The 54,427-nt window shown below is 72.7% G+C and carries 58 protein-coding genes (1 of these 58 cut by a window edge); 24 read left to right on the top strand and 34 right to left on the bottom strand.

All coding sequences use genetic code 11. The features are described 5' to 3' along the window. Positions 1–472: the start of a histidine kinase gene (locus PYR91_RS10920; RefSeq protein ID WP_279779430.1), read on the bottom strand. It extends 671 nt beyond the left edge of the window; only the first 472 of its 1,143 coding nucleotides appear in the window; the start codon lies at positions 470–472; its stop codon lies beyond the left edge, outside the window. A 163-nt stretch (positions 473–635) separates the two neighbouring features. Here PYR91_RS10920 and PYR91_RS10915 point away from each other — a divergent pair, with 163 nt between their 5' ends. From PYR91_RS10915 to PYR91_RS10895, 5 genes are all read left to right on the top strand, one after another. Continuing rightward, a complete protein-coding gene (locus tag PYR91_RS10915) occupies positions 636–1,541 on the top strand; it encodes an ABC transporter ATP-binding protein (RefSeq protein ID WP_279779429.1) in 906 nt (301 codons plus the stop codon). Positions 1,542–1,557: 16 nt separating this feature from the next. Further along, a complete protein-coding gene (locus PYR91_RS10910; RefSeq protein ID WP_279779428.1) occupies positions 1,558–2,277 on the top strand; it encodes an ABC transporter permease in 720 nt (239 codons plus the stop codon). After that, positions 2,274–2,954 carry a type II CAAX endopeptidase family protein gene (locus tag PYR91_RS10905; protein WP_279779427.1) on the top strand — a complete coding sequence of 227 codons (681 nt, stop codon included), beginning with the start codon at positions 2,274–2,276 and terminating at the stop codon, positions 2,952–2,954. The genes PYR91_RS10910 and PYR91_RS10905 overlap by 4 nt, the downstream gene beginning before the upstream one ends. A 142-nt stretch (positions 2,955–3,096) precedes the next feature. Continuing rightward, positions 3,097–3,678 (top strand): helix-turn-helix domain-containing protein, encoded by a 582-nt coding sequence (locus tag PYR91_RS10900; protein ID WP_279779425.1) that lies wholly within the window; start codon positions 3,097–3,099, stop codon positions 3,676–3,678. Then, positions 3,675–4,985, top strand: a complete 1,311-nt coding sequence (locus tag PYR91_RS10895) for an MFS transporter (protein WP_279779423.1) — start codon at positions 3,675–3,677, stop codon at positions 4,983–4,985. Before PYR91_RS10900 ends, PYR91_RS10895 begins: the two co-directional genes overlap by 4 nt. A gap of 46 nt (positions 4,986–5,031) precedes the next feature. On the opposite strand, the gene PYR91_RS10890 is transcribed toward PYR91_RS10895, so the two are convergent. Continuing rightward, positions 5,032–5,640 (bottom strand): TetR/AcrR family transcriptional regulator, encoded by a 609-nt coding sequence (locus PYR91_RS10890; RefSeq protein WP_279779422.1) that lies wholly within the window; start codon positions 5,638–5,640, stop codon positions 5,032–5,034. A gap of 191 nt (positions 5,641–5,831) precedes the next feature. On the opposite strand from PYR91_RS10890, the gene PYR91_RS10885 reads away from it, so the two are divergent. Next, a complete protein-coding gene (locus PYR91_RS10885) occupies positions 5,832–6,527 on the top strand; it encodes an SDR family NAD(P)-dependent oxidoreductase (protein WP_279779421.1) in 696 nt (231 codons plus the stop codon). Between the two features lie 130 nt (positions 6,528–6,657). Here PYR91_RS10885 and PYR91_RS10880 read toward each other — a convergent pair whose 3' ends face one another. Further along, positions 6,658–7,644 carry a radical SAM protein gene (locus PYR91_RS10880; RefSeq protein WP_279779420.1) on the bottom strand — a complete coding sequence of 329 codons (987 nt, stop codon included), beginning with the start codon at positions 7,642–7,644 and terminating at the stop codon, positions 6,658–6,660. Between the two features lie 227 nt (positions 7,645–7,871). Further along, positions 7,872–9,323, bottom strand: coding sequence for a serine hydrolase (locus PYR91_RS10875; RefSeq protein ID WP_279779419.1), 1,452 nt, complete (start codon positions 9,321–9,323; stop codon positions 7,872–7,874). Between the two features lie 87 nt (positions 9,324–9,410). Between PYR91_RS10875 and PYR91_RS10870 the strand changes: the two genes are divergently transcribed. Together PYR91_RS10870 and PYR91_RS10865 are read left to right on the top strand one after the other, a co-directional pair. After that, positions 9,411–10,532: a sensor histidine kinase gene (locus PYR91_RS10870; protein ID WP_279779417.1), complete on the top strand. Its 1,122-nt coding sequence runs from the start codon at positions 9,411–9,413 to the stop codon at positions 10,530–10,532. Further along, positions 10,529–11,224 carry a response regulator transcription factor gene (locus PYR91_RS10865; RefSeq protein WP_279779415.1) on the top strand — a complete coding sequence of 232 codons (696 nt, stop codon included), beginning with the start codon at positions 10,529–10,531 and terminating at the stop codon, positions 11,222–11,224. Before PYR91_RS10870 ends, PYR91_RS10865 begins: the two co-directional genes overlap by 4 nt. Before the next feature lie 7 nt (positions 11,225–11,231). On the opposite strand, the gene PYR91_RS10860 is transcribed toward PYR91_RS10865, so the two are convergent. Both PYR91_RS10860 and PYR91_RS10855 read right to left on the bottom strand, forming a co-directional pair. Then, on the bottom strand, positions 11,232–12,200 hold the full coding sequence (locus PYR91_RS10860) for a helix-turn-helix domain-containing protein (RefSeq protein WP_279779414.1): 969 nt from the start codon (positions 12,198–12,200) through the stop codon (positions 11,232–11,234). 83 nt (positions 12,201–12,283) lie between these two features. Continuing rightward, positions 12,284–12,898, bottom strand: coding sequence for a TetR/AcrR family transcriptional regulator (locus tag PYR91_RS10855; protein WP_279779413.1), 615 nt, complete (start codon positions 12,896–12,898; stop codon positions 12,284–12,286). Between the two features lie 148 nt (positions 12,899–13,046). Between PYR91_RS10855 and PYR91_RS10850 the strand changes: the two genes are divergently transcribed. From PYR91_RS10850 to PYR91_RS10840, 3 genes are all read left to right on the top strand, one after another. Next, on the top strand, positions 13,047–14,057 hold the full coding sequence (locus tag PYR91_RS10850; RefSeq protein WP_279779412.1) for a hypothetical protein: 1,011 nt from the start codon (positions 13,047–13,049) through the stop codon (positions 14,055–14,057). A gap of 120 nt (positions 14,058–14,177) precedes the next feature. Next, on the top strand, positions 14,178–14,897 hold the full coding sequence (locus tag PYR91_RS10845) for a DJ-1/PfpI family protein (protein WP_279779411.1): 720 nt from the start codon (positions 14,178–14,180) through the stop codon (positions 14,895–14,897). A gap of 224 nt (positions 14,898–15,121) precedes the next feature. Further along, positions 15,122–15,445, top strand: coding sequence for a multidrug efflux SMR transporter (locus PYR91_RS10840; protein ID WP_279779410.1), 324 nt, complete (start codon positions 15,122–15,124; stop codon positions 15,443–15,445). A 60-nt stretch (positions 15,446–15,505) separates the two neighbouring features. Here the strand turns inward: PYR91_RS10840 and PYR91_RS10835 are convergent, their stop codons facing one another. The 3 genes from PYR91_RS10835 to PYR91_RS10825 are packed head-to-tail and all read right to left on the bottom strand — an operon-like array spanning position 15,506 to position 18,864. Next, a complete protein-coding gene (locus tag PYR91_RS10835) occupies positions 15,506–16,168 on the bottom strand; it encodes a TetR family transcriptional regulator (RefSeq protein WP_279779409.1) in 663 nt (220 codons plus the stop codon). Between the two features lie 50 nt (positions 16,169–16,218). Beyond that, positions 16,219–17,997, bottom strand: coding sequence for a sugar phosphate isomerase/epimerase and 4-hydroxyphenylpyruvate domain-containing protein (locus tag PYR91_RS10830; protein WP_279779407.1), 1,779 nt, complete (start codon positions 17,995–17,997; stop codon positions 16,219–16,221). Positions 17,998–18,009: 12 nt separating this feature from the next. Next, complete coding sequence (locus PYR91_RS10825) at positions 18,010–18,864, bottom strand: shikimate dehydrogenase (RefSeq protein ID WP_279779406.1); 855 nt, start codon at positions 18,862–18,864, stop codon at positions 18,010–18,012. Positions 18,865–19,145: 281 nt separating this feature from the next. On the opposite strand from PYR91_RS10825, the gene PYR91_RS10820 reads away from it, so the two are divergent. Continuing rightward, positions 19,146–20,501: an MFS transporter gene (locus tag PYR91_RS10820; RefSeq protein ID WP_279779404.1), complete on the top strand. Its 1,356-nt coding sequence runs from the start codon at positions 19,146–19,148 to the stop codon at positions 20,499–20,501. Positions 20,502–20,558: 57 nt separating this feature from the next. Here the strand turns inward: PYR91_RS10820 and thrS are convergent, their stop codons facing one another. Next, positions 20,559–21,875, bottom strand: a complete 1,317-nt coding sequence (gene thrS / locus PYR91_RS10815; RefSeq protein ID WP_279779917.1) for a threonine--tRNA ligase — start codon at positions 21,873–21,875, stop codon at positions 20,559–20,561. Between the two features lie 101 nt (positions 21,876–21,976). After that, entirely contained in the window at positions 21,977–23,002 is a 1,026-nt protein-coding gene (locus PYR91_RS10810; protein WP_279779403.1) for a TerC family protein, read from the bottom strand. A gap of 238 nt (positions 23,003–23,240) precedes the next feature. Here PYR91_RS10810 and PYR91_RS10805 point away from each other — a divergent pair, with 238 nt between their 5' ends. Continuing rightward, positions 23,241–23,561, top strand: a complete 321-nt coding sequence (locus tag PYR91_RS10805; RefSeq protein WP_279779402.1) for a DUF952 domain-containing protein — start codon at positions 23,241–23,243, stop codon at positions 23,559–23,561. 30 nt (positions 23,562–23,591) lie between these two features. On the opposite strand, the gene PYR91_RS10800 is transcribed toward PYR91_RS10805, so the two are convergent. Then, on the bottom strand, positions 23,592–24,206 hold the full coding sequence (locus PYR91_RS10800; protein ID WP_279779401.1) for a helix-turn-helix domain containing protein: 615 nt from the start codon (positions 24,204–24,206) through the stop codon (positions 23,592–23,594). Positions 24,207–24,355: 149 nt separating this feature from the next. On the opposite strand from PYR91_RS10800, the gene PYR91_RS10795 reads away from it, so the two are divergent. Together PYR91_RS10795 and PYR91_RS10790 are read left to right on the top strand one after the other, a co-directional pair. Further along, positions 24,356–25,396, top strand: a complete 1,041-nt coding sequence (locus tag PYR91_RS10795; protein ID WP_279779399.1) for an NAD-dependent epimerase/dehydratase family protein — start codon at positions 24,356–24,358, stop codon at positions 25,394–25,396. 154 nt (positions 25,397–25,550) lie between these two features. After that, positions 25,551–26,006 (top strand): hypothetical protein, encoded by a 456-nt coding sequence (locus tag PYR91_RS10790; protein ID WP_279779397.1) that lies wholly within the window; start codon positions 25,551–25,553, stop codon positions 26,004–26,006. A 48-nt stretch (positions 26,007–26,054) separates the two neighbouring features. Here the strand turns inward: PYR91_RS10790 and PYR91_RS10785 are convergent, their stop codons facing one another. Next, positions 26,055–26,630 (bottom strand): TetR/AcrR family transcriptional regulator, encoded by a 576-nt coding sequence (locus PYR91_RS10785; RefSeq protein ID WP_279779395.1) that lies wholly within the window; start codon positions 26,628–26,630, stop codon positions 26,055–26,057. Positions 26,631–26,693: 63 nt separating this feature from the next. Here PYR91_RS10785 and PYR91_RS10780 point away from each other — a divergent pair, with 63 nt between their 5' ends. Continuing rightward, a complete protein-coding gene (locus PYR91_RS10780; RefSeq protein ID WP_279779394.1) occupies positions 26,694–27,191 on the top strand; it encodes an FBP domain-containing protein in 498 nt (165 codons plus the stop codon). A 41-nt stretch (positions 27,192–27,232) separates the two neighbouring features. Here PYR91_RS10780 and PYR91_RS10775 read toward each other — a convergent pair whose 3' ends face one another. Beyond that, on the bottom strand, positions 27,233–27,469 hold the full coding sequence (locus PYR91_RS10775; protein WP_347943058.1) for a VOC family protein: 237 nt from the start codon (positions 27,467–27,469) through the stop codon (positions 27,233–27,235). Between PYR91_RS10775 and PYR91_RS10770 the strand changes: the two genes are divergently transcribed. Next, positions 27,460–27,933, top strand: coding sequence for a WYL domain-containing protein (locus tag PYR91_RS10770; protein ID WP_279779391.1), 474 nt, complete (start codon positions 27,460–27,462; stop codon positions 27,931–27,933). The two genes, PYR91_RS10775 and PYR91_RS10770, sit on opposite strands and share 10 nt — an antisense overlap. Positions 27,934–27,973: 40 nt before the next feature. Here the strand turns inward: PYR91_RS10770 and PYR91_RS10765 are convergent, their stop codons facing one another. From PYR91_RS10765 to PYR91_RS10720, 10 genes are all read right to left on the bottom strand, one after another. Continuing rightward, complete coding sequence (locus tag PYR91_RS10765) at positions 27,974–29,614, bottom strand: CotH kinase family protein (protein WP_279779390.1); 1,641 nt, start codon at positions 29,612–29,614, stop codon at positions 27,974–27,976. Between the two features lie 9 nt (positions 29,615–29,623). Next, positions 29,624–30,301 carry a DUF4956 domain-containing protein gene (locus tag PYR91_RS10760; RefSeq protein ID WP_279779389.1) on the bottom strand — a complete coding sequence of 226 codons (678 nt, stop codon included), beginning with the start codon at positions 30,299–30,301 and terminating at the stop codon, positions 29,624–29,626. A gap of 6 nt (positions 30,302–30,307) precedes the next feature. Further along, positions 30,308–31,207 (bottom strand): polyphosphate polymerase domain-containing protein, encoded by a 900-nt coding sequence (locus tag PYR91_RS10755; RefSeq protein ID WP_279779388.1) that lies wholly within the window; start codon positions 31,205–31,207, stop codon positions 30,308–30,310. Between the two features lie 93 nt (positions 31,208–31,300). After that, the gene (locus PYR91_RS10750) at positions 31,301–32,758 is read right to left on the bottom strand and encodes a HAMP domain-containing sensor histidine kinase (RefSeq protein ID WP_279779387.1); all 1,458 of its coding nucleotides are present in this window, start codon (positions 32,756–32,758) and stop codon (positions 31,301–31,303) included. After that, positions 32,755–33,456: a response regulator transcription factor gene (locus tag PYR91_RS10745; RefSeq protein WP_279779385.1), complete on the bottom strand. Its 702-nt coding sequence runs from the start codon at positions 33,454–33,456 to the stop codon at positions 32,755–32,757. Before PYR91_RS10745 ends, PYR91_RS10750 begins: the two co-directional genes overlap by 4 nt. Before the next feature lie 114 nt (positions 33,457–33,570). After that, complete coding sequence (locus PYR91_RS10740; RefSeq protein WP_279779383.1) at positions 33,571–34,467, bottom strand: RNA polymerase sigma-70 factor; 897 nt, start codon at positions 34,465–34,467, stop codon at positions 33,571–33,573. Positions 34,468–34,576: 109 nt separating this feature from the next. Further along, positions 34,577–35,770, bottom strand: a complete 1,194-nt coding sequence (locus PYR91_RS10735; RefSeq protein WP_279779382.1) for an FAD-dependent oxidoreductase — start codon at positions 35,768–35,770, stop codon at positions 34,577–34,579. 94 nt (positions 35,771–35,864) lie between these two features. Then, positions 35,865–36,074 (bottom strand): DUF397 domain-containing protein, encoded by a 210-nt coding sequence (locus PYR91_RS10730; protein ID WP_279779381.1) that lies wholly within the window; start codon positions 36,072–36,074, stop codon positions 35,865–35,867. Beyond that, a complete protein-coding gene (locus PYR91_RS10725) occupies positions 36,062–36,883 on the bottom strand; it encodes a helix-turn-helix transcriptional regulator (RefSeq protein WP_279779380.1) in 822 nt (273 codons plus the stop codon). The genes PYR91_RS10730 and PYR91_RS10725 overlap by 13 nt, the downstream gene beginning before the upstream one ends. Positions 36,884–37,162: 279 nt before the next feature. Next, positions 37,163–37,927: a TetR/AcrR family transcriptional regulator gene (locus PYR91_RS10720; RefSeq protein ID WP_279779378.1), complete on the bottom strand. Its 765-nt coding sequence runs from the start codon at positions 37,925–37,927 to the stop codon at positions 37,163–37,165. Between the two features lie 79 nt (positions 37,928–38,006). On the opposite strand from PYR91_RS10720, the gene PYR91_RS10715 reads away from it, so the two are divergent. Continuing rightward, on the top strand, positions 38,007–38,969 hold the full coding sequence (locus tag PYR91_RS10715) for an ATP-binding cassette domain-containing protein (RefSeq protein WP_279779377.1): 963 nt from the start codon (positions 38,007–38,009) through the stop codon (positions 38,967–38,969). A gap of 189 nt (positions 38,970–39,158) precedes the next feature. Continuing rightward, entirely contained in the window at positions 39,159–39,908 is a 750-nt protein-coding gene (locus PYR91_RS10710) for an ABC transporter permease (protein WP_279779376.1), read from the top strand. A 167-nt stretch (positions 39,909–40,075) separates the two neighbouring features. On the opposite strand, the gene PYR91_RS10705 is transcribed toward PYR91_RS10710, so the two are convergent. Next, positions 40,076–40,363, bottom strand: a complete 288-nt coding sequence (locus PYR91_RS10705) for a hypothetical protein (RefSeq protein WP_279779375.1) — start codon at positions 40,361–40,363, stop codon at positions 40,076–40,078. A gap of 73 nt (positions 40,364–40,436) precedes the next feature. Between PYR91_RS10705 and PYR91_RS10700 the strand changes: the two genes are divergently transcribed. After that, a complete protein-coding gene (locus PYR91_RS10700) occupies positions 40,437–42,179 on the top strand; it encodes a pentapeptide repeat-containing protein (protein WP_279779374.1) in 1,743 nt (580 codons plus the stop codon). Between the two features lie 310 nt (positions 42,180–42,489). On the opposite strand, the gene PYR91_RS10695 is transcribed toward PYR91_RS10700, so the two are convergent. Continuing rightward, positions 42,490–42,921, bottom strand: a complete 432-nt coding sequence (locus PYR91_RS10695; RefSeq protein WP_279779373.1) for a nuclear transport factor 2 family protein — start codon at positions 42,919–42,921, stop codon at positions 42,490–42,492. A gap of 129 nt (positions 42,922–43,050) precedes the next feature. On the opposite strand from PYR91_RS10695, the gene PYR91_RS10690 reads away from it, so the two are divergent. Then, on the top strand, positions 43,051–43,524 hold the full coding sequence (locus tag PYR91_RS10690) for a MarR family transcriptional regulator (protein ID WP_279779372.1): 474 nt from the start codon (positions 43,051–43,053) through the stop codon (positions 43,522–43,524). Between the two features lie 84 nt (positions 43,525–43,608). Here the strand turns inward: PYR91_RS10690 and PYR91_RS10685 are convergent, their stop codons facing one another. The 4 genes from PYR91_RS10685 to PYR91_RS10670 all read right to left on the bottom strand — a co-directional run bounded on the left by PYR91_RS10685 (position 43,609) and on the right by PYR91_RS10670 (position 46,634). Beyond that, positions 43,609–44,424 (bottom strand): ABC transporter permease, encoded by an 816-nt coding sequence (locus PYR91_RS10685; protein WP_279779371.1) that lies wholly within the window; start codon positions 44,422–44,424, stop codon positions 43,609–43,611. Positions 44,425–44,427: 3 nt separating this feature from the next. Next, positions 44,428–45,210, bottom strand: a complete 783-nt coding sequence (locus PYR91_RS10680) for an ABC transporter permease (RefSeq protein ID WP_279779370.1) — start codon at positions 45,208–45,210, stop codon at positions 44,428–44,430. Continuing rightward, on the bottom strand, positions 45,210–46,139 hold the full coding sequence (locus PYR91_RS10675) for an ATP-binding cassette domain-containing protein (RefSeq protein ID WP_279779369.1): 930 nt from the start codon (positions 46,137–46,139) through the stop codon (positions 45,210–45,212). The genes PYR91_RS10680 and PYR91_RS10675 overlap by 1 nt, the downstream gene beginning before the upstream one ends. An 81-nt stretch (positions 46,140–46,220) precedes the next feature. Then, positions 46,221–46,634, bottom strand: coding sequence for an organic hydroperoxide resistance protein (locus PYR91_RS10670; protein WP_279779368.1), 414 nt, complete (start codon positions 46,632–46,634; stop codon positions 46,221–46,223). 85 nt (positions 46,635–46,719) lie between these two features. On the opposite strand from PYR91_RS10670, the gene PYR91_RS10665 reads away from it, so the two are divergent. Both PYR91_RS10665 and PYR91_RS10660 read left to right on the top strand, forming a co-directional pair. After that, positions 46,720–47,193 carry a MarR family transcriptional regulator gene (locus tag PYR91_RS10665; protein WP_279779367.1) on the top strand — a complete coding sequence of 158 codons (474 nt, stop codon included), beginning with the start codon at positions 46,720–46,722 and terminating at the stop codon, positions 47,191–47,193. Between the two features lie 56 nt (positions 47,194–47,249). Beyond that, positions 47,250–49,565: a phosphoketolase family protein gene (locus PYR91_RS10660; protein WP_279779366.1), complete on the top strand. Its 2,316-nt coding sequence runs from the start codon at positions 47,250–47,252 to the stop codon at positions 49,563–49,565. Here PYR91_RS10660 and PYR91_RS10655 read toward each other — a convergent pair. The 4 genes from PYR91_RS10655 to PYR91_RS10640 all read right to left on the bottom strand — a co-directional run bounded on the left by PYR91_RS10655 (position 49,562) and on the right by PYR91_RS10640 (position 53,281). Then, positions 49,562–50,740 carry a cation:proton antiporter gene (locus tag PYR91_RS10655; protein ID WP_279779365.1) on the bottom strand — a complete coding sequence of 393 codons (1,179 nt, stop codon included), beginning with the start codon at positions 50,738–50,740 and terminating at the stop codon, positions 49,562–49,564. The genes PYR91_RS10660 and PYR91_RS10655 overlap by 4 nt on opposite strands. Positions 50,741–50,746: 6 nt before the next feature. Continuing rightward, positions 50,747–51,229, bottom strand: a complete 483-nt coding sequence (locus tag PYR91_RS10650) for a cation:proton antiporter regulatory subunit (RefSeq protein WP_279779364.1) — start codon at positions 51,227–51,229, stop codon at positions 50,747–50,749. A 113-nt stretch (positions 51,230–51,342) separates the two neighbouring features. Continuing rightward, complete coding sequence (locus PYR91_RS10645; protein ID WP_279779362.1) at positions 51,343–52,740, bottom strand: gluconate:H+ symporter; 1,398 nt, start codon at positions 52,738–52,740, stop codon at positions 51,343–51,345. Between the two features lies 1 nt (position 52,741). Next, entirely contained in the window at positions 52,742–53,281 is a 540-nt protein-coding gene (locus PYR91_RS10640; RefSeq protein WP_279779916.1) for a gluconokinase, read from the bottom strand. A gap of 217 nt (positions 53,282–53,498) precedes the next feature. On the opposite strand from PYR91_RS10640, the gene PYR91_RS10635 reads away from it, so the two are divergent. After that, positions 53,499–54,224: a FadR/GntR family transcriptional regulator gene (locus PYR91_RS10635; protein ID WP_279779361.1), complete on the top strand. Its 726-nt coding sequence runs from the start codon at positions 53,499–53,501 to the stop codon at positions 54,222–54,224. The last annotated feature ends 203 nt before the right edge of the window (positions 54,225–54,427 follow it).

Below are 54,427 nucleotides of genomic sequence, written 5' to 3'. Positions count from 1 at the left end.
CGCCCGCGGGGATGATGACGTAGGGGATCAGCACGTCGGAGACGGGTTCCCCGGTCACCAGCACTCTCGCCGCGCCCACCGCGGCGACGTAGACGGTCACCGCCACCGCCGCCCAGGCCCGGTGGCGCCGGAGCTGGGGGACGACCAGGGAACCCACGATCAAGATGCCGTAGAACGCCGCGTCACTGCCCATCACCAGCGCTCCGAAGGCCCAGACGGCCGCGGCGACGACCAGGCAGGGGAGCGCGACGCGGGAGAGGTCCCGCGCCGCCCACCGCACGAAGGCCACCAGGGCCGCGACCACGCCCAGAGCCAGGACGGCGGCCTGCCCCCAGGTCTGGGCGTCCCTCGCCACCAGCAGCGTCCCCACGGCGGCGAGCATCGGGAGGAACATGACGAGGTTGAGCCTGCCCAGCCGTCCTCGCGTCGTCTCGGCGTGCTCGGACGGCATGCGCGGGGCGTTGGTGTCCATCGTGGCTCTCCGGGATCGAGCAGAGCAAGGTATGTCCAGTATTAGGGTGATTCCGTGGTGGCGTCAGTGACGCTGCGTCATACGTTCCGCTAAGAAATGCCACAGCGAGGTCGTGACGTGGTCGCACTGCCCGGTGGGCGTGGCGGCTGCTGGGATCGACGGCATGTCATCGCCACCAGTCATCGACGTCCGAAGTCTGAACCTCACCTACGGCGACTTCCATGCCGTAAAAGACCTGTCCTTCCAGGTGGAGGCCGGGGAGCTCTACGCGCTGCTCGGTACGAACGGGGCGGGCAAGACCTCCGCCCTGGAGATCGTCGAAGGCCACCGCGCCCCCACCTCGGGCACCGTGCGGGTCTTCGGGAAGAGCCCGCGCGACCGGCGCGCCGTGCGGCCCCGGATGGGCATCATGCTGCAGGACAGCGGATTCTCCCCGGACCTGACGGTGAGAGAGTCGGTTCGGCTGATCGGAGGACTCACCCAGCGCGCCGACCGGGTCGAACGCGTGCTCGGCATCGTCGACCTCACCCGCAAGGCCGGCACCAAGGTGGCCCAGCTGTCCGGCGGCGAGAAACGGCGCCTGGACTTCGCCACCGCCGTGTACGGAGCGCCTGAACTGATCTTCCTGGACGAGCCCACCACCGGTCTGGACATCCAGTCCCGGGACCATCTGTGGGACGCCGTGGACAGGCTGCGTGAAGACGGTTCCACCGTCGTCCTGACCACGCACTACCTGGAGGAGGCGCAGCAGCGCGCCGACCGCGTCGGCCTCATGCACAAGGGCACCTTCCACCGGGAGGGGACCGTCGCCGAGCTGACGCGGACGCTGCCGGCGGCCATCCAGTTCTCCTTGGCGGCCCCCGCCCCCGCGCCGCCGCTGCCGGCCACGCGCGAGGGGGACGGGAGGTTCCGCGTCGAGACCTTCAGCCTGCAGGAGGACCTGCACACCCTGCTGCGCTGGGCGCAGGACCACGCGGTGGAACTGCGAGGGCTCCAGGCGGGGCCGACCCGGCTCGACGACGTCTTCCGTGCCCTCGGCAGTGACCAGACCGCTCCCGCGACCTCGTAAGGAAAGGACCTTCGCCATGCTTTCGATCGCTCTCAGTGAGCTGGTCCAGATCTTCCGGAACCGGTTGGTCCTGGTCACCAGCCTCATCATGCCCGCGGCGGTCAGCGCGTTCTTCATCTACCAGCACGAAGGCTTCGCGGCCCTGGGCAGCCTCGGATACATCGCGGCGGTGGTCATGTTCACCGTCGGAGCGTTCGGGCTCTACACCGCCGCGGTCACCACCCTGGCCGCACGCAGGCAGAACCTCTTCCTCAAGCGGCTGCGCTCGACCGCGGCGGGCGACACCGGCATCCTGTCCGGGCTGCTCCTCCCGCTCACCGTCATCTCGCTCGTCCAGGTGACCGTGATCCTGACCGCGCTGGCCGTGGTCACCGGCCGACCGGACAACGTCCCCCTTCTGGCGGCGGCCGTCCTCTCGATGGTGATCATGATGCTCGGCCTGGGCCTGGCCACCGCGGGAGTGACGAACTCCCCCGAGCACGCCCAGGTGACCACGCTGCCCGTCAGCCTCGGCGTCATCGCCGTGGCCAGTTGGATAGGGCTCTCGGGCACCGAGGAGCTCACCCTGCTCAAGCGGCTGCTTCCGGGCGGCTCGGTCACCGAGCTGGTCCTCAACGCCTGGAACGGCGGCGTCCCCGTCGCGGACTCCCTGATCCTCCTGGCGCCCACGCTGAGCTGGGTCGTCGTCGCCGTCGCGCTGGCCTCCCGGATCTTCCGCTGGGAGCCGCGCCGATGACGGCTCCGCGCCCGGGCTGGCCCGAGATCGTGGTCGGCCTGCTCTCGATGGCGGCCGCCGCGGCCGTGCTTCCGTTCCTCGGCCCGGCGGGGCTGGAGTTGGACGCGGCCGTGTACGGGCTGGTCCTGGCCGCCTGGTCGGGCGTCGTCGGCCTCGTCGGCTTCGCCGCGGCGGCGCTGATCCGCATCCGCTCCTGGGGCGCCTTCGGCGTGCGCCGCACCACCTGGCGATGGATGGGCATCGGCGCGGCCGCAGGCGTGGCCGCCTTCGCCCTCAAGGGCGTGGTGAACTACGCCGTCATCGCCCTGACCGGGCTCGACGCCAACCCCCAGGGCCCGTACTACGACGCGGCCGGCGGCGGCGTGCTGCCCCTGATCCTGACCTTCGCCTTCCTGACCGTCCTCACCCCCCTTGGCGAGGAGCTCCTCTTCCGCGGTGTCGTCGCCAACGCCCTGCTGCGTTACGGGCCCGTCGTCGGCGTCCTGTCCAGCTCGGCGATCTTCGCCCTCGCCCACGGCGTCAACATCGTCCTGCCCACGGCGTTCGTGGTGGGCGTCATGGCCGCCGAGGTGATGCGCCGCAGCGGATCGATCTGGCCCGCGGTCGCCCTCCACGCCGTCCACAACACGGGCCTGCCGCTGTTCGTGCTGATCACCGGCTTCGCCGGGCCCGGCTAGATCGCCGGAGCCAGGGCCTGTGGTGTTGCGAGCGCGCATCCGCGGTCGCACCGACGATGCCGGCCGAGGTGCCCAGGCGATTGCCAACAGTTCTTCGCGAACAAGTGTTTGCGAATGACTGTTTGCGGTCTAGGCTCCAGGCATGACCGAACCTCGCGAGAGCGTGGTCGTCCTCGACGCCAAAGGCCTGCGGGCGCTGGCTCACCCGGTGCGGGTGCAACTCGTGGACCTGCTGCGCAAACACGGCCCGTCCACCGCCACCCGCCTGGCCGAGCGCCTGGGGGTGAATTCGGGCACGGCCAGCTACCACCTGCGCAGGCTCGGCGCCGCCGGATTCGTGGAGGAGGACACCGAGCGCGGCAACGCCCGCGAGCGCTGGTGGCGCTCGGTCCACCACATCACCCGTCTCAGCGACGCCGAACTCGCGGAGCGGGAGCCGGAGGCGGTGCTGGCCTACATGCAGTCCATCGCCGCCCTGTACAACCTGCGCACCCAGCGGACGCTGAGCGAGCTGCAGACCATGCCGGGACAGTGGCGGCGCGTGTTCGATCTCAGCTCCATCGCGCTGCGCCTCACCCCGCAGGAGGGGCAGCGGCTGCGCGAGGAGCTGGAAGAGGTCGTCTCCCGCTACCGCCGCGACATGCCCGGCGCGGCGGCGCCCGAGGGCGCCGCGCGGGTCTCGCTGATCACGCAGCTCCTGCCCGAGCTGCCGGAGGGCGCGTGAAGGGATCACGCGAGTCCTCACGCCCGATGGCCGGCCTGCTGGCGGCCATGACGGTGTCGCTGACCGCCACGCGGGTGTCGGCCATCGCGCTGCCCTGGTTCGTGCTGACGACGACCGGCAGTGCGGCGCAGACGGGGCTGGTGGCCTTCGCGGAGATGGCCCCGTACGTGCTGGTCAAGGCGCTGACCGGGCCGCTGGTCGATCGGGTGGGGCCGCGCCGGATCTCCTGGGCCGGCGATGTGGGGAGCGCCGCGGCGGCCGGCGCGGTGGTTCTCCTGCACGCGCTGGATCTGCTGCCGCTGGGCGCGTTGATCGCCCTCGTCGCGGTGGTCGGCGCGGCTCGCGGCCCAGGAGACCTGGCCAAGGAGATCATGATCCCCGAGGCGGCCGAGCGCGGGCGGGTGCCGCTGGAGCGGGCCGCCGGGCTGATGGGCGTGACCGAGCGGCTGGCCCAGACGGCCGGGCCCGCGGCGGGGGGCGCGGTGGTGGCGCTCCTTGGGCCGCTGGCCGGCCTGGGCATCAGCGTCATCTGCTTCGCGCTCGGTTCGGTGATCGTGGCGTGGGCGCTACCGCGCGGCATGGGGCACCGCGCGCCGGCGCAGGAGGTGGATGAGGGGTACTGGCGGCGGTTCGGCCAGGGCTTCGCGTTCCTGCGCGGCCAACCGCTGCTGCTCTCCGTGGTGGTCATGGTCGGCGTCACCAATCTGCTCGACGCGGCCTTCAACCAGGTGCTCGTGTTCGTATGGGCCAGGGAGTCCGGCCACGGCGCCGCGGTGGTCGGTTTGAACGGCGGCGTGGCGGGGTTGACGGCCGTCGCCGGCAGCCTGGTCGCGGCCGCCGTGGCGCACCGGATGCGGCGCAGGCCGGTGTTCTTCGTGGCCTTCCTGCTCGCCGGGCCGTCGCGGTTCCTCATCCTGGCGGTGGACGCGCCGGTGTGGGCCATGGTGGCGGTGTTCGCGGTGGGCGGGTTCGCCAGCGGGTTCCTGAACCCCATCCTGGGGGCGATCTCCTACGAGCGGGTGCCGCGGCACCTGCTGGGCCGGGTCAACGCGCTGTCGGACTCCCTCGCCTGGGCGGGGATCCCGCTCGGTGGGCTGGCGGCCGGGATGGCGGTGGCGGCAGCGGGGCTGGCGCCGGTGCTGCTCGCGGGCGGGGCGGCCTACGCGCTCACCACGAGCCTGACGGGCCTGCGGCCCGAGTGGCGGGAGATGGACCGCCTGCGCGGGCAGGGCCCACCCGGGGTACCGGCACCACGGGAAAGCGCTGACGCCGCGAACGTGGGCAACGCCGATCGACGGTCGCCTTGATCAGTCCCGGCGCTCTCGCGCCGTGTGCCCGGTGGCCGCGGTCTTCTCAGGTGAGCGGCCAGTTGCGCAGGGCGGCGTCCGCCATCTCCTGGAGCTCGTCGCGGCCGACACCGCTCGCGGCCTGCACGGCGATGCCGAACGCCAAGGTGGTGACGTAGCGGGCGAGTAGCCCGGGATCGGCCTCCTGAGGCAGGTCGCCGTCGTCGACGGCTCGCCGGAACCGCTCGTGGACGCAGGAGTAGCTGTTGTCGCGCCAGGCGACGAGGAGGTCGCGGACCTCACGCCCGGAATCGCTGGCGACCAGGGCACCTTGGACGCCCATGCACCCGTGAGGATGGGCCGGGCGGGTGGTGCTCCGAACGGTGCCGGTCAGGATCGCGGTGGCGACGGCGAGGGCGGTCGGCTCGCGCAGGGCCTCGGCCAGGTGCGCGCCCGGGCCTTCGGTGTAGCGCTCCAGGGCCTTGCGGAACAGCTGCTCCTTGTTGCCGAAGGCCGCGTACATGCTGGTGGTGGAGATGCCCATCGCGGTCGTCAGGCTGGACAGGCTGGCCCCCTCGTAGCCGTGCTCCCAGAAGACCAGCAGGGCGCGCTCGAGAGCCTCGTCGGCGTCGAATCCCCGCGGCCGGCCGATCGGGCCGCACTGTCTCGTCTCCACCCCCGCAGCCTACCTTTCCGCAGCGATCGATGCGGAAGTGCTACATTCGAGTTCTGGAGCGATCGCTACAGAAGTCCGAGGCGGGCGGAGCGGCTCCCACTCCAGCTTGAAAGGGCTCCCGCCAAGGTTGGGCAGCCGCGCTTGGCGGCGCCGAGTGGCCCACTCGGGCCACATGTCGTGAGAGGAAACGCATGACCATCACACTGATCACCGGGGCCAACAAGGGCATCGGCTTCGAGACGGCCAGGCAGCTTCTGGAGCTGGGCCACGTCGTCTACATCGGTGCGCGTGACGTCGAACGAGGCGAGAAGGCCGCGGCGGCGCTCGGCGCACGATTCGTGCGACTCGACGTGACCGACGACGCGTCGGTGAGCGACGCGCTGGCGGCGATCGACTCGGTCGAGGGGCGGCTCGACGTCCTGGTGCACAACGCGGGCATCCTCGCGAACGGGGTCAGCGACGGCCCCACGGCTCTGCGGGTCTTCGACACCAACGCGGTGGGAATCGTGCGCGTCACGGAGGCGGCGCTTCCCCTGCTGCGAAGGTCCGACAACCCGACCGTGGTCACCGTCTCCAGCAGCGCCGGGTCGTTCTGGGCGGTGACCAACCCCGACCGGCCGGAGTTCCACCTGAGGACGGCGCCGCTGTACGCCGCGTCCAAGTCGGCGGCCACCATGCTCACGCTCCAGTACGCCAAGTCGCAGCCGGGCATCAAGTTCAACGCGCTGGAGCCGGGCTTCACCGCCACCGACATGACCGCCGAGCTGCCCTTCGAAGGCGGGCGATCACCGGAGGAGAGCGCCAGGACCGTCGTGCGCCTGGCGACTCTCGGCCCGGACGGTCCGACGGGGACGTTCCAGGACGAGGCCGGGGAACTGGCCTGGTAGGCGTGGAGCAGCACCGACGCACGCGCTCCACGACCACGACCGGCGTCTCACACACCTCGGCGAAGCGGTGCGGCCGCCCAGAGCGCTCCAGCGCGAGCGCCGGCGGGTGGGGGTTCCCTGGCGGGCCCCGTCAAAGGAGGGCGAGCTGGCGGTCGGCGGTGCGCCGGGGCTGCCAGGGGGCGCGCCGGGTGCCGATGCCGTACAGGCGGGCGAGCTCGGCCACGCGGCCGACGACGCGGGCCCGGTAGTCGGCGGCGGCGTGCGGGCCGTCGCCGTAGAGCTCTTCGTAGCGCGGCAGCAGACGGGGGTGCTCCTCGGACAGCCACCGCAGGTACCACTCGCGCGAGCCGGGCGGGAGCTGCAGCACCAGGGGGGTCAGGCTGACGGCGCCGGCGTCGGCGACGCGGCGCACCGCCGCGCGGAGCTGGTCTTCCGAGTCGGTGAGGCAGGGCAGGATGGGCGCCATCAACACCCCGCACGGCACGCCCTTCTCGCCGAGCGTCGCGCACAGTTCGAGGCGTTTCTGCGCGCTCGGGGCGCCGGGCTCGACGGCGCGGCGCAGGCGGTCGTCGACGAAGCCGACCGACACCCGCGCCTCGACCTCGGCGACCTGCGCCGCCTCGGCCAGCAGCTCGGCGTCGCGAAGGATCAGCGAGCTCTTGGTCATCACCCGGAAGGGGTTGCCGGTGTCGCGCAGCGCGGCGACGATGCCCGGCATGAGCTGGTAGACCTCCTCGGCCTCCTGGTAGCAGTCGCCGTTCAGGCCGATGCCGACCGTCTCGCCGCCCCAGCGGGGCGAGGCGAGCTGGGCGCGCAGCCGCTTGGCGACGTCGGTGCGCACCACGATGGCCGAGCCGAAGTCGCGCTCGCCGTCGAGCCCCAGGTAGCGGTGGCCGCGCCGCCCGGCGCAGTAGAGGCAGGCGTGCGCGCACCCCCGGTACGGGCTGACCGCCCAGGCGATGCCCAGGCCGGTGGCCTCGGGAACGCGGTCGAGAACGGTGCGCGAGGCCACCTCGTAGAACGTGGTGCCGCCGGAGGTGCGGCGAACCGCCCGCCGCTCGATGCGCGGCCGTGAGGCGGGGGTGTCGTCGACGAGGGGAAGGGCGTCGAAACGCATGACCGACAGTGGAACACGTATTCGATACCGCTGGCAAGCGACCGCGCCCCACACGCCCTCGGAGCTTCGCGGGTCGCCGTCCACGCCACGCGCTGGAGGCTGCGCGCGCGAGGTCAGGTGCGTCCGGAACCGGACCTGGACGAAGGCGCCGAGATCGAGGCATTCGTGCGGCCGGCCGCACCCTCCGCCAGGTGTTCGACGTCGTGCTCGGGGTGGGGACGAAGACGCTACCGCCGCCGCGGGGTGCGGATGAGCGGTGTCGTCCGGCTGATGACGACCGCGACGCCCGCGGCCGACGCCACGGCGAGCAACAGCGTCAGCGTGGGATACAGGTAGGCCGTCTGCGGCCAGGAGATGTCACGGCCGCGGTAGAGCAGGCTCACCACACGGTGGAGCCCGATGAGAAGGCCCGACGGCAGCAGGTAGGGCAGGTGACGGGCGGCGATCGCCCAGCCGGGGCGCCGGACGGCCGCCCAGCGGCGGCCCCGGCGGATCCCTCGCGCGCCCAGCAGCGCGACGACCGCCGCGAGAGCCAGCAGGGCGAGGTCGATCCACACCAGGGACGTGTTCGGGCGTGGCGGAGTACGCCCTTCGACGAGGTCGACGAGGCGCGCGCCGATGGTCTGGGCGTCGCGGTGCAGGGTTCCGGTGTTGGCCATGACCGCGATGCCGTACCCGCTGGCGGGCAGGAGGGCCTGGTAGGCGGTGAACGTCATCATGTCACCGTCGTGTTCGACCAGCGGCTTCCCCGATGGGGTGGTGCCGGTGTGCCAGCCGAGGCCGTAGCCTTCGGCCGACGGCCGGTGCATCTCGGCGACGGCGGCGGCGGAGACGACCGGGGCGCCGGCGGGTCCGCGTCCTCGGCCGGTCTGGGCGACGAGCCAGGCGGCCATGTCGCGGGCGGTGCTCAGGACGGCGCCCGATCCGGCGCCGAAGGCGGGGGGCTCGGGCAGCGCGACCGGCCTGCCGGCGACCATCAGATGACCGCGGCTGCTGGGTGGCAGCTCGTCGGAGGTGTCGATGGACCGGCTGTCGGCCATCCCCAGCGGTCCGAACACCCGCTGCCGCAGGTAGGCGTCGAACGGCAGGCCGCTGAGCACCTCGACCAGGCGTGCGGCGACCTGGTAGTTGGGGTTGTGGTACTCGAACCGGGTGCCCGGCTCGGCGGCCAGGCGGGCGGTCCGCATCAAGGCGACCGCTTCCCTCGGGTCGTGCGCCAGGGGGCCGCTGAACGATCTGTACGTCCGGTCCGACAGCCCGGAGGTGTGGTTGAGCAACTGCCGCACGGTGACCCGCGCGACGCGCTCGTCCGCCGGCCTGAACTCCGGCAGGTACGTGCGCACGGGCGTGTCCAGCTCGACGCGGCCGGCGTCGGCCAGTTGCAGAACGGCCAGTGCGGTCATGGACTTGCTGACCGAGGCGACGGCCATGACGGTGCGGTCGGTTACGGCCTCACCCTGTGCGGTGTGCCCGTAGCCCCCGGTGTGTATCACGGTGCGTCCCCGCGTCACGGCGACCGCGACGCCCGGCACGCCGGTCGCCTCAAGGTAGGACCGGACCGCCGCGTCGATCGCGGCCACGGTGACCGTCCCGGCCGGGGCGGGCGGAGACGTCGGTGCGGGGGAGGGGGTGGGGGCGGGGGCGGCGAGGACCAGGGCGGTCAGCATTCGGATCAGCACCGCGCCAGCCTGCGCGGCGACCGGCCCCCGGCGCATCGGACGCCGGTCCGATGCGCCCGCGGGACGGCCCTGGTTACAGTGACGTCCGTGCCGATCTCCCGCCGAGTCCTGCTCACGGCCGACGCGCTGCTCGCGCTCACCGTGGCCGGCGCCGCCGTGCTGCGGACGCCGGCGTCCGGCGTGGCGGTGCTGGCGCTGTCCGGGCTCATCGGCCTGCCGCTCGCGGCGCGCCGCAGGTGGCCGGTGCCGGTCCTCGCGCTCGTGGCGACGGCCGCGGCCGTCGCCGCGCTCGCCGGGGTGGGGGCGGAGGTGACGTTGTGGGCCGTCGCCTTCGCGCTGTACCCGGTGGCGCTCACCTCGCCGCGGGCCGCGGCCCGCGGGCTGTCGGCGGCGCTGGCGGCGATCCTGGTTCCCGGCCTCGCGGCCGCCGCCACCGGCCGCCTCCCGCTCATCCCCGCCACGGCGGGGGAGGAGTCGTTCAGCACCGCGCCGGGGCTGGTGAGCACGGTCAGCGTCCTCGTGCTCGCGGGCTCGTGGTCGCTGGCCTGGGCGGTGCGGACGCGTCGCCGGCACGCCGCCGAACTCGCTCGGCTGCGCACCGCGCGGGCCGTCGCCGAGGAGAGGCTGCGCATCGCCCGGGAAGTCCACGACGTCGTCGGGCACAACCTGAGCCTGATCGCCATGAACGCCGCGGTCGCCCAGCACCTGGGCACGGAGCAGGACGCCGCCCTGCGCACCATCGAGCAGGTCAGCCGCGGCGCGCTGGAGGACATCCGGGCCGTGCTGGGCGGACTGCGCGACGAGCCGTCAGCCGACGCCGGCCAGGACGGCACACCGGCCTTGGCGGGGATCGGCGGGCTGATCGAGGCGACCCGGGCGGCCGGCGTGGACGTCACCGTGGAGGCGCCGCACCTGCCGGCCGTGCCGGCGGCCGTGCAGACCTCCGCCTACCGCATCCTGCAGGAGGCCCTCACCAACGTGCGCCGGCACGCGGACGCCCGCCACTGCCACGTCGCCGTCACGGCGACCCCGGGCGCCCTCACCGTTCGCGTCGTCGACGACGGCGCGGCCACCCTCCGTGACGCCGCGCCCGGGTACGGGCTGGCGGGCATGCGTGAACGCGTCGCCCTGCACGGCGGCACGTTGACGACGGGCCCACAGCCGACCGGCGGATTCGCCGTCCGGGCGACCCTGCCGTTCCCGACATGACCGGCACCGCCGTCCGGGTGCTGCTGGCCGACGACGAACCCCTGTTCCGAGCCACCGTGCGCCGTCTGCTCGATGCCACTCCGGGCTTCACCGTCGTCGCCGAGGCCGGCACCGGGCACGAAGCCGTCGCGCTCGCCGCCCAACATCGTCCCGACGTCGTCCTCATGGACGTCCGCATGCCGGAGCTCGACGGCATCACCGCGACCGCGCGACTCACCGCCGGCCCGCACCCGCCCCGCGTGCTCGTCCTGACCACCTTCGACCTCGACGACCACGTGTACCGGGCGCTGCACGCCGGAGCCAGCGGCTTCCTCCTGAAGGACACCACCCCGCCCCGGCTGCTCGACGCGATCCACACCGTGGCCGCCGGTGAGGCCCTGCTCGCCCCCACCGTCACCCGCCGTCTGATCGCCGCCCTCACCGACCGGCCGGCCGCCACCCGATCGCTCGACGGCGTGACACCCCGCGAACGCGAAATCCTCACGCTCATCACCCGCGGCCTGTCCAACGCCGAGATAGAGGCCGCCCTGCACATCAGCCGCGCCACTCTCAAGACGCACATCGGCCGGCTGCTCACCAAGCTCGAAGCCCGTGACCGAGCCCAGCTCGTCATCGCCGGCTACCAGGCACGTCTGGCCGACGAACCGGCGCACCACGCCTTCTTCGAAGGGCCACGGAGCTCGAAGCCGTAGGAGCGGCCTAGGCGGGTGTTCTCTGGGATGCCGCGCGGTAGCGCGAGGGGGGGAGGCCGTAGATGTCGGCGAACGCCTGGCGCAGCGTCTCGGCCGAGCCGAAGCCGCACCGCCGCGCGATCGCCGCCACCGGCAGCGGGGTGGACGACAGCAGGTGCGCCGCCGCCTCGGCGCGGGCCTTGCGGACGAAGCGGGCCGGGCTCTGGCCGAGGTGCTCCAGGAACAGCCGGTGCAGGTGGCGCTCGCTCACCCCGGCGCTCGCCGCCAGCGCGGCCGAGGTCAGGTCGGAGTCCAGGTGGGCGGCGACGTAGCCGGTCAGGCGGCGCACCAGGGCGTGCTCGGGGGGCGGCCCGGTGACGAACATGCTCATCTGGGCCTGGTTGCCGGGGCGCTGCAGGTAGGTGACCAGGCTGCGCGACACCTGGCGGGCCAGCTCGGCGCCGTGGTCGGCCTCGATCAGGGCCAGGGTGAGGTCGAGGGCGCTGGTCACCCCGGCGCCGGTGTAGACCTCGCCGTCGCGGATGAACAGCGGCCCGGCGTCCACGCTCACCTTGGGGTAGCGCTCGGCGAGGCGGCGGGCGAAGCCCCAGTGGGTGGTGGCCCGCCTGCCGTCCAGCAGGCCCGCGGCCGCCAGCACGGTGGCCCCGGTGCACACCGAGGCCACCCGCCTGCTCACGGCCGCCAGCCGGCGCACGTGGCCGACCAGCGCGGCGTCGCCCGCCGCGTGCTCGTGGCCGAACCCGCCGGAGACCAGCAGCGTGTCCAGCGGGCCCTTGAGCCGTTCGAGGCACTCCTGGGCCTCCAGCCGCAGCCCCGTGCCGCACGAGATGGTGCGCGCGCCGGGGGTGGCCAGGCGGACGAAGTACGGCGGGTCGGCGCCGAGGTGGTTGGCCGCGACCAGGCCGGTGGTCACGCAGGCGATGTCGAGCAGTTCGGCCCCCTCGTACCCGACGACGGCGAAGCGGCGTTCGTCCATGCCGATCACGCTACCCGCGGGCCCCTCGCGGCGGCCCATGACGGGTGGGCCGGGATCGCGCGGGCGCGGCGCGCCCGTGACGGTCAGGGCGGCGAGCGCCGGCGGACCAGCGGCAGGTACACCTCGTCGACGATCTCGACGAGGACGGCGTCGGGCACGGACGGGACGCCGCGGGTGATGAACTCGTTGCGCAGCAGCACGACGGCGACGGTGGCGACCCGCGGGTGCAGGGCCTCGGGCGCGACCTCGCCGCGGGCCACGGCGCGGCCCAGAACCGTCAGCCACATGGCCGCGCCGCCGTCGCTGCTCTGCTCGCGAAGCTGTGCCAGCAGCTCCGGGTCGTCGCCGAGGCCCGACAGCAGGCCGCGCAGGATGTCGCCGGTGGGGGAGGACCAGTGGCGGTTGGCGCCCCGCAGCAGCGCCAGCACGTCGCCGCGCAGCTCGCCGGTGTCGGGCAGGCGCGCGTCGGCCACGGTCATCCGCCGGTAGGCGGCGATGCCGAGCGCGGCCCGGTTGGGCCAGCGGCGGTAGATGGCGTTCTTGTTGGTGCCGGCCCGTCTGGCCACCCGGTCCATGGTGAGGCCGGGATAGCCGTTCTCGGTGAGCTCCTCGACGGCCGCGCGCAGGATCGCCTCTTCCAGCGCGGCCCCGCGCCGCCTCGCCGGGGCGGTGCGGGGCCGCCCGGGTTCGTCGGCCATGTCCCCTCCCACCGTAGGTACCCGTCGTACCCTACCGCGCGCCGCCGTCCTCATGCTACCTTGCCGCCTAAGGTACGATGCGTACCCTAAATACCGTCGACGGCCCCAGACGTGGCGGTACCCGACACAGCATGACGAAAGGCACCCCATGCCCGGCAAAGGCATCACCTACGACACCGGTTTCCTGCACCTGGAGGGGAACACCCGGGAGAACTTCGACCCGGACGTGGTCCGGCGCGAGATGCGCGTCATCCGCGACGACCTGCACTGCACCGCGGTGCGCGTCACCGGCGGCGACCCCGGGCGGCTGGAGATCGCCGCCAGCCACGCCGCCGACGCGGGCCTTGAGGTCTGGTTCTCGCCGTTCACCGCCAACCCGACCACCGATGAGCTTCTCGGCCTGCTCGCCGACTGCGCCGAACGCGCCGAACGGCTCCGCCGTCGCGGAGCCGAGGTCGTCTTCGTCACCGGCGCCGAGCTGAGCCTGTTCGCCAGGGGTTTCCTGCCCGGCGACACCCTCGGCGAGCGCATCGGCCTGCTCGGCGAGCCCCGCCTGCTGCGCGAGGCGATGGCGAAGGTCCCCGGCCTGCTCAACGACTTCCTCGGCAGGGCCGCCGCCACCGTCCGCGAGCGGTTCGGCGGGAAGGTCACCTACGCCTCGCTGTGGCTGGAGAACGTCGACTGGACGCCGTTCGACATCGCCTCCGTCGACGCCTACTGGTCCGAGGACGTCGCCGCGATCTACCGCGAGGCCGTCCGCTCCCTGGTCGCGCGGGGAAAGCCGGTCGCGATCAGCGAGTTCGGCTCGGCCACCTACCGGGGCGCCGCCGCCAGGGGCGCCCGCGGCGGGATGATCGTCGAGTGGGACGGCGCCACGCCGGTCCGGCTCGACGGCGACTACACCCGCGACGAGGAGGAACAGGCCGCCGGCCTGCGCGAGCAGTTGGAGATCCTGACCGCCGAGGGCGTCGACGTCACGTTCGCCAACACCTTCGCCTCCTACCACCTGCCGCACCGCGCCGACCCCCGGCACGATCTGGACATGGCCGGGTACGGCGTGGTGAAGGTGCTGGAGGACGGCGGCGGCCGCACCTACCCCGGCATGCCGTGGGAGCCCAAGGCCGCCTTCACGGCGCTGGCCGAGCACTACCGCGGCTGACGGGCCGGGGCGCCGGTCGCGTGGCCCGCTCCATGGCGGGTGGACAGGGATCGCAGGAATCCGGACATGCCCGAGGCCCGTCGTTGCCGGGCGCCGGAGCGCGCGACGAGGGTGGGGGGCATGGCTTCCACACCCGCGCCGGAGCCCGGCGCCGCACCCGTGAAGACGATCGCCTTCGTGCTGTACCCCGGGATCACCGCGCTCGACATGGTCGGGCCGCTGCAGGTCTTCTCGGCGCTCGCCGGGCTCGACCCCTCGGTGCGGCCCGTGGTGGTGTCCGGCTCGCTGGAGGCGCTGGGCACCGACACCCCGCTGTCGCTCACCGCGAGCCACACCTTCGACCAGGTGCGCGACCCGTACGCCGTCATCGTGCCGGGCGGCACCGAGCCGACCTTCACGGCCATGGCCGACGAGGACCTGCTGGCCTGGCTGCGCGACGTCGCCGGCCGCGCCGAGATCATGGCCTCGGTCTGCACCGGATCGCTGATACTGGGCGCGGCCGGCCTGCTGGAGGGCCGCCAGGCCACCACGCACTGGGCCTGCCGGCCGTTGCTGAGCCGCCTCGGCGCGACGCCGGTGCGGCGACGCTGGGTGCAGGACGGTCCGGTGGTCACGGCGGCGGGCGTGTCGGCCGGCATCGACCTCGCGCTGCACCTGGCCGAACGCCTGTCGGGCCGCCAGACCGCCCAGTTCGTCCAGTTGCTGATCGAGTACGACCCCGAGCCGCCGCACGGCCCCATCGACTGGAGCACGGTCGGCCCGGCGGACGCCTGGGTGGACTCGATGGTGCAGAAGGGCCTGGCCGGGCATCCCGGCCTGATCGCCCGCCTCACCGGCTGACGCGGAGGTCCCGCCGCGCTTCACCGGGTAGTCCTCGCGCCCGGCTCGGCCCGGCGCCGGACCGCCGGCCGCATCACCGCGGTCGCCGTTCGGATCCTGGTGACCGAGCGGGCGGTGGGCGAAGCCCGCATCGCCGGCCGCGTGCGGGCCGTCGTGGACCACCGGCTACAGTGGCCCGGCTTGTACCGGTTCATGGTGCCGGTCGGAACGAGGAGGCCGGTTCGATGGCGTGGTTGCTGCTCGCCGCCGCGATCGCTTCGGAGGTCCTGGCGACCTCCGCGCTCAAGCTCAGCGACGGATTCGCCCACAAGGGCTGGTCGGTGGTGGTGGTGATCGGCTACGTCGCCTCCTTCGCGCTGCTGGCCCGGGCGCTGAAGCTGCAGATGGAGGTCGGCGTCGCCTACGCGGTGTGGGCGGGGGTGGGCACGGCGGCGATCGCGGTGATCGGCGCGTTGTTCCTGGGCGAGACCATGAACCTGGCGAAGGTCGGCGGCATCCTGCTGATCATCGGCGGCGTGGTGCTGCTGAACCTCGCCGGGGCGCACTGACCCCGGCGCCGCGCGCGGCCGCGTCCCCGCAGGGGCTACCGGTCCCGGCCGGACCTTGGGCTACCGGTCGCGGCCGGACCTCAGGTAGGACACCACCATCTCGCCGACCATCGCGCGCAGCCTCGCCCGGTGCTCGGGGGCGGTCATGTCGCGGCCGAACAGGGCGCCGAAGGTGTGCTGGTTGGCGACGCGGAAGAAGCAGAACGCGCTGATCATCATGTGCACGTCGACGGCGTCGGCCTCGGTCGAGAAGTCGCCGCAGGCCACCCCCGCCTCCAGGATGCGGGAGATGACGTCGAGCACCGGCGTGCCCAGGTTGGCCAGCGCCTGCGACTTGCGGATGTGCTCGGCGTCGTGGATGTTCTCGATGGCGACCAGCTTGATGAAGTCGCGGTGCGCGTCGTGGTGGTCGAAGGTCAGCTCGGCCAGCGTGCGGATCGCCGCCACGGGCGCCAGGTGCTGGACGTCCACGGTGCGCTCGGCGGCGCGCACCTCCGAGTACGCCTTCTCGAGGACGGCGATGTAGAGGCCCTCCTTGCTGCCGAAGTAGTAGTAGATCATGCGCTTGGTGGTGCGGATGAGCTCGGCGATCTCGTCGACCCGCGCCCCGGCGTAACCGCAGCGGGCGAACTCGCGCTGGGCCACCTGAAGGATCTCGGCCCTGGTGCGGTCGGCGTCACGCCGGCGTTCCCCGGTGGTGCGGGCGGCGGGCTGCGAGGTCATGAGACTCCACGGAACGGCGGGACCGGCCGTTTCATCCTAGGCCGCCGCGATCAGGGCCGGGTCCTGGCGTGCTGGACGGCCAGCCGTATGGGGGCGTTGGAGGCGCCGTAGCCCCGGTAGCCGCCGATGCGCTGGACGATCTCGAAGAACATGCTGCCCAGCGTGATCGTGTACAGGTGCAGGAACTCCCCGTGCTCGTCCCGGTCGTACAACAGCCCCAGCTCGCGCGGCTCGGAGCCGATCTCGTACCGGGCCTCCAGGTCGTCGTAGTAGTTGCCGGGGATCGGCAGCAGCAGGTCCGGGCGCACGGCGCGCAGGCGCCGGACGGTGGCCCGGATGTCCTCGCTGGCCAGCGCGACGTGCTGCCAGGGCGCCTGCTGGGCGCCGACCCGGGCCAGGTTGAGCACCATACGCACCGCGCCGTCCGGGCTGGACATCGCCCTGCTGCGCAGCAGCCCGTACGGGTCGGGCACCTCCATGCTCTCCAGCGGCCGCAGGCCCAGGACGCCGCGGTAGAACAGCGACGCCTCGTCGAAGTGGTGCCACGGCTGGGCGAGCGCCACGTGGTCGATGTGGGTGAGCCGGCCCGGCGCCGGGGCGGCGGGGGCGGCGTCGCCGGCCGGCGCGCGCGGGAAGTCGCCGGTCCAGTCGGAGTGGTCGGGGTGGCCGGTGCGGCAGAAGAAGATCTGGGTGCCGTCCGGCGCGGCGATCGCGTCCAGCGGCGCCTCACGCGGGCCCCGCTCGCGGGGCAGCACCGGCGCCAGCAGCTCCCCGGCCCGGCGCGCCGACGCCTCCGGGTCGGGGCTCTCCAGGCCGATGGCCGCCAGCGCCGGGGCCGCGCCGGTCGCGTTCAGCAGGATCCGCGCGCCGCCCTGCTCCCACAGCTCGACCGGCTTGGTGGGGTGGGAGCCGGTCCGCGAGAAGCCGAGAACCCCCAGCACCTCGCCCAGCGGGGCGGCGTCGTCGGTGGCCAGCTCGGTGAAGGCGAACCCGGTGGGCACCACCGGGCCGGGCGCCCGCGGGTCCAGCGACTCCTCCAGCGCGATCAGCGAGCGCATCGCGTCCCTGGCGGTGCGGCCGGCGTCGGCCTGGCGGAAGACGTCGTTGAACACCTCCAGCGACAGCGGCCCGGTGTACCCGGTGTTCAGCACGTGGCGCACCAGGCCGCGCAGGTCGAAGTTCCCCTGGCCGGGGAAGCAGCGGTAGTGGCGGCTCCACTGCAGGACGTCCATGGCCAGCAGCGGCGCGTCGGCGAGCTGGAGGAAGAACACCTTCTCGCCGGGGATCGCCTCGATGCCGATGGGGTCGGAGCCGCGCGACAGGATGTGGAAGCTGTCCAGGCAGGTGCCGAGCGCGGGGTGGTCGGCCATGCGGACGATCCGCCACGCGTGCAGGTACTCGTTGACGTGCCGCCCCCACGCCAGCGCCTCGTAGGCGACGCGGACGCCGTGCTCGGCGGCCCGGCCGGCGAGCAGCCGCAGCTGGGCGGCGGCCAGCTCGTCGTCGCCCACGGCCTCGGGCGAGACGCTGGAGCACACCAGCAGCAGCTCGGCGCCCAGCCGCTCCATGAGCCGGAACTTGCGTTCGGCGCGGCGCAGGTTGTGCTCCAGCGTCGCGTCGGGAACGGCCTCGAAGTCACGCAGCGGCTGGTAGAGGTCGATGCGCAGCCCGAGGTCGGCGGCCATCGAGCGGATGTCCTCGGGGGAGTGGGGGCAGGTGATGAGGTCGTTCTCGAAGATCTCGACCCCGTCGAAGCCGGCGGCGGCGATCGCCTCCAGCTTGTCGGTCAGCGTGCCGCTGACCGACACCGTGGCGATGGACTTGCGCATGCCGTACTCCTGTCACGACGCGACCAGTTCGGTGAGGTGGGCCAGCATCCGCCCGGCGTCCGGCCTAAGGCCGGTGAACAGCCGGAAGGCGTTGGCGGCCTGGTAGACGACCATGCCGCCGCCGTCCAGGGCGCGGCAGCCGAGGGAGCGGGCGTGGCGCAGCAGCGCGGTCTCCAGCGGCCGGTAGACGATGTCGGCGACCCACAGGCCGCGGTGCACCAGCCCGGCGGGCAGCGGCAGGCCGGGGTGCCCCGCCATGCCGGTGGGCGTGGCGTGGACCATGCCGTCGGCGCGCGACAGCAGGCCTGGCAGCTCCTCCTGGCCGGCGGCGCGGGCCCGGCCGTCCCCGAAGCGGGCCGAAAGCGCCCGCGTCAGCGCCTGTGCCCGTCCCGGCTCGGCGTCCACCACGACCAGCTCGCCGGTGCCGAGGGTGAGCAGGGCGTGGGCGACGGCCGAGCCGGCGCCGCCCGCGCCGAGCTGCACGACGGAGCGCACCGGGACGCCGGGCAGCCCCCGGGTGAAGGACTCGGCGAAGCCGGTCCAGTCGGTGTTGTGGCCGACGGCCCGGTCGCCGTCGAAGACGACGGTGTTGACGGCGCCCAGCGTGGCGGCGTCCTTCGACAGCTCGTCGAGGTGGGGGATGACGGTCTGCTTGCAGGGGTGGGTGATGTTGAGCCCGTCGAAGCCGAGCCGCCGGGCCGTGCGCACGAGCTCCCCGATCGCCTCGGCGTCCATCCCGAGCGCGTCGATGTCGATCAGCCGGTAGACGTAGTTCAGGCCGTGGCGGCCGGCCTCTCGCTCGTGCAGCGCGGGGCTGAGCGAGGGACCGATCCCGGCGCCGATCAGGCCGATCAGATAGGAGGTCATGTGCCGCGTGCCACCACCCCGGATCGACTGTACGAACTAGTGAGTTAGTAATAGCACCCGGCGGGCCGCCAGTGAAGAGCGCCCGCGTGACCACCGGTTGACCGCCTCATGGCGCGCTCTTGACACAAGACATCCCTCACAGGACCATGACGAAACACGTCTGTAATTAACTATCTAGTTCGTAACGAACCTTTGTGGTGGGCGGGCTCGTATGCGCGTGACTCGGCGCACGTGAGGGGGACGAGGCCCACCTCCACCCCCCGGCCGCAAGGGAGCACGGCATGACCGACCAACCACCCGGTGCCACGCAGGGCACGCCGCGCAAGGCGGCGGTCGCGGCCTGGATCGGCAGCGCGCTGGAGTACTACGACTTCTTCATCTACGGCAGCGCCGCGGCCCTGATCTTCTCCAAGGTCTTCTTCGACGACTCCGACCCGGCCACCGCGACGCTCCAGTCGCTGGCCAGCTTCGGCGTCGCCTACGCCGCCCGCCCCGTCGGCGCGCTGTTCCTCGGGCACTTCGGCGACCGGTTCGGCCGCAAGAACATCATGGTGTTCACCCTCGTCCTGATGGGGGTGTCGACCTTCCTCATCGGCTGCCTGCCCACCCGCGACCAGATCGGCGGGCTCGCCCCGGTGCTCCTGGTCGTCCTGCGCGTGTGCCAGGGCCTGTCGGCGGCCGGGGAGCAGGCCAGCGCCAACTCCATGACCCTGGAGCACGCCCCGGCCGCCCGCCGCGGCTACTACACGAGCTTCACCCTCAACGGCACCCAGTTCGGGCAGATCCTGGCGACCATGGTGTTCATCCCGGTGGCCGCCCTGCCCGAGGAGCAGCTGCTGACCTGGGGCTGGCGCATCCCGTTCCTGTTCAGCGTGGTCGTCGCCGTGGTCGGCTGGATCATCCGGCGCAGGCTGGAGGAGACCCCCGCCTTCGCCCGCGAGGCCGCCCAGGGCACGCTGCCCAGGATGCCGCTGTCGCTGCTGTTCCGCGAGCACTGGACGAGCGTGCTGCGCGTGGTCTGCGGCGCGCTGATCGCCACCGTCAGCACCATCTTCACCGTCTGGGCGCTGAACTACGCGACCAGCGACGACGTGGGCCTCGACCGGTCCACGATGCTGTGGGTCGCCACCGCGGCGAACGCCGTGGCCCTGGTCGCCATCCCGCTGTGGGCCACGCTCTCGGACCGGATCGGGCGCAAGCCGGTGTTCCTGATCGGCGCCGTCGGCAGCCCGATCATGATCTTCGCCTACCTGGCCGCGATCAACTCCGGGAACTACGGCCTGATCTTCCTGGTGGGCATCCTCACCCTCGGCGTCGTCTACAGCGCCTCCAACGGCATCTGGCCCTCCCTGTACGGCGAGATGTTCACCACCAAGGTCCGGATGTCCGGCATGGCGGTGGGCACGCAGATCGGCTTCGCGATCGCCGGCTTCGCCGTCGCCTCGGCGGCCGGCATCGTCTCCCCGTCGGGCTGGCTGGGCCTGCACGGCTGGGCCGGGGTCGCGATCTTCACCGGCATCCTGTGCGCGATCAGCGCCATCGCCATCGCCACCGCCCCGGAGACGTACAGGACCCCCACCGAGGAGCTCGGCCTGGACCGGAGCGGGTCTCGGCCCGGCGTCACCACGGCCGGCTGACCCGCCCCCGGCGGCACCGGCGGCCGGCGCCCGAACCGGGGCGCCGGGCGCCGGCGCCTACGCGGGCGCGCTGTCCCATAGGTCGGTGCGGTGCGCCCCGACGAGCAGGCCGATGCGGCGCAGCGCCTCTTCGGCGGGCTGGGCGTCCAGGCGGCGGCCGTCGCGCAGGCGCAGGGCGACCTCGTCGCGGGCGGCCTCGCTGGGGCCGATGACCGCCTGGTAGGGCACCAGCCGCGCGGCCCGGACCCGGGCGCCCAGGGTGCCCTCCTCCGGGCCCGCCACCCGCGCGCGCAGCCCCTGGGCGGCGCAGCGCCGCGCGAGCGCCGCGGCCCGCTCGCCCTCGGCGCCGGAGACGGGCAGGACCACCACCTGGGTGGGGGCGAGCCAGGCCGGGAAGGCGCCGCCGTGCGCCTCGATGAGGTGGGCGACGGCCCGCTCAAGGCTGCCGATGACGCTGCGGTGCACCATGACCGGACGGTGCCGGTCGCCGTCGGGCCCGATGTAGTGCAGGTCGAACCGCTCGGGCTGGTGGAAGTCGACCTGGACGGTGGACAGGGTGGTCTCGCGCCCGGCCGGGTCGGCGATCTGGACGTCGATCTTGGGGCCGTAGAACGCGGCCTCACCCTCGACCGCCTCGTACGCCACGCCCGAACCGTCCAGGACCTCGGTGAGCAGCGCCTGCGACCGCCGCCACATCTCGGGGGCGGCGACGTACTTGCCGCCCGGCCCGGGAAGGGAGAGCCGGTAGCGGGCCGGGCGGATGCCCAGCGCCGCGTAGGCTCGGCCGATCAGCTCCAGGGCCGCGCGCGCCTCGGCGGCCACCTGGTCCAGGGTGCAGAAGATGTGCGCGTCGTTGAGCTGGATCGCCCGCACGCGGCTCAGCCCGCCGAGCACCCCCGACGGCTCCGAGCGGTACATGCCGCCCAGCTCGGCGATGCGCAGCGGCAGCTCGCGGTAGCTGTGGGCGCGCGACCGGTAGATCAGCGCGTGGTGCGGGCACAGGCTCGGGCGCAGGACGACCTGCTCCGAGCCCAGGTCCATCGGCGGGAACATGTCGTCGCTGTAGTGGGACCAGTGGCCGGAGATCTCGTACAGCTCGCGTTTGCCCAGGATGGGGGAGTACACGTGCCGGTAGCCCGCCCGGCGCTCGGCGTCGCGGACGTACTCCTCCAGGGCGTGCCGAACGGCCGCGCCGTCGGGCAGCCAGTACGGCAGCCCCGCCCCGATCAGCGGGTCGGTGTCGAACAGGTCCAGCTCGCGGCCGAGCCTGCGGTGGTCGTTCATGGTGGTCTCCTCGCGGGTGCGCGGGCGAGTGACCACACGGCGAAGCCCCGGGGCACTCGCCCCGGGGCTTCGGACTAAGACGGTAGTCAGCGCGCCGGGACACTCTCCGGCGTCGTCGTGCTCATGGCGCGCTTCATGGCCAAAACGCTAGCACCGCGCCCACGGCGGCGGGTACCGGTTTCCCGGGCGGCTCACCGGCCGGTGGGGTGATCGGGGTCGGGCAGGGCGGACGTGGCGCGGTGGGCGCGCAGCGAGCCGGGGTGGGCCTTGGCCGAGGGGTCGCGCCGGGTCTTGATCAGGCTGGCCACGGTGACGACGACGAGCACGCCGATGATCACCGTGAGGCTGACCGGGGTGGAGATCTCCGGGACGCGTTCGTCCAGGTCGACGTGGGCCCAGTGCAGGATCAGCTTGACGCCGATGAACGCCAGGATCAGCGACAGCCCGGTGGACAGGTACACCAGCCGGTCCAGCAGGCCCTTCACCAGGAAGAACAGCGCGCGCAGGCCGAGCAGCGCGAACGCGTTGGCGGTGAACACGATGTAGGGCTCCTCGGTGACGCCGAACACCGCCGGGATGGAGTCGAGCGCGAACAGCAGGTCGATGCTGCCGATGGCCAGCAGAACGATGAACAGCGGGGTCACCATCCGCCGGCCGTCGACGCGGGTGGTGAGCCCGCCGCCGGCGTAGTCGTCGGTGATCGGCAGCAGGCGGCGGGCGGTCCTGACCACGACGTTGTCCTCGACGTCGGGGTCCTCGTCGCGGTGCCGGAACAGCTGCACGGCCGTGTAGATCAGCAGCAGGCCGAACGCCAGGAACATGAAGGAGAACATCGCCAGCAGGGTGGCGCCGAGTGCGATGAAGACGGCCCGCATGGCCAGGGCGAGCACGATGCCGAAGGTCAGCACCTTGTGCTGGTGCTCCTCCGGCACGGCGAAGGTGGTCATGATGATGACGAAGACGAAGAGGTTGTCGACCGAGAGGCTCTTCTCGACGATGTAGCCCGCGAAGTACTCGGTGCCGTACACGCTCCCGTGCTGCCAGGCGAACCAGACGCCGAAGCCGACGGCCGTCAGGATGTAGAACACCGACCAGGCGGTCGCCTCGCCGAACCCCACCCGGTGCGGGCGAAGGGCCGCCGCCACCAGGTCGGCCGCGAGCAGGGCGATGATCAGCCCGATGGTGAGGCTCCAGGTCAGTGGGCTGATGTCGAGCACCGGTCCTCCGTTGCGGTTGTGCGCCGGGTCACCCCGGCGCTGCCGGCGATCCTTCCGGGGCCGCCCACCCCGTTGTGCCCAGCTCGGGCGCCCGCTATCAAGACGCTCGCCGGCCGCAGGGGCCGGGCCGGTGGGGACGGGGTCGAGGACAGCCTAACCACCGCCGATCAAGGACCTCCCTCGCCCGGCGCCCGGCCGCGTGCGGGGGCCGGAGGCGGCGGTGATCTACGCTGGGCCGGTGACGATCCTTCATCTGGCGCTGGCCGGCGACTGGGAGGCCGCCCAGGCGGGCGGCGAGTACCGCGTCTCGACCATCGGGCGCACCCTGGAGCAGGAGGGCTTCATCCACGCCTGCTCCGACCTGGCCCAGCTTCGCGGGGTCGCCGAGCGGTACTACGCCGACGTGGCCGAGCCGCTGGTCGTCCTGACGGTGGACGAAGGGCTGCTCGGCTCACCGGTGGCGCTGGAGGTGCCGCCGGGCGCCGCGGAGGCGTTCCCGCACGTCTATGGCCCGATCCCCGTGCCGGCCGTCGTCTCGGTGGAGCCGTTCCGCCGGTGAGCGGTGCGGCCCGCGCGCGACCGGCGCGGGTCAGGGGCGCGGCGGCTCGGCCGGGGGCCGGGGCGCGAGCGCGCCGTCCAGCAGCGCGTCCAGGTAGCGCTCCGGCAGGCCGGGGTCGTCGCGGTCGGGGGCGTGGCGGACGGCGTAGCCGACCCCGCAGAGCAGGAGCATCATGTCGCCGGGGCCGAGCGCGGGCCGCAGCCCGTCCGCCGAGGCGGCCCGCGACAGCAGGGCGCCGGTCTCCTCCAGCAGGCGGTGCCGGAGCCGCCGGGTCTGGGGTGTGGCGGGCCGGGGGTCGACGGCCGCCGCCGCGAACGCGTCGTCCTGCAGGTAGGCGGCCAGCGCCTCCCTCAGGAACGCGCGCAGCGCCAGGGCGGCGTCCGGCATGTCGCCGGCCCGCTTCGCCTGGCCGGTCAGGGCCTCGAACCGGTCGGCGGCCAGGGCCTCCAGCAGCACCTCGGGGGTGGGGAAGTGCCGGTAGACGGTGCCCACGCCGACGTCGGCGGCCTGCGCGACCGCGTTGAGCTGCACCGGCCTGCCCTCGCGCGCCAGGGCCCTGGCGGCGTCCATGATGCGGCGCCGGTTGCGCGCGGCGTCCTTGCGCAGCACGGGAGGGGTCGCCTCAGGGGGCGCCGGGTCGTTCACACGCCGACCCTACCCGCGATCGGATGACTGGTCCATTCGGATTATCTATCCACTTGTGCTTATAGTGGTGGCCTGGCTGGAGCCCGTGGAAGACGAGCGCCACCGCGCCTGCCCTCGCGCGCCAGGAGGGGGCGGAGACGGAGACGACGATGGAAGACACGACGGCAGAGGCGTCCGCGACGACGGTCCTGGTCACCGGGGGCAGCGGGTTCGTCGGGAGCTGGGTGATCGCGAAGCTGCTGGGCCGGGGTCACCGGGTGCGCACGACCGTGCGCCGGCTCTCGCGCGAGAACGACGTCCGGGCCATGCTCGCGCCCCTGGTCTCCCCGGAGGCCCAGGCCCGGCTCTCCTTCCACGAGGCCGACCTTCTGCGGGACGCGGGATGGAAGGCCGCGGTCACGGGCGCCGACCACGTGCTGCACGTCGCCTCGCCGATGCGGACCGGGGAGTACCGCGGCCAGGACGTCGTCACGCCGGCGCGTGAGGGCACCCGCCGGGTGCTTGAGGCGTCCCTGGCCGGCGGGGTGCGCCGCGTGGTGATCACCTCCTCGGCGGCGGCCGCGGTCCCGAAGGACAAGGAGGCGCTCGCCGACGAGACCGTCTGGACGGAGGTGCCCGAAGGGCCCCTCCACGACTACCCGCGCGCCAAGACGCTCGCCGAGCGGGACGCCTGGCGCCTGGTCCAGGGGTCCGGCGACCGGATGGAGCTGGTCACGGTGCTGCCCACCCTCATCCAGGGCCCGGTCCTGGGCGCCGACTACTCCGCCTCGGTCGACCTCCCCGGCCTCATGCTGCGCGGCAGGATGCCGTTGGCGCCGCGCTTGGGGTACAGCGTCGTCGACGTCCGCGACCTCGCCGACCTGCACGTCCTGGCCATGACCCGGCCCGAGGCCGCCGGTCAGCGGTTCCTGGCGGCGGGGGAGTTCCTGTGGATCTCCGACATGGCCCAGACCCTGCGCGACGCCCTGGGCCCGGCCGCCGCCAGGACCCCGCGCCGCACCGCCCCCGATTGGGCGGTGCGCCTCGGCGCCCGCTTCAACGCCGAACTGGCCCAACTCGCCCCCGGCCTGGGCGTCCGCTCGAACGTCAGCGCCCGTAAGGCCGAAACGCTGCTCGGCTGGCGCACCCGTCCGGCCCGGGACTCCCTCGTCGACGCCGCGCGAAGCCTCATGGACAAGAAGCTCGTATAGAGCAGGGGCCACCGCGTCCGGCGTGAGTGTCAATTGCACCCGCTACATAGAGACGCTAGAGTTACGGTCAATAACGCAATCTGATCCACGTCCCTCCCAGCGGACATCGCTTGCGTACGACGCTCACCCGGAGCGCCCCGACAGAGGAGTTCTCATGACAGTTCGAACCGGAGTGCCCGTCACCGACGACGCCCCCGCCCCCCGGGCGGAACGGATCGGGCGCGGGCTGATGGTCTTCGCCGCGATCGCGACCCTCGTCGCGTTCGTGGACGGGGTCATGAAGACGCCCGGCATGCCCGACGACCGCCTGATGTCGGAGGGGTGGCGGACGTTCGCCTATCTCGTCTTCGCGGGACTGCTGGCCCTGCTCGCCGCCGAACCGCGCCGGCACCGGGGAGTGTGGGAGCTCGTGCTCCTGCAGAAGATCGCGGTCACCGTGTTCGCCTTCATGATCAGCCACGTGCCCGAGGCGCTGACGACCGGCCTCATCGACCTCGCCCTCGTGGTGACCGTCGGGGTCGCCTACGTGCTGTGCCGCGGCTGGTACGCCTGGCGGCCCGCCGCCCCCGAGCCCGCGGGCCACAGGCGGCCCGTCCCCGCGGCCGGATGACGCGGCCGTCACCACGCACCCTCGGACCTCACGGCCGGCGCCCGCCGGTCATGACGGTCTGGACGGATGGTTCCTGAGCGCGAAGTCGAGGGTGTCCAGGGCCCAGGCCCAGGAGGCGTCGGCGTCGCGCGGGGTGTGGCGGAAGCCGCCCGCCAGCTCCAGGCTCACGTAGCCGTGGAAGGCGGCGCCCAGGAAGCGCACCGCGTCGGTCTGGTCGGGCTCGGGCAGGTCGTAGCCGCGCAGCAGCGCCCGCATCATCTCCGTGTGCCGGGGCCCCGCGCTGCCGGCGGCGGTCTGCGCGTCCAGCTCGAACCGGCAGGCGGTGTACCGGCCCGGGTGCTTGGCGGCGTAGTCGCGGTAGACGCCGGCCAGCGCCACCAGCGCGTCCTTGCCCGAGCGCCCGGCCAGCGCAGCGGCGGCCGCGTCGGCCAGCTCCTCCAGGGCGAGCAGGGCCACCCGCACCTTCAGCTCGCGGGCGTTGCGGATGTGCGCGTACAGGCTCGGGTCCTTGACGCCGAGCCTGCGCGCCACCGCCGAGCCGGTCAGCCGCTCGAAGCCGATCTCGTCGGCCAGCTCCGCCGCCGCCCGCGTGAGGCTTTCACTGGTGATGCCCGCTCGCGCCATGGGACCTCCCTAACTGAATTAAGCATTTGCCTAATCATATTAGGAAAGCTAACCTCGCCCGACATGAGACCCATCACCGAGAGCGACATCCGCGACTCGTTCGTCAACTGTTCCAAGGGCGAGGCCAAGCGCCTGGGCGTCCCCAGGGATCTCGAAGAGCAGCCCTGGGACGACCTCGACTTCCTCGGCTGGCGAGATCCGGGCGCGCCCGAACGCGGCTACCTGGTCGCCGAACGCGACGACGGCGGCCTCGTCGGCATCGCCCTGCGCGCGGCCCCGGGGGCCGCGCGAGGCTTCACCTCCCGCAGCATGTGCTCGCTGTGCCTGACCACCCGCACCAGCGGCGGCGTGGCGCTGATGAGCGCGCGGCGCACCGGCGAGGCGGGGCGCCAGGGCAACACGGTCGGCCAGTACCTGTGCACCGACCTGGCCTGCTCCCTCTACACCCGGGGCAAGAGGCAGACGGCGGGCGGGGATTTCGACGAGACCCTCACCGTGCCCGAGAAGATCGCCCGCACCCGGCTCAACCTGACCGCCTTCATCGCCAAAGTGGTCGGCTGACCGTGCGGCCGGCCGCTGAGCTCGCCATTCCGCCGGCCTGATCAGCGGCTGAACCTCTCGATCGCTTCGGGGGTCACCGGGGTGAAGAAGTTGACCATGTTGCCGTCGGGATCGCGGAAGAGCAGGGCCCGGTTGCCCCAGGGCATGGTCGTGGGCTCGTTCACGAAGTCCTCCACCACGCTCTTCAGCTTCTCGTAGAGGGTGTCCACGTCCTCCACGAGAAACTCGACGATCACGGCGTGGTTGCGGGCCGGGCGGGCCGAGCCGGGTGCGAACAGCGCGACCGTGCGGGTACCCGTCCGGGCTGGTCAACCATGCCGGCCGGTGGTACGTCACCGGAGCCGATCCGCAGGCCGGCGAGGATCGCACCTTCCGGCTCGACCGCATCGCGGACGCCAGAACGCTGCCCGGCTCGTTCGAGCCGCCGCCCGCCGGAAGCGATCCCGCGCGGTCCCTTCTCACCTCGATGGCGCAGGCGCCGTATCGGCACGCGGTGACGTTGCGGATACGGGGAACCGTCGAGCAGATCCGCACACGACTGCCGGCCGCCATCGCCCAGGTGCGAGAGGGCGCGGACGAGGGCTGGCGGTCCGTGGAGATCCGGGCCGAGAGTCTCGACTGGTTGCCCGCCGTGCTCGCCGCGCTCGACCTGCCGTTCGTCATCGAACGCCCCGACGAGCTGCGCGAGCGTGTCGTCGCGCTCGCCGACCGGCTGGCGGCCTCGGGACGGGCACCGGCGTAGCGGCCCCTGGTGCGGGGTCACACAAGAGACCGCGGGGAGGCTACCCGCCGCTGATCACCTTGTCGGAACGCAGTGCCTGAGTGCGGGTTCCCAGGAACGTGCGCAGGGCCTGCGCCTCGGCGTCGGCCTTGGCGGTGTCGGCGTTCTCGTTCAGCTTGTATGAGGTGGTGAGCGCGTCGATCAGGCCGGACGCGGTGCCGGAGCCGAGCAGCCTGGCGTACAGCGCGCGGTACTGCTCCTGGTAGACCCGCTTGAAGGCGGCGTTCTCGAGGAACCTCTCCTTCAGAGGATGGCCCAGGCGCCCCATGGCGCCGCCTTCGGGACGCCCTTGCACGTCGCCCTCGGGCGGGGTGAGGCCTCCGGCCGGCCGGTCCTGCCGGCCTTGCTGGGGGCCTCCCCGGCCGAAGCCCATGGTGGCCGTGTCGTCCGCACCGATCTCGGCGTCACCGCTGAAGGCGAAGTTGAGGTCCCAGGTGATGACCTTGAACTTCTTGGCGTCCAGGTCGTACCAGAGGTAGTAGTTGCGTCCGGGCCCGGCCATGTCGTCGAAGTTGACCATGAGGTTCTGCAGGACCAGGTAACGGGCGAACGACTCGACGTCCAGACGTTGGCCCAGGCCCTCGGCGAATTCGCGGTCCGAGGCCTGGTTCACCCATTTGACCAGGTCGATGACGGGCTGCAGATCCTGGCCGCCGACCTTGTTGACCTGCTTGAAGTCGGCGGTGTAGCCGGTCTGGTCCTCGCCCTTGTAGGTGAAGGAGCCGCTGGCCAGCGACTTGTACAGCACGCCTTCGCCGAGGCCTTCGGCGTAGCCCTCGTCGAGGTACTCCACGAGCAGGCGCGGCTTGGAGGTGCGGCCGTTGACGGTGAAGGCGCTGTGGGCCGCGCGCTGGGTGGGCTCCCCGGAGGCGCCGACCAGCGCGATGCCCAGTGCCTCGTTCAGCATCGTCGTCGAGCCCATCGCGGCCGGTCGTACCGCCACCTGGCTGTGCCCCTGGTAGCGGCGGCCCTCCACGAACTCGTCGAAGCTGATCAGCCACGGCAGGTTCTCCGGCTCCTCGCCCTTCAGGGACGCGCCGAACCCGCCGCCCCTGGGCCGCTCGCCGCCGCCCGGCGGGATCGGCGGCGCACCGTCGCCCGGCGGCCGGACGCCCTCGGGTGGCTGGAACCCCTCCGGCGGCTGGAACCCCTCGGGTGGTTGAAACCCCTCGGGTGGTTGAAACCCCTCGGGTGGCTGGAAGCCCTCGGGCGGGCCTCCGCGCCGCTGTCCGCCGCCGGGCACGCCGCGTCTGGACTGTCCCTTCCAGGTCAGCCCGGCCAGGGTCGAGTTGCCCTTGAGCCGGACACCCACGCTGGGGACCCGGACGCCGTCGATGGTCAGGTCGGCTTCGAGGTACTTCTTCTCGCCGTCCTTGAAGTACTCGCTCAGCATGTCCTCATAGGCGGCGTCGGTGAAGGTGAGCCTCACCTCGTGCGCCACGGAGGTGTCGAACAGGTCCTTGGTGCCGGTCAGGTTCGCGACGACGGTCCGGGCCTCGGCAGCCTTGGAGGTGGTGACGTACGGGCGGATCATCCCGCTGCCGAGCACACCCCAGCACACGGCCAGGAACGCCGCGCACAGCGCGACCAGCCTCCAGTTGTGCCGGAGTTTCACCGGGACGCGATGCTTGAGCTGCGTCATGGTGCAGGCCTACAGGTCGCTCTGGTCGTACCCGGTAAGCACGGTGACCGACTGGCCGTGGTTGCGTTCGCGCAGCGCGGCCATCACCTCGGCCGGCTCGCCGCCCTTCTTGATCTTCACGGTGTACATCAGCTCCGTCAGCGCGCCCCCGCGGATCGACTCCATGCTGACCAGCTCGAACTCCTCGGTGTACCGGATGAGCACGTCCTGGATGGCCGCGGTGTAGTCCTCGTCGGCGGGGACCTGCACCTTGACCACCTGCCGCCGCACGTTGAGCTGGAACCAGTTGAACCGGTACATGACCACGATGATCAGCGAGATCGCCACGGCGGCGACGACGGCCAGCAGGTAGAAGCGGGTGCCCACGGCCATCCCGACGCCCATGACCAGGAAGATGAACCCGACGTCGCGTGTCTCCTTGATGGCGTTGCGGAACCGCACCACCGACAGCGCGCCGACCAGGGCGAAGGCGCGGGCGATGTTCGAGCCGACGACCAGCATGATCAGCGAGATCAGCATGCCCAGGATGACCAGCGTCTGCACGTAGGACTGGCTGTAGGACACGTTGCGGTGCGTGGCCCGGTACACCCAGCCGATCATCGCGCTGAGCACGAACGACAGCGACATCGCGATCGCGATGTCGGCCACGCTGAACGTGCCGGACAGGTCCTGGAAGGAGAAGTCCATGGGGGGTCATGCCTCCGGGGGGACGGACGGCCGGTGGCGGCCGGGATCGAGGTCGTGGTCGGGGATGTGGAAGACCGAGCGGGGTGCCAGGCCGTGCGCCTCCACGCTCTGGCAGTACTTGGAGACCCGGACCACCTGCAGGTTCCGCCTGGCGGTCAGGTCGGTCAGCCAGTACGGCACGCGCTCGTTGGCCTTGACCTCCACGATGGACATGCGGGCGGGGACGATGAGCCTGTTCTCGGCGTCGGCGCCCAGGTGGAAGTCTCGGTCGCGGCCCCGGATGCGGTGGTCGAAGGTGACGCGCAGGCCCACGTCGGCGTCCCGGCCCACGTACGCGTGCCGGGTGTAACCGGTCATGGCGACGGCCCGCAGGTCCAGGCGCAGGACGAGGTCGAGCACCTCCTGCAGGAACGCGCGCTGGGACGGCTCGTGCTCGACCATCTGCCGGCCGCCGCACAGGCGCAGCGCGTCCGCGTAGGGCAGGCTCACCCGGCGCTTCTGCGTGACCCGGTTGACCCGCTGCTTGATCTCGACGAACACCGGCGTGTCGTCCCGCACGGCGAACCGGTCGCCGTAGTGGCGCACCCGCAGCTTCCTGCGGAACTTCAGGCCCTCGATCTTCTCCCAGTAGAAGCGCAGCTGCCGGGTGTCGTAGTAGACGCTCCAGATGCCGTAGCCCTCCTGGCCGCTGTGACGGTCGCGGTCGAGCCGCTGCTCGATCTCCCGCCTGAGCGCGGCCGCCTGCGACGCCTCCACGAGGTACTTGATCTCGTACCGGTTGAAGGCGTGCAGCCTGCTCGGCGCCCGGAGCCGGTGTCCCTGGTCACCGGCCGGCTCGGCGCCGGACACGCTCGGATCACCGTCGCGAGCTGCGGAGACGGCTGGTTTGCGGAACCTTGCCAGCATGGTCCTCCCTTCGTCAGCACACATCTGACAGCACCAAGCTGGGAACAATGTGTGAACCGTAGCCGACGCGAAGGTGAACAGCCGGGGGGCCGTTCAGCCGTCCTGGGGCTGCTCCAGCGGGAGCAGCACGCGGAAGGCGGTGCCGCGGCCGGGGGTGCTGGTCACCTCGATGCGCCCATCGTGCGCCTGTACGAGCGCGGCGGCTATGGCCAGGCCCAGCCCGGTTCCGCCGCTGTCGCGCGAGCGGCCCGGGTCGGCCCGGTAGAAGCGGTCGAACAGGTACGGCAGGTGCTCGGGATCGATGCCGCGCCCCTCGTCTCGCACTTCGACCAGTGCGGCCCCGCGGTGCGGGGCGGGTCCGGTCCCGGCGTGCACGACGCCGGGAGCCGGGGCCCCGGCGAGCGCCCGCGGAGCGACGGTGAGGCCGATCTCGGTGCCCGAGGAGGTGTGCTGGATGGCGTTGCCGACCAGGTTGGCGATGACCTGGTGCAGGCGGTGCTCGTCGCCGCGCACGAACACCGGTGCGTCGGAGATGGCCAGCCGGATCGGCCGCTCGCGGTCGCGGGCGCGGGCGGCGTGCACCACGTCTCCGGCCAGCACGTGCAGGTCGACGACGCTGGGCTCCAGCGCGGGCTCCCGGTCCAGCCTGGCCAGCAGCAGCATGTCCTCCACCAGGACGCCCATGCGCTCGGACTCGGCCTCGATCCTGCGCAGCAGCCGCTCGGCCACCGGGTCCCTGGCGTCCTGGCCGTGGTGGTAGAGCTCGGCGAAGCCCCTGATGGAGGTGAGCGGGGTGCGCAGTTCGTGCGAGGCGTCGGCGACGAAGTGCCGCAGTCGCCGTTCGGAGCGCTCGGACTCGCGCAGCGCGGTGGCCAGGCGCTCCAGCATGGTGTTCAGCGCGCCGCCGAGGCGCCCGGTCTCGGTGTGCGGGTCGGTGTCGCCGACCCTGCGGTCGACGTCGCCGCCGGCGATGGCCTCGGCGGTCTGCTCCATGCGGGTCAGCGGGCGCAGGCCCAGCCGTACCACGGCGAAGGCGAGCACGCCCAGCAGCAGCAGCACCAGGCTGCCCGCCACCGCCTCGATGACGAGGATCTGCTGCACGGTCGCCCGGTTGGGCTCCAGCGACATCGACACGGTCAGCCGGGTGCCGTCGGGCAGGCTCCTGACCAGCACCCGCCACTGCCCCGTCCCCGTGCCGGGCACGGTGACGGGGCCTCGCGGCACGGCGGAGATCGCCCCGGCGGGGACGGCCGGTCCGTCGCCGCTCTCGGCGGGCAGGCTGCGCAGCAGGGTCCCCGAGGGGTCGTAGAAGGCGATCTTGAACTGGGTCGGGATCTGAACGGACTGCCCCCTGCCCACCGGCGGAGGCGGGGGCGGGAGCGGGCGCCGGCCGAAGGTGACGGCCGTCTCGGTGAGCTGGGCGTCCACCCTGGACAGCAGCGAACGCTCCAGCAGCAGCACGCTCGCGGTGGCGAACGCCGCCAGCCCTGCCGCGCACAGGCCGAGCAGCGCGGCCAGCAGCCGATGCCGCAGGGGCCAGGCCCGTCTCACGAGAACTCCTGCAACCGGTAGCCGACCCCGCGCAACGTGTGGATCAGTGGCGGGCCGTCCGCGTCGATCTTCCGCCGCAGGTAGCTGATGTAGGACTCCACGATCCTGCTTTCGCCGTCGAAGTCGTAGTCCCACACGCGGTCGAGGATCTGCGCCTTGCTGACCACCCGCTCGGCGTTGATCATCAGGTAGCGCAGCAGGCTGAACTCCGTCGGCGACAGGTGGATCGCCCGCCCCGCCCGCCGCACGGTGTGGGCCTGCTCGTCGAGCTCCAGGTCGGCGTAGCGCAGCACGCCGTCGTCGACCTGCTCCTGCGCGGGCCGCATCCTGCGCATGATCGCCCGCAGCCGCAGCACCACCTCCTCCAGGCTGAAAGGCTTGGTCACGTAGTCGTCGCCGCCGGCGGTCAGCCCCGCGATCCGGTCGGACACCGCGTCCTTGGCGGTCAGGAAGAGCAGCAGGGGGCCGTCATCGGCTTCGCGGAGCCTGCGGGCCACCGTGAACCCGTCCAGGCCGGGCATCATCACGTCCAGCACGATGATGTCGGGCCGGTCGCGGGCCACCGCCTCCAGTGCCTGGCGGCCGTCCGCGGCGGTCCGCACCGCGAAGCCGTTCAGCTCCAGTGCCTCCGACAGCAGCTCGCGGATGTTCGGCTCGTCGTCGACGACCAGCACCTTCACGGCGGGTTGCTCGTTCACGACATCGTTCTACCTGCTCGCGGTGAGAGAAAGCTGGGAGCGACCGCGCGAGGCACGCGGACGGACGGCCCCGGGGGTGCGGAAGGGCCCAGGCCTCCGATTCCAGGACGGTGCTCATCGCAGGGTGAGCGAGGTCACCGATGCGACGCGGGTCAGCTTCTCGGGGTTGCGCACGTAGTAGAAGCCGGTGATGCGGGCGTCCTCGACCCGGATCGCCATGATGCCGTCGATCTCGCCGTCCAGGCGAACGACGAGCGCCGGGTCGCCGTTGACCACGGTCGGCTCACCGGTGAGCAGGCCCTCGGTCTTGCCGAGCCCGCCGACGATCATTCGGACCACCTTCTCGGCGCCGACGACCGGCCGCAGCGCGGCCTGTTTGACGCCGCCGCCGTCGGCGATGAGGACGACCTGCGGGGCGAGCACGTCCAGCAGGCCCTGCGGGTCCCTGGTCTCGAGCGCTCGCTGGAACCGCTCCAGGGCCGCCCGGGTCTGGCCGGGGGAGACCGCCTCGCGCGGGCGGCGGGCGTCGACGTGCCGGCGGGCGCGGTGCGCGATCTGGCGGACCGCCGCGGGGCTCTTGCCGACGGCCGCCGCGATCTCGTCGTAGCCGACGCCGAAGGCCTCGCGCAGCACGAAGACGGCGCGTTCGGTCGGCGACAGCGTCTCCAGGACGACCATCAGCGCCATCGACACGCTCTCGGCGAGCTCGGAGTCCTGCGCCACGTCGGGCGCGGTGAGCATCGGCTCGGGCAGCCAGGGGCCGACGTAGGCCTCCTTGCGGCGCCTCATGGCGCGCAGCCGGTTGAGCGACTGCCGGGTCGTGATCCGCACCAGGTAGGCGCGCTGGTCGCGCACCCGCGCCGGGTCGACCTCCACCCACCGCAACCAGGTCTCCTGCAGGACGTCCTCGGCGTCGGCCGCCGATCCGAGCATCTCGTAGGCGACGGTGAACAGCAGGTTGCGATAGGCGATGAAGGACTCGGTCGCCGGGTCGGTGGCGTGGCCGCTCATCTCCCGCGCCCCGCGCTTCGCGGCCGGCCCTGGTCGCCCGGGGCGTTCGAGTGTGTGTTCACGGCAGGACCCTTTCGCCGGCGGCGGTTCGAGGCGGCCAGCTGTCCGGTCAGCGGGGGGCCGGCGCCTGGTCGCGCCCGGCCCGCAGCGACCGCCCGCGCTCGCGGTCCTTGGCCCATGCCGGGAAGTCGAGCGAACCGGGCTTGCGTGCCTGGTGCGTGAGCTGCCACGGGATGCCCTTGCAGATGAGCTCCTTGATCATCGCACCGGCACGGCCGCCGATGTGCAGCCCCATCGCGACGTCGTTGCGGTGGGCGAACTGGACGATGCCGGCCCGGCGCCCCAGGCTGATGCACTGGGCGACCATCGCCAGGGCGAGCGGCGCGGGGTGCTCGCCCGCGATGCGGCTGAGCACGGTGTCGGCGGCGTGCGGGCCGAGCTGGACCGCGGCCTGGCAGCTCATCCGGAACGGCAGGTCCGACGGCGCCGCGGAGTCTCCGGCCGCGACGATGCGCGCGTCGTCCACGCTGGTCAGCGTCTCGTCCGTGCGCAGGCGGCCCAGGGCGTCGGTGCTGAGCCCGCTGCGGGCGGCAAGGTCGGGCACGCCGAATCCGGCGGTCCAGACGGTCACCGCGCTCGGCAGCTCGCGGCCGTCGCTCAGCCGCACGGTGTCGCGGGTCACGGCCGTGACCGTCGCGCCGGGGCCGTCCAGCACGGTCACGCCGAGCTTGGCCAGCCGCCCGGCGACCGAGCGCCGGCCCCGCGGGTGCAGGTACGGGCCGAGCACCCGGCCGCACACCAGGGTCACGGCGCGGCCGGTTTCCGCCAGCTCCGCGGCGGTCTCGATGCCGGTCGGTCCGGCTCCGACCACCGTCACCGCGGCCGTCGAGGGCGCGGCGTCCAGGACGGCCCGCAGCCGCTGGGCCTGCTCCAGACCGGCGATCGGGTGGGCGAACTCGGCCGCTCCGGGCACGCCGGGTTCGGCGCTGCCGCTGCCCACCGCGTAGATCAGGTAGTCGTAGCCGAGCGTGCCGCCGGTCGCGAGCCTCACGCGGCGCCCGGCCGCGTCGATCCGCGTCACGGTGTCGACCACCAGCTCGACGCTGTCGGCCAGCACCTTCTTGTAGTCGACGACGGCGTCGTGGGTCCCGCCCGCGAACTGGTGCAGGCGGATTCGGTCCACGAAGGCCGGGCGCGGGTTGATCAGCGTCACCGTCACGTCGTCGCGCTGCGTCAGGCGGCTGGCCGCCAGGACGCCGGCGTACCCGCCGCCGATCACGACCACTTCGGTGTTGCGAGCCATGGTGTCTCCTTCGCCTCTTGAGGTTCCGGTCTTAAGACACCGTGCGGCCGGTCGTTTGTGACATACGTGAGGCAGATCACTCCCCAGGCGCGGATCACATAGCGACGTCGAAGCGGCCCCGCTCGACCCCTCCGCGGAAGGCGTGCCACGCGTCGCCGGTGAGCACCAGGGCGGGCCCTGCGGGGTTCTTGCTGTCGCGCACGCCGACCCGCCCGCCGGACAGCACGGCGATCTCCACGCAGTTCCCGCCGTTGTCGGAGCTGTAGGAGGACTTGATCCACTTTGCGGTGGTCAGCTCGTCCATCTCTGCACCCATTCCTTGATCAATTCAGCCGAGGCGTCCTGCGAGAGCGCGGCGGCCCGCACCGCGTCATGGCGGACCCGGACCTCCTCGACGTCCCCGGGAAGGGCGGTCACCGCCCCCTGGACGGTGGAGTCGAGGTAGGCCAGGTCGTGTCCGTGGACGTGGGCCAGCACGAAAGCTCCTCCCAATCCTGCGGTGCAGCCGACCTGGAGCGGGACTATCTGGAGCGTGATACAGGGATGCTCGGCGACGGTGAGCAGGTGTTCGAGCTGTTCTCGCATGACGGCCGCGCCTCCGACGGGCCGCTGGAGAACGACCTCGTCCAGCACGGCGCACAGCATGGGGGGCCGCTCGCGCTCGAAGACGGCCTGTCGTTCGATGCGGGCCGTCACGGCGTCGTCGATCGAGAGAGGCCGCATGCGCGGCATGCCGAGGAACAACGCCCTGGCGTAATCCGGTATCTGCAGAAGGCCCGGAACCAGGGAGTGTTCCCATGCGTAGAGCATCGAGGCCGTCTGCTCGATTTCGAGCCACGGGACGAACCACTTCTTCGCCGTGTCGGACCGGCACATCTGCCACAGGCGGTGCAAAGTGCCGTCCAGACCGAAGACGGCGTCGCACCTGTGCACGAAGTCGGCCGTGGGGAGCCGGTGGCCGTTCTCGATCATGCTGATGAGGGCGGGCGTGTACTTGATGACGTCGCCCAGCGCCTCCTGGGTCAGGTCGGCCGCGACGCGTCTCTTCCGCAGCTCGAAGCCGAATCGGGCGGCCGGGGAGGACTCCGGGTCGAGCTCCCGTTGTGGGGACATCCAGCCTCCGTTGTGACGAAGTTAAATGGAATTAAATAAACCGCACAGTATTCGTTGTGAACACACCCTTACGCAGCGTGAGTGCCAAGCGGCAATCTACGGAGTGGTTAATGGGAAAGTCAAGAAAGCGGGCGCGAAAGACGGCACGAAGAATGCTCGGCATGCATCCCTATGGATGCCGAGGTAATGCATGCCGTCAAATCGCCCTAAACACATCGGACCGATCGGTGCTTCCCGCCATGAACCGCTCAGAGCCACCACTCAGAGCGGGGCGGGGTGTTACGAGCGCCGGGAGCGGATGTAGGCCTCCACGCCGTCGAGCACGCGGTCGAGGCCGTAGGCGAAGACGTCGCGCACCTCGTCCATGCCGTCCGCCTCGGGGTCGGGGTCGGCGTCGGCGAACGCGCCGGACTCGGCGGCGGCGCGCAGGGCGGGCAACCGGCCGTCCTGGGTGACGCGGAGCAGGAACGGGGTGAACAGGGCCCAGCGGCGCTCGGCTTCGGGGTCGGTGAGCTGGGAGGCCACGATGGTCACCTCGCTCATCACGTGGCCCATGATCAGCACCTCGGTGGAGACCTTCAGCGACTCCGGCAGCCCGGTGCCGGCCAGGGCCTGCAGTGCCTGGTCGAGCCAGGCGAGCTGGTTGGGGGTGACCGGCGGGCCGTCGCGCGGCAGCAGCGGGACCACCCAGGGGTGGGCGAGCATGGTCGTGCGGGCGGCGGTCGCCCAGTGCTCCAGGGAACGCCGCCAGCCGGCGCCCTCCGGCAGCGGCGGGGGCGGGCCGATGGCGGTGTCCAGCATCAGCGCGATCAGCTCGTCCTTGGTGCCGACGTAGCGGTACAGCGCCATGGTGGAGGCGCCGACCTCCTTGGCCACCCGGCTCATCGACGCCGCCTCGATGCCCTCGGTGTCGGCGATCTTCACGCCCGCGGCCACGATGGCCTCCAGGCTGAGCCCCCGTTTCGGCCCCTTGTGGGGGCGTCCTCGCAGGCCCCAGGCCTCGGCGATGCTCGGGGGCAGGATGTCGCCGGTCTCGCGGTCCATGGGGGGAGTTTACGACATACGCAGTACCGTGTATGGTCCACGCAGTAGCGTGTATGGCATACGCAGAAGGGGGTGCGGAGTGGACCACGACGAAGACGAATGGGCCGTCCAGGCGCACGGGCTCGGCAAGTCCTACGGGGCGGTGCGCGTGCTGGACGGCCTCGACCTGGCCGTCCGGCGGGGGAGCGTGTTCGCCCTGCTCGGGCCGAACGGCGCGGGCAAGACGACCACCGTGCGCATCCTGGCCACGCTGCTGGCCCCCGACGCCGGGCGGGCGCGGGTGGCCGGGCACGACGTGGTCGGCGAGCGGTCGCGGGTGCGGCGCGCGATCAGCCTCACCGGGCAGTTCGCGGCGCTGGACGAGGAGCTGACCGGCAGCGAGAACCTGCGCATGATGGCCCGGCTGTGGGGCCTGCCTCGCGCGGGGGCCCGGGGCCGCGCCGTCGAGCTGCTGGCCCGGTTCGGCCTGGCCGAGGCGGCCGGCCGCCGCGTGTCGACCTACTCCGGCGGCATGCGGCGCCGTCTGGACCTGGCCGCCTCGCTGGTCGGCGAGCCGTCGGTGATCTTCCTGGACGAGCCGACGACCGGCCTGGATCCGCGCAGCCGCCAGGAGGTCTGGGACATCGTCACCGAGCTGGCCGGCTCGGGGGTGACCGTCTTCCTCACCACGCAGTACCTGGAGGAGGCCGACCGCCTGGCCGGCCAGATCGCCGTCATCGACGGGGGCCGGCTCGTCGCCGAGGGCACCGCGGCGCAGCTGAAGCAGCGCGTGGCCGGAGAACGCCTGGACCTCACGCTGGCGGGCCCGGAGGCCTACGAGCGGGTGGCGGCGCTGCTGGAGCCGCGGATCGTGCGGCGCGACCCCGGCCGCCTGCTGATCGGCGTGTCCACCACCGGCACGGCCCAGGACGTGCGCGACCTGCTGGACGGCGTGGACCCCTCCCGCCGCCTGGTCGACCGCTTCGCGGTCCACACCGCGAGCCTGGACGACGTGTTCATGACCCTGACCGGCCACAACGCCAAGGAACCAAGCCATGTCTGACCCCTCGGCCGCGACCGGCCGTTCACCTCGGCCCGCCCCCCGCGCCGCCGGCGCGCGCATCACCTCGCCCACGCCGCCGCAGGAGCACCCCCGTGTCTGACCCTCGGCCCGTGATCGGCCGTTCGCCGTTGTTCCTCCGCGCCGCCGATGCGCTTCTCACCTCGCCCACGCCGCCGCAGGAGCACCGCCGTGTCTGACTCGCTGGCCATGATCGACCGTTCGCTGCGGCTGAGCGTCCGCAACGTCGACGCGCTCATCACCTCGCTGGCGTTGCCGGTGCTGATGATGCTGATCTTCGTGTTCCTGTTCGGCGGCGCGGTGAACACCGGAGGCGGCGGCGCGTACGTGCAGTACGTCGTCCCGGGGGTGCTGGTGCTGTGCGCGGGCTTCGGCGCGGGCAACACCGCCATCCGTGTCACCCAGGACATGACCGGCGGCATCATCGACCGGTTCCGGTCGCTGGACGTCAGCCCCACCGCGATCCTCGTCGGCCACGTCACGGCGTCCCTGGCGCGCAACCTGGCGGCGTCGGCCCTGGTCTTCGGGGTGGCCACGGCGATCGGCTTCCGCTCCCAGGCCACCTTCCCCGGGCTGCTGGCCGCCGCAGCGGTACTGCTGGCGTTCATCCTGGCGATCTCGTGGGTGGGCGCGGCGGTCGGGTTGCTGGCCAAGTCGCCGGAGGCGGCCAGCGGCTTCACCTTCTTCATCGCCTTCCTGCCCTACCCCTCCAGCGGGTTCGTTCCGGTGCAGACCATGCCGTCGTGGATCCACGGCTTCGCGGAGAACCAGCCGATCACCCCGGTGATCGAGGCGCTGCGCGGCCTGCTGCTCGACCAGCCCGTGGGCGCGGCGCCGTGGCTGGCGCTGGCATGGTGCGCGGGCATCGTCGCGGTGGGGATGACGGCCTCGGCCACCATGTTCCGCCGCCGCACCTCCTGAACCCACGGTCCGGGCGCTCGGCCAGGGCCTCTTCGTCGCCGGGCGCGCCGCGACGCGTGCCATCACGCTCTTCGAGGCGACGGCCTGCCCGGCCCGTATCGCGGTCGTCCACGACGGGACCGTCCATGGTGGGGGCCGGCCTCGGGGGATGGACGGCCCGGCGGGTCTCAGGGGGTCAGGTCGCGGCGGCGGAACAGGAGGAGACCCGCGGCGGTCAGGGCCGCCGCTATCGCCGCCAGCGCCACGATCGGGCCGGCGGTGACGCCCGCGGCGGTGACGGCCGCGGCGGTGACGGCGGGGGCGTGGCTGAAGGGGGACAGGTCGCGTACCGAGCCGGGCAGGCCGATGACGTCGCCGAGCGGGCCGAGGGCGATGGCGGCGGCCGGTGCTGCCCAGGCGAGCGTGACCGACAGCCGGGGCAGGGCGCCGAACAGCAGCACCGCGAGCCCGGCCATGCCCCAGGCGGGACGGCAGCAGCCCGGCGCCCAGGTCTGGAGGATCCGGGGGAGTTGTGTTGGAGTTGCCCCCATGAGGGAGCGGGGGCGTGGACGCCGGGCGGCCGGTGTGGGGGCGCTGGGCGCGGCGGGGGTGGCGGCGGTGGCCGCGCTGGCGGCCGGGTGGGCGCGGGCGCCGGAGCCGGCGCGGTACGTGCCGCTGCCGGGTGTGCTGCTGCTGGCGGCCCTGGTGCTGGCGGCCGCGGGCGCCGGGATGGTCCTGGGCCGGCCTCGGCCCTCGGGCCGCGGGACGCTGCGCGTGCTGTCGTGGTGGTGGGTCCTCGCCGGCGTCGTGATCATCGTGGTGTCCATGTGGGGCTCCACGGCGGTCCTGCTGTCGCTGGCCGACGCGGCGCCGGACGCGGCCCGGCGGGTGGAGCTGCGGCTGGACGCGGTGAAGACGGGGCTGACGGTGGGGGCCGGCGCCGCCGGCCTGGTGGCGTTGCTGCTCGGCGTGCGACGCCAGTGGCTGGGGGAGCGCACGCAGGCCTACCAGGAGTACGACGCCGGCGAGCGGCGCGTGACCGAGCTGTACACCAAGGCGGCCGACCAGCTCGGGCACGACAAGGCCGCCGTGCGCCTGGCCGGGCTGCACGCTCTGGAGCGGGTCGCCCAGGACACGCCCGAGCAGCGCCAGACGGTCGTCGACGTGATCTGCGCCTATCTGCGCATGCCGCCGCCGGCCGCCGAACCGGGGTCACAGGCGGCGGAACATCCCGCGGGCCCGTCGCCGGCGCCGGTGAAGGCGGAGGGACCGGAGGGAAAGGCGGGCAGCCCTCCGGGCCCCGAGCGAAAAAAAGCGGGTGGCCCCGCGTACCCCGAGCGGAGGAAAGCGGGCGGCCCCGCGAGCGCGGAGCAGGGGAAGGCGGGCGCCCCTGCCTACCCCGAGCGGAGGAAGGCAGGCGGCCCCGCGAGCGCGGAGCAGGGAAAGGCGGGCGACGCCGTGGGCCCGGAGTGGGAGGCCAACGGCTCTGCGGGCGCGGGGTGGAAGGCGGGCGGTTCGGCGGGGCCGGGGCGGGGTGAGGCGGGCGGGGTGTCCCTGGACGCGCAGGAGCTGCAGGTGCGGGCCACGGCCCAGCGGATCCTGGGAAACCACCTGCGCTGGAGCAGGTCCGAGCCGGTGCCGCCGGCCACGTTCTGGCCCGGCATCGACCTGGACCTCACCGGCGCGTACCTGGTGAAGCTGGACTTCAACGACTGCCGGATGCGCCGGGCCGCGTTCGACGAGGCCACGTTCACCGGGTTCGCGCGCTTCGGCGGAGCGACGTTCGGCGACCGGGCCGTGTTCTCCGGGGCCGTCTTCCGGGGGACGGCGAACTGGCGGGACGCCGGTCACAAGGCGGGGTTCGAACAGGCCGTGTTCGAAGACGAGGCGCTGTTCCGTGAGGCCGTGTTCGCCCTGCGCGCCGACTTCCGCGGCGCCGAGTTCACCGGGATGGCGCTGTTCAGCCGCACCGCCTTTCACGATCGGGCCGTGTTCCGCGCGGCGGCGTTCGCGGCGGAGGCGCTGTTCGGCGAGGCCGTGTTCACCGGCGAGGCCGTCTTCCGCCAGGCGCGGTTCGCCGGCGCGGCCTCCTTCCGGGACGCCGCGTTCGCGACCGCGCCGGCCCTGTGGGAGGCGACCGGGCGCGCGGCTGTCAGCTCCCGGCGATCGTGGCCGCGGGGGTGGCGGGAGGAGGCCCTGCCCGACGGCTCCACCCGCCTGGTCCACGCCGACCCGGCCACCGGCGAGCCGCCCGTCCTGGGCCACCTGGACACCGGAGCCTCCGCGCCGTGACGACCTGTGACGTGCCGCCGGCATGACGCGCATCGCCGATGTGGTGATCACCACGGGCCGCGGGGACGCCTGCCCGTTCGCCGGCCGGGCGTCGAGGCCGTGCGGGGCATCCGCGGCCGGTGCGGCGAGCTGCCCCGGCCCTGCCGAAGACGCGGCTGCCCGTTCGCCGGCCGGGCGTCGAGGCCGTGCGAAGCATGCGCGGCCGGCGCGGTGAGCCGCGCCGGCCCTGGCGAAGACGCCTCCGGGCCGAGGCGGGGAGGCGTCTTCGGTGACGGGGTGAGCACAGGCCCCGTCCTGTGCCGGCGCGATCTTAAAGGGCCCGGGCCAGGGCTTCGGTCAAGGCGATCGGGGTGATCTCCAGGCGGTCGAAGCGCCAGCCGTCCTCGGTGCGGCGCGCTCTGTAGCGGTGGATCCCGGCCGCCAGGGCCTCGGTCTTGTCGTCGATGACGAAGACGGCGACGTCATGGGCCCGCACCGTGGCGGTCTCGCCGTCGACCTCGATGACGAGGTTGCACTTGTTGTGCAGAGTGCGGGCGTACACGCGGTGCGCGCTCACCAGCTCGTTGAGTTCCCTGATGCCGTGGGCCTGCCCGCGGGGGGACTTCACGACGACGTCCTCGGTGAACAGCCGGTCGGTCTCGTCGTGGCGGCGCTCGTCGACCCAAAGGCTGTGACGGGCGACCAGGTCGGCCAGTTCGGCGCGGTCGGCGAGGACGCGGATCAGGGTTTCGGTTGCGGTCATGTCGATCTCCAGGTGGCTGTCCGAGTTCCAGGGAAACACGTTCGCTCAATAAACGTTCGCGTGACTAACGTTTACTCGACGAACGATAACATATCGTTAGTGCGCCAAACGACTAGTTAGACTTGCCGCATGGAGACCGAGGAGACGCCCGCCCGCTGGGAGGGCCTGCCCAGCTGGCTGCTCGGCCAGACCGCCGGCCACGCGCACCGCCTGGTGGGCGACGGGTTCTCCTCCGTCGGCGCCCGCGGCTACCACTACCGCCTGCTGGCGACGCTGGAGGACTTCGGCCCGGCGAGCCAGGCCGCGCTGGGCCGCCGTAGTGGCATCCACCTCAGCGACATGGTCGCGGCGATCAACGAACTCGCCGATCTCGGACTGGTCGAGCGCGCACCCGACCCCGCCGACCGGCGGCGCAACATCATCTCGCCGACCCCGGCGGGCAGGCGGCAGCTGCGGCGACTGGAGAAGCGGCTGGCCGAGTGCCAGGACGAACTGCTGGCTCCGCTGTCACCGCAGGAGCGACAGGGGTTGACCGAATCGCTGGCCAGGCTGGTGGATCACCACAACCGGCGAACCGGCACCCCCGAAGAGCCGGGGCGCTGACCGGCCCGAAGTCCCGGCCCGGTCACCGGCTCCGTCGCCCTTCCGCCCGCGTGCCGTGGCGGCGACGGGGGGTGGCGGGGGCCGTCAGCGGAGCAGGAGGCGCTCCAGGCGGCGGGCGGCGAACAGCAGCCCGGCGGCCGTCAGGGCGGCCAGGTAGGCGGCGTGCCCGAGCAGACCCCAGCTCGGCGCGCCCAGGGCCAGGCCGCGGACCAGCTCGACCGCCTGGTACAGCGGCGTGGCCTGCACGACCACGCGCAGAACGGCGGGGTACTCGGCCACGGGGGAGAAGGTGCCGGAGAACAGGAAGAGCGCGAACTGGGCGGTGGTCATCAGGTCGAAGTCCTGCCAGCCGCGCAGCAGCGTGCTGACGGCCATGCCGAGCGAGCCGAACGCCAGCCCGACCAGCAGGGTCGCGGGGAGCGCGGCCAGCGCCCACAGCGGGGTGGTGAGGCCGAAGCCGACCATGACCAGCAGGAACAGCAGGGTGTACACCGAGCCGCGGATCATCGCCCAGCCCAGCTCGCCCAGCGCGACCTCGAACGGGCGCACCGGTGTGGCCAGGACCGCCTCGAAGGTCTTGGCGTACTTCATCTTGAAGAAGAAGTTGAAGGTGGTCTCCGACAGGGCGCCGGACATGGCCGAGACCGCGAGCATGGCGGGCGCCACGAAGGTGGCGTAGGGCAGGGCGCGGCCGTCGAGCGGGATGGTGCCCACCAGCGCGCCGACGCCGACGCCGATGGACAGCAGGTACAGCAGCGGCTCGAAGAAGCCCGACAGCAGCACCACCCAGTAGGCCGGGCCCGAGCGCAGCGCGCCGATGTTGCGGTAGATCACCGCGCCGACCCGGCCGGGGGCGATGGCGCCCGCCGACAGGCGGGCGGCGATCAGCGTGGTCACCATGTGTCAGTCCTGAAGTCGCTTGCGGAAGGCGTGCACGGCCCAGGCCACCCCGGCGGCGGTGAAGGCCAGCAGGTAGGCGGTGTGCGCGGCGATCGGCCACGGGGGAGCGGCGCCCAGGGTGGCCGCCCGGGACAGCTCGACGCCGTGCCACAGCGGCGACAGGTAGGCCAGCGGGCGGGCGGCGGCCGGGAGCTGGTCGACGGGGAAGAACACCCCGGCGAACAGGGTGGAGGGGATGAGGACGAAGCGGAACAGCAGCGCGAAGTAGCCGTCGTGGTGGATGCCGGCGGCGAAGGCCATGGTGGGGGCGGCCGTGGCCAGCGTCACCAGGGCGCACACCAGCGGGGTGAGCAGCGCCCACGGCGAGTGCAGCGCCCCGAACAGCCAGGTGACGCCGAGGAAGACCAGCACCGCGAGCAGGGCGCGGATCAGGATGTACAGCAGCCAGCCGGCGACCATGTCGGCGACCTGGACCGGGGTGGCGCTCATGGCGGGGTAGGCGCGCACCCAGCGGAAGTCGCCGAACACCGGGTAGGTGCACTCGCCGATGGCCATCTGGAAGGCGGTGGAGACGAGCACCCCCGGGACGATCCACGACAGGTACTCGACGCCGTCGACGGTGCCGATGTGGCCGCCCACGCCCAGGCCGATGCTGGCCAGGAACATGACGGGCAGCAGGAAGGAGGAGAACGCCGAGGCGCGCCACAGCCGCCGGTACAGGGTGAGGGCGCGTTCGAGCACCGCGAGCGTGGAGCGCGGCGTGATCGGGCTGGTCAGGGTGCTCATCAGTCGACCAGGGTGCGGCCGGTCAACTGCAGGAAGACGTCCTCCAGGCTCGCGCGGCGCACCAGGACGCTGGAGGGGGTGACGCCGCGCCGGTGTACCTCGGCGGCGGCGGCGTCGCCGTCGGCGGCGTAGACCAGCAGCCGGTCGGCCAGCTGGTCGACGCGCTCGCCGACGCCTTCCAGCTTGCCGGCCAGGTCGGCCGGGCGGTCGTCGCCGAAGCGCAGTTCGACGACCTCGGGGGTGCAGTGCGTCTCGATCAGGGAGCGGGGGGAACCCTCGGCGACGATGCGCCCGGCGTCCATGACGACCAGGCGGTCGCACAGCTGCTCGGCCTCGTCCATGTAGTGAGTGGTCAGCACCAGGGTGGTGCCGCGCCGTTTGAGCTGGAACAGCCGCTCCCACAACAGGTGGCGGGCCTGGGGGTCCAGGCCGGTGGTGGGCTCGTCGAGCAGCACGATGTCGGGGTCGTTGACCATGGCCCTGGCGATGGTCAGGCGGCGTTTCATGCCGCCGGACAGGGGTTCGACCATGCTGCCGGCGCGGTCGGACAGGCGGACGAACTCCAGCAGCTCGTCGGCGCGGCGGCGGGCCTCGGCCCGGGGGATGCCGAAGTAGCGCGCGTAGGTGGTGAGGTTCTCGCGCACGCTGAGGTCGGGGTCGAGGTTGTCGAGCTGCGGGCAGACGCCGAGCCGGGCGCGGATGCGGGTGCCGTCGCGCGCGGGGTCCATGCCCAGGATGCTCAGCTCGCCGGCGGTCGGCAGGGACACACAGCCGATCATGCGCATCGTGGAGGACTTGCCGGCGCCGTTGGGGCCCAGGAAGCCGAACGCCTCACCGGCTCGCACCTGGACGTCGATGCCGTCGACGGCGGTGAAGTCGCCGAAGCGTTTGACCAGTCCACGAGCGTGGATGAGGGGTTGCTCAGACACGGAGGCAAACCCTAGCCAACCTCACCGACGTTTCCGCAATCGGTTTTCCCCGGGCCCGTGCCGGCCGGCGCCGCGGGGCGGTCACTCGACGACGAGCTCGACCGGGATGTTGCCGCGGGTGGCGTTGGAGTAGGGGCACACCTGGTGGGCGGCCTCCACCAGCGCCCGGCCGGTCTCCCCGTGCAGCTCGTCGGGCAGTTCGACGCGCAGGACGACGGCGAGCCCGAACCGGCCCTGCTCCCCGGCGACCAGGGAGACCTCGGCGGTGACCGCGGCGTCGGCGACGTCGAGCTTCCGGTGCCGGGCGACCAGGGTGACCGCGCTGGCGAAGCAGGCGGCGTACCCGGCGGCGAACAGCTGCTCGGGGTTGGTGCCCTCGCCGTTGCCGCCCAGGGTCTTGGGCGGGGTGAGGGTGACGTCCAGCAGGCCGTCGGAGGAGACCGCGCGGCCGTCCCGGCCCGAGGCGGTGGCGATGGCGGTGTAGAGCGCGTTCATGACTTCCTGCACTTTCCGTCGATGGCTCGGCAAACTACATTGTGCACAACTAAATTGTCTGCAGTCAAGGCGGTAGGATGTCCCCATGGAGGAACACCCCGCCGATCCGCGGATGATGCGGCTGGAGGCCCAGCTGTGCTTCGCCCTGCACGCCGCCTCCCGCGCCCTGGACGGCGTCTACCGGCGCGAGCTGCGCGACCTCGGCCTCACCTACCCGCAGTACCTGGTGATGCTCGTGCTGTGGGAGCGGCAGCCGCTGAGCGTCAAGGAGCTCGGCGCGGCGCTGCGCCTGGATTCGGGCACCCTGTCGCCGCTGCTGAAACGGCTGGAGGCGGCGGGCCTGGTGGCCCGCGGCCGCAGCACCGCCGACGAGCGCTCGGTGCTGGTGCGCCCGACCGCCGACGGCGCGGCCCTGCGGGCGCGCGCCGCCCTGGTGCCCGAGCGCATCCTGGCCGCCACCGGCCTGCAGGCCGGCGAGATCGCCCAGCTGCGCCAGGTGCTCGGCCGGGTCACCGCCACCCTGGACGCCGGCCTGCCGGCCGCCGCGCCGCTCGGCTGAGCCTTCGGGACCAAGGTCCCTGGCATATCACCCGCCGTGCGGGAACGCTCTTAGACATGAGCGAGCTGAAGCGCGTCGACGCCTACTGGCGGGCGGCCAACTACCTGTCGGTCGGCCAGATCTACCTGCTGGACAACCCCCTGCTGGACGAACCGCTGCGGCCCGAGCACATCAAGCCGCGCCTGCTGGGCCACTGGGGCACCACGCCCGGCCTGAACTTCTGCCTGGCCCACCTCAACCGGGTGATCCGGGACCGCGACCAGGACATGATCTACGTCGCCGGGCCCGGGCACGGCGGCCCGGCCGTGGTCGCGCACTCCTGGCTGGAGGGCACCTACTCGCGCGTCTACCCCTCGGTCTCCCAGGACCGGGAGGGCATGCGCAAGCTGTTCCGCCAGTTCTCCTTCCCCGGCGGCATCCCCAGCCACGCCGCCCCGGAGACCCCCGGGTCGATCCACGAGGGCGGCGAGCTGGGCTACTCCCTGGCCCACGCGCACGGCGCCGCGTTCGACAACCCCGGCCTGGTGGTGGCCTGCGTCATCGGCGACGGCGAGGCCGAGACCGGTCCGCTGGCCGCCAGCTGGCATTCCCCCAAGTTCGTCGACCCCTCCCGCGACGGCGCCGTCCTGCCGATCCTGCACCTGAACGGCTACAAGATCGCCAACCCGACCGTGCTGGCGCGCATCCCCGAGCGCGAGCTGCTGGGCCTCATGGAGGGCTACGGTTACCGCCCGCACCTGGTGGCCGGGGACGACCCCGGCGCCGTCCACGAGATCATGGCCGCCACCCTGGACACGGTGTTCGACCAGATCGCCGAGGTCAAGGCCGGCGAGTCCGACCGGTGGCCCATGATCGTCCTGCGCACCCCCAAGGGCTGGACCGGCCCGGCCCACGTCGACGGCCTGCCGGTGGAGGGCACCTGGCGCGCCCACCAGGTGCCGCTCAGCGGCGTGCGCGACAACCCCGAGCACCTGGCCATGCTGGAGGCCTGGATGCGCTCCTACCGCCCAGAGGAGCTGTTCGACGCCGACGGCGCCCCGGTCGCCGAGATCACCGCCACGGTGCCGCACGGCCCGCGCCGCATGAGCGGCAACCCGCACGCCAACGGCGGCGAACTGCTCAAGCCGCTGATCCTGCGCGACTTCCGCGACTACGGCGTGGAGGTCAAGACCCCGGCGGGCGCGAGCACCGAGCCCACCCGGGTGCTGGGCGCCTTCCTACGCGACGTCATCACCGACAACCCCGACAACTTCCGCCTGATGGGCCCGGACGAGACGGCCTCCAACCGGCTGTCGGCCGTCTACGAGACGACCGACAAGGCCTGGTCGGCCCAGGTGCTGCCCACCGACGAGAACCTCTCGCCCGGCGGCCGGGTGATGGAGGTGCTCAGCGAGCACCTGTGCCAGGGATGGCTGGAGGGCTACCTGCTCACCGGCCGCCACGGCCTGTTCAACTCCTACGAGGCGTTCGTGCACATCGTGGACGCCATGTTCAACCAGCACGCCAAGTGGCTGGAGGCCTCCCGGAAGATCCACTGGCGTCGCCCGGTCGGCTCGCTGAACTACCTGCTCAGCTCGCACGTGTGGCGCCAGGACCACAACGGCTTCACCCACCAGGACCCCGGCTTCCTGGACGTCGTGGTCAACAAGAAGGCCAGCGTGGTGCGGGTCTACCTGCCGCCGGACACCAACACCCTGCTGTCGGTCGCCGACCACTGCCTGCGCTCGCGCGACTACGTCAACGTCGTCGTCGCCGGCAAGCAGCCGGTGCTGGACCTGATGACCATGGAGGAGGCCGTCCTGCACTGCACCCGGGGCCTGGGCATCCTGCCCTGGGCCTCCACCGACGCCGGAGACGAGCCCGACGTCGTGCTCGCCTGCGCCGGGGACGTGCCCACCCTGGAGACCCTGGCCGCGGCCGACCTGCTGCGCCGCCACCTGCCCGAGCTGAAGGTGCGGGTGGTCAACGTCGTGGACCTGATGCGGCTCCAGCAGCCCTCCGAACACCCCCACGGCCTGTCCGACGCCGCCTACGACGCCCTGTTCACCACCGACAAGCCCGTCATCTTCAACTTCCACGGCTACCCCTGGCTGGTGCACCGCCTCACCTACCGCCGCCGCGGCCACGCCAACCTGCACGTGCGCGGCTACAAGGAGGAGGGCACCACCACCACGCCGTTCGACATGGCGATGATGAACGACATCGACCGCTTCCACCTGGTCCTGGACGTCATCGACCGCGTCCCGGGCCTGGCCGAACGCTGCGCCCACCTGCGGCAGGAGATGACCGACGCCCGCGTGCGCGCCCGCCTGCACACCCGCGAGCACGGCGAGGACCCGGCCGAGATCAGCGACTGGACCTGGCCGCACTAGGAGGCGGGCGCCTCCGGGGAGGTGCGCCGGACGGCGAAGTCGATCAGCGGCTGCAGCAGGCGCGCGGCCAGCGGCCCGAACGCGGCCAGGATCAGCACGTATCCGGCGGCCAGCGGGCCCAGGTCGGGGTGGACGCCCGCCGCCACGGCCAGGCCGGCGATGACGATGTTGAACTCCCCGCGCGGGATCAGCGCGACGCCGGCGCGCAGCTGCCCGGCGCGCGCGATCCCCGCGCGCCGCGCGGCGTACACGCCGGTGCCCAGCTTGGTGGCCATGCTGATCACCGCCAGCAGCGCCGCGATGCCGGCCATGGGCAAGATCGCGGCCGGGTCGGTCTGCAGGCCGAAGAAGACGAAGAACACCGCCGCGAACAGGTCGCGGATCGGGCTGAGCAGGGCGCGGGCCTCGTGGGCCAGCTCGCCCGACAGGGCGATGCCCACCAGGAACGCGCCCACCGCGGCCGAGACCTGCAGCTGCTGGGCCACGCCGGCCACCAGCAGCGCCAGGCCCACCACCTTCAGCAGCAGCACCTCGGAGTTGGGGCTGGCCACGAACGCCTCGATCACCCGGCCGTAGCGCAGGGCGATCAGCAGCACCACGCTGACCGCCGCCAGCGCGACGGCGACCGTCACCGCGCCGCCCAGCAGGCTGACCCCGGCCAGGATCGCGGTGAGCACCGGCAGGTACAGCGCCATGGTGAGGTCCTCGAACACCAGCAGCGACAGCACCACCGGGGTCTCGCGGTTGCCGATCCACCCCAGGTCCGACAGCACCTTGGCGGTGATGCCGGAGGAGGTGGCGTAGGTGACCCCGGCCATCGCCACCGCGGCGATCGGCCCCCAGCCGAGCAGCAGCGCGGCGACGGCGCCGGGGGCGGCGTTCAGCAGCAGGTCGACCAGGCCGCCGCGCGCGTTGCCGCGCAGGCTGGTCACCAGTTCGCCGGCGCTGTATTCCAGTCCCAGGACCAGCAGGAGCAGCACGACGCCGAGCTCGGCGCCCACCGCGATGAACTCCTCGCTGGTGGCCAGCGGCAGGATGCCGCCGGTGCCGAACGCCAGCCCGGCCAGCAGGTACAGCGGGATCGGGGAGATGCCGGCGCGCAGGGCCAGCGCTCCGAGCACGCCCAGGCCGAGGATGATGCCGCCGAGCTCGATGAAGAGGAACGCAGAGTGCACGCCGGCCTATCCGTTGGCGAGGATGTCGGCGACGGCGGCGGTGCTCTCGGGGCTGCCGACGACGACCACCACGTCGCCTTCGGCCAGGGGGAAGTCGGGGGTGGGGCTGGCGTGTACCTGCCCGCCGCGCACGATCGCCACGATGGAGGCGCCGGTGCGGGTGCGCACGCGGGCCTGGCCCATCGGGCGTTCGCCGTAGGGGGAGCCGGGGGCGATGGGTATCTGCACGCTGACCAGCCCTTCGACCTCGCGGTGCAGGGCGTTGAGCCGCTGGACGATGCGGGGGGCGCCGAGCAGTTCCACCAGGGCGTCGGCCTCCTCGTCGTTGAGCTGGATCGCCTCGCACGCCCGGTCGGGGTCGTGCCGGTCGTAGATCACCACGTCCCGGCGGCCGGTGCGGTGGGAGACCACCGCGATCCTGCGCCCGGAGTGCGTGGTGAACTCGTGCTTGAGCCCGATGCCCGGCAGCGCCGTCTGCTCGATCTCCACCGGCCTCGCCTCATTCCGACGTTGATTGCGATAACACCCTACAAACCCGCAAAGGGTCCCGCGTAACACGGCGAAGGCCGCGAGCCCGGACGGTACCGGACCGGCGCGCGGGGCTACAGGAACAGGCTGAGCAGCAGGACGAACACCAGTCCGGCCACCGAGATGACCGTCTCCATCGCCGACCAGGTCTTGAGGTTCTGGCCGACGCTGAGCCCGAAGTACTCCTTCACCAGCCAGAATCCGGCGTCGTTGACGTGGGAGAAGAACAGCGACCCCGCGCCGATGGCCAGCACCAGCAGGGAGGTCTCCCCGGTGTCCAGCGTGGTGACCAGCGGCGCCAGGATGCCCGAGGCGGTGACCGTGGCCACCGTCGCCGACCCGGTGGCCAGGCGGATCATCACCGCGACCAGCCAGGCCAGCAGCAGCACCGACAGGCCGCTGCCCTGCACCCAGTCGGCGACCAGCTTGCCGATGCCGGTGTCGACCAGGGTCTGCTTGAAGCCGCCGCCGGCCGCCACGATGAGCAGGATGCCGGCGATCGGCGGCAGGGACCGCTCGATCGAGGTGGTGATCGCCCGCCCGTCCATGCCCGCGCCCCGGCCCAGCGTGAAGATCGCGACGATGACGGCGATCAGCAGCGCCACCAGCGGCGTGCCCAGGAAGTCCAGCACCGAGCGGGCGGGGCTGCCCTCGGCGGTGAGCAGGTCGGCCAGGGCCTTGCCCATCATCAGCACGACCGGCAGCAGCACGGTGGCCACCGTCACCGCGAACGACGGCCGCCGGGCCTGCCCGGCCCCCTCGGCCCCCTCGTCCTCCACCCGCCGCCCGTCCCACAGCTCCGGCGCCGGGACGTCGACCCAGCGCGCGGCGTAGCGGGCGAACAGCGGCCCGGCGATGGCGACGGTGGGGATGGCCACCAGCACGCCCAGGCCCAGGGTGAGGCCGAGGTCGGCCTTGAGCGCGTCGATGGCGACCAGCGGCCCGGGGTGCGGGGGGACCAGGCCGTGCATGACCGACAGGCCGGCCAGCGCCGGGATGCCCACCCGGATCAGCGACAGCCCCGAGCGGCGGGCCACCAGGAAGATGACCGGCATGAGCAGCACGAGGCCGATCTCGAAGAACATCGGCAGGCCGATGAGAGCGCCGACCGCGGCCATCGCCCAGGGCAGCGACCGGGCGCTGGAGCGGCCCACGATGGTGTCGACGATCTCGTCGGCGCCGCCGGAGTCGGCCAGCAGCTTGCCGAACATCGCGCCCAGCGCGATCAGGGTGCCGACGCCGGCGGCGGTGCTGCCGAACCCGTCGGTGAAGCTGGAGATCGCGTCGGCCATCGGCAGCCCGGCGACGGCGCCGACGGTCAGCGAGCCGAGCGTCAGGGCCAGGAACGGGTGCATCTTGAACCGCGTGATCAGCACGACGATCAGCGCGATGCCGATGAGCGCGGCAGGCAGCAGGCGGCCGCTGGACAGCGCCACCTCGGGCGGTGCCAGGGCGAGGGTCGCGGGGGTCATGTCACTCTCCGGCCGGGGGGCCGGCCTGGTCCTTCGGGGTCGCGCCGGCGGCCGTGACGGTCTGGGGGTCCTCCTGGGCCGCGGCCAGGTAGTCGCGCACCAGCTCCGGCACCGGTTTGGCGAAGTCGAGCAGCACGGCGCGCTCGTCGGGGCCCAGGGGCTCCAGGGTGGCCAGCTGGGAGTCGAGCAGCGAGGTGGGCATGAAGTGCCCCTCGCGTGCGGCCACGCGCCGCCGGATGAGCTCCGGGTCGCCGTGCAGGTGGACGAAGGTCGCTCCCGGCGCCGACTCGCGCAGGATGTCGCGGTAGGAGCGCTTGAGCGCCGAGCAGCCCGCCACGCCGCCGGTGGCGGCGTGCTCGCCCAGCCAGCGGCCGACCGCGCGCAGCCAGGGCAGGCGGTCGGCGTCCTCCAGCGGGACGCCGGCGCTCATCTTGGCGATGTTCTCGGGGCTGTGGAAGTCGTCGGCGTCGGCGAACGGCAGGCCCAGGCTCTGGCTGATCGCCTGGCCCACGGTCGTCTTGCCCGAGCCGCTCACGCCCATGACGACCAGCAGCGGGGGCGCGGGCGTTTGACCGCCGGACGCCGGGGGAGTGGGGGTCGGGGGTTCGGTGGCGCTCATCCTGGTCTGCCTCTCGGACGCGGACTGCCCGCAAGGGTGCCACGAATAATCAGCCTTAATCAAGGGGTAACACCCGATTAATCAGACTTTTTCGCGGCTTGGGTGGGATCGGCTGGCAATCGTGGGAAGATTGGCGACCGTGGCAGGCAATGACCGGACCAGTTCCGGACTGCACGGCAGCGTCCTGGACGATCTCGGCGCCTCGATCACCTCCGGCGCCCTGCCCCCCGGCCATGTGCTGAGCACCGACCGGCTGGAAGGCCGCTACGGGGTGTCGCGGTCGGTGATCCGCGAGGCGATCCGCGTCCTGGAGTCGATGGGGCTGGTCAGCAGCCGCCGCCGCGTCGGCGTCACCGTGGCCGCGCGGGCGGCCTGGCACCTGTTCGACCCCCGGATCATCCGGTGGCGGCTGGCCGGCCCCGACCGCGACGAGCTGCTGCTGTCGCTGGGCGAGCTGCGCCGCGGGGTCGAGCCGGTGGCGGCCGCCCTGGCCGCGCGCAACGCCACCCCCGAGCAGTGCGGCACGCTCACCGGCGCGGTGATGCGCATGGCCGTGCACGGCAAGGCCGGCGAGCTGGAGGCCTACCTGGAGGCCGACATCGCCTTCCACCGCACGGTGCTGGAGGCCTCGGGCAACGAGATGCTCGCCGCGCTCACCGACGTGGTCGCCGAGGTGCTCGCCGGCCGCACCCGCCACCACCTCATGCCCGCCCGCCCCGAACCGGCGGCCATCCGCTGGCACGCCGAGGTGGCCCAGGCCGTGCAGGCCGGCGACCCCGAGGCCGCCGAGCGCGCCATGCGCGACATCGTCCGGGAGGCCACCCAGGCCATGCTCACCCCGCCGGAGCCCCCTCCCGCACGCTGAGCCCTCGGCGCCGGGCGGCGACGAACACCTCCCGCGAGAAGAAAAGAAAGACCGGCCACGTAAACCGCCTTTTCATTCTTCAGGCGTCGCATCCGCATTAAGGCATCGCCCTCCGGCGTTCTTCGCCATGCCCGCGTCCGGGCCGTCCTGAGGCGCGGAACCGCTCGCGCGCGGCATTGACGACCCGCCGCGCGCCCGCCGGG

The sequence above is a fragment of the Sphaerisporangium sp. TRM90804 genome, from assembly GCF_029846175.1.
GTDB lineage: Bacteria > Actinomycetota > Actinomycetes > Streptosporangiales > Streptosporangiaceae > Sphaerisporangium.
The sequence above is the reverse complement of the archived record's forward strand: the minus strand, read 5'-3'. Positions and strand labels throughout refer to the sequence as shown.

Bases quoted from the DNA above. Each gene is read 5' to 3' on its own strand.
- PYR91_RS10855 (WP_279779413.1), bottom strand. From the start codon at position 12,898: ATGGCCGACGAACCCGGGCGGCCCCGCACCGCCCCGGCGAGGCGGCGC.
- PYR91_RS10865 (WP_279779415.1), top strand. From the start codon at position 10,529: ATGACCGGCACCGCCGTCCGGGTGCTGCTGGCCGACGACGAACCCCTG.
- PYR91_RS10860 (WP_279779414.1), bottom strand. From the start codon at position 12,200: ATGGACGAACGCCGCTTCGCCGTCGTCGGGTACGAGGGGGCCGAACTG.
- PYR91_RS10905 (WP_279779427.1), top strand. From the start codon at position 2,274: ATGACGGCTCCGCGCCCGGGCTGGCCCGAGATCGTGGTCGGCCTGCTC.
- PYR91_RS10780 (WP_279779394.1), top strand. From the start codon at position 26,694: ATGAGACCCATCACCGAGAGCGACATCCGCGACTCGTTCGTCAACTGT.
- PYR91_RS10690 (WP_279779372.1), top strand. From the start codon at position 43,051: ATGGAGACCGAGGAGACGCCCGCCCGCTGGGAGGGCCTGCCCAGCTGG.
- PYR91_RS10850 (WP_279779412.1), top strand. From the start codon at position 13,047: ATGCCCGGCAAAGGCATCACCTACGACACCGGTTTCCTGCACCTGGAG.
- PYR91_RS10885 (WP_279779421.1), top strand. From the start codon at position 5,832: ATGACCATCACACTGATCACCGGGGCCAACAAGGGCATCGGCTTCGAG.
- PYR91_RS10725 (WP_279779380.1), bottom strand. From the start codon at position 36,883: ATGTCCCCACAACGGGAGCTCGACCCGGAGTCCTCCCCGGCCGCCCGA.
- PYR91_RS10790 (WP_279779397.1), top strand. From the start codon at position 25,551: ATGACAGTTCGAACCGGAGTGCCCGTCACCGACGACGCCCCCGCCCCC.
- PYR91_RS10665 (WP_279779367.1), top strand. From the start codon at position 46,720: ATGGAGGAACACCCCGCCGATCCGCGGATGATGCGGCTGGAGGCCCAG.
- PYR91_RS10915 (WP_279779429.1), top strand. From the start codon at position 636: ATGTCATCGCCACCAGTCATCGACGTCCGAAGTCTGAACCTCACCTAC.
- PYR91_RS10685 (WP_279779371.1), bottom strand. From the start codon at position 44,424: ATGGTGACCACGCTGATCGCCGCCCGCCTGTCGGCGGGCGCCATCGCC.
- PYR91_RS10840 (WP_279779410.1), top strand. From the start codon at position 15,122: ATGGCGTGGTTGCTGCTCGCCGCCGCGATCGCTTCGGAGGTCCTGGCG.
- PYR91_RS10900 (WP_279779425.1), top strand. From the start codon at position 3,097: ATGACCGAACCTCGCGAGAGCGTGGTCGTCCTCGACGCCAAAGGCCTG.
- PYR91_RS10680 (WP_279779370.1), bottom strand. From the start codon at position 45,210: ATGAGCACCCTGACCAGCCCGATCACGCCGCGCTCCACGCTCGCGGTG.
- PYR91_RS10910 (WP_279779428.1), top strand. From the start codon at position 1,558: ATGCTTTCGATCGCTCTCAGTGAGCTGGTCCAGATCTTCCGGAACCGG.
- PYR91_RS10795 (WP_279779399.1), top strand. From the start codon at position 24,356: ATGGAAGACACGACGGCAGAGGCGTCCGCGACGACGGTCCTGGTCACC.
- PYR91_RS10700 (WP_279779374.1), top strand. From the start codon at position 40,437: ATGAGGGAGCGGGGGCGTGGACGCCGGGCGGCCGGTGTGGGGGCGCTG.
- PYR91_RS10825 (WP_279779406.1), bottom strand. From the start codon at position 18,864: ATGACCTCCTATCTGATCGGCCTGATCGGCGCCGGGATCGGTCCCTCG.
- PYR91_RS10660 (WP_279779366.1), top strand. From the start codon at position 47,250: ATGAGCGAGCTGAAGCGCGTCGACGCCTACTGGCGGGCGGCCAACTAC.
- PYR91_RS10755 (WP_279779388.1), bottom strand. From the start codon at position 31,207: ATGCTGGCAAGGTTCCGCAAACCAGCCGTCTCCGCAGCTCGCGACGGT.
- PYR91_RS10740 (WP_279779383.1), bottom strand. From the start codon at position 34,467: ATGAGCGGCCACGCCACCGACCCGGCGACCGAGTCCTTCATCGCCTAT.
- PYR91_RS10735 (WP_279779382.1), bottom strand. From the start codon at position 35,770: ATGGCTCGCAACACCGAAGTGGTCGTGATCGGCGGCGGGTACGCCGGC.
- PYR91_RS10730 (WP_279779381.1), bottom strand. From the start codon at position 36,074: ATGGACGAGCTGACCACCGCAAAGTGGATCAAGTCCTCCTACAGCTCC.
- PYR91_RS10720 (WP_279779378.1), bottom strand. From the start codon at position 37,927: ATGGACCGCGAGACCGGCGACATCCTGCCCCCGAGCATCGCCGAGGCC.
- PYR91_RS10830 (WP_279779407.1), bottom strand. From the start codon at position 17,997: ATGCGCAAGTCCATCGCCACGGTGTCGGTCAGCGGCACGCTGACCGAC.
- PYR91_RS10880 (WP_279779420.1), bottom strand. From the start codon at position 7,644: ATGCGTTTCGACGCCCTTCCCCTCGTCGACGACACCCCCGCCTCACGG.
- PYR91_RS10705 (WP_279779375.1), bottom strand. From the start codon at position 40,363: ATGGCCGGGCTCGCGGTGCTGCTGTTCGGCGCCCTGCCCCGGCTGTCG.
- PYR91_RS10760 (WP_279779389.1), bottom strand. From the start codon at position 30,301: ATGGACTTCTCCTTCCAGGACCTGTCCGGCACGTTCAGCGTGGCCGAC.
- PYR91_RS10835 (WP_279779409.1), bottom strand. From the start codon at position 16,168: ATGACCTCGCAGCCCGCCGCCCGCACCACCGGGGAACGCCGGCGTGAC.
- PYR91_RS10820 (WP_279779404.1), top strand. From the start codon at position 19,146: ATGACCGACCAACCACCCGGTGCCACGCAGGGCACGCCGCGCAAGGCG.
- PYR91_RS10765 (WP_279779390.1), bottom strand. From the start codon at position 29,614: ATGACGCAGCTCAAGCATCGCGTCCCGGTGAAACTCCGGCACAACTGG.
- PYR91_RS10645 (WP_279779362.1), bottom strand. From the start codon at position 52,740: ATGACCCCCGCGACCCTCGCCCTGGCACCGCCCGAGGTGGCGCTGTCC.
- PYR91_RS10640 (WP_279779916.1), bottom strand. From the start codon at position 53,281: ATGGGCGTGAGCGGCTCGGGCAAGACGACCGTGGGCCAGGCGATCAGC.
- PYR91_RS10845 (WP_279779411.1), top strand. From the start codon at position 14,178: ATGGCTTCCACACCCGCGCCGGAGCCCGGCGCCGCACCCGTGAAGACG.
- PYR91_RS10670 (WP_279779368.1), bottom strand. From the start codon at position 46,634: ATGAACGCGCTCTACACCGCCATCGCCACCGCCTCGGGCCGGGACGGC.
- PYR91_RS10695 (WP_279779373.1), bottom strand. From the start codon at position 42,921: ATGACCGCAACCGAAACCCTGATCCGCGTCCTCGCCGACCGCGCCGAA.
- PYR91_RS10785 (WP_279779395.1), bottom strand. From the start codon at position 26,630: ATGGCGCGAGCGGGCATCACCAGTGAAAGCCTCACGCGGGCGGCGGCG.